The sequence below is a fragment of the Cytobacillus firmus DS1 genome (assembly GCF_000565285.1).
Classification (GTDB): Bacteria; Bacillota; Bacilli; order Bacillales; family Cytobacillaceae; genus Cytobacillus; species Cytobacillus firmus_A.
The window spans coordinates 114,187-171,857 of sequence record NZ_APVL01000001.1; the positions used below are offsets into that span (position 1 = coordinate 114,187).

Genomic DNA, 57,671 nt, shown 5'->3' on the forward strand with positions numbered 1-57,671 from the left:
TATGATGCTAATTGGGGCCATTCTTTATAGTAGCTTTAATAAATTTCATGCCCGGTAACAATGATTCACTGTATGTCATCATATAGATTTTTTGGACCATTAGTTGGTATGAACTGAAAAGGGGTGTTATATGAAGATTAGGACAGCTAAATTATCAGATGCAGGCGGAATTGCTAAGGTACACGTTGACAGCTGGAGAACTACATACAAAAATATTATCCCAGAAGAATTCTTAGAGAATTTATCATATCAAAGCCGTGAAGAGTTATGGATTAATATTATTCCAAAGGGGATTGTCTTTGTGGCAGAAAATGATGAAGGACAGATTGTTGGTTTTTCATCTGGCGGCAAGGAAAGAAGTGGGGATTACAAAGAATACCAGGGAGAACTCAGTTCCATCTATATTTTGAAAGAATTTCAAGGGCAAGGAATAGGTAAGGCTCTTGTTAAATCTGTAATTAAGGAATTGGGGAAATCAGGGATGAACACCATGCTCGTTTTTGTTTTAGCGGATAATAATTCCGCATTATTTTATGAGGCCATGGGCGGCAAGATCATTGATAAGATTGAAGTTGAGATTGCAGGAAAGAAACTTAATGAACTTGTTTACGGCTGGGATACTATTGATACTTTAAGTGGACAAGAATGAACTCATAAGAACATAGGCAGTCATGCAAAATAGGAGAATCATCCATGCAAAATATTAAATTTTGTCTTTACCAATTTTTTTTATTTTCAGCGCTTTTTGTTTTAAACATCCGTTTTGATCAGTTTATTAGCAGGCCATTTACCAGGGTTGATTTTATAGCCATATGTATCAGTGTGCCTGTCATCATCATTATTTTTATCGTTATAAGCAAGTTATATAGACATTTCGACGCTATTAGACTGAGAAATAAAATATATATCTCCATACCCGTTTTTATCCTGTCAGTCTTCTTTATAGGTTATCTTGATTCATTGCTCTGAGGTCCATATTAAAAATACTTGCTGCTTAGCGAACAGTACAGGGCAAGCAGTTCCCATATGGAGTTGAGTGATTTTGAGTAATAAAAACCATTCAATATTGGATAAATGGCGTGCGAAATATGGAGCAATTGTTATCGCATTTAGTTGTTTATTAAGTTTAATCAGCAGCTGGGGTAAGAATTGGATTCTTACAGGTGTTTTGGGCTTAGGTGTTTTGCTTTGTGGAGCAATCGGTTTTTTTGATATAAGGCGTGCCAGGACGGATCTTAAACAGAAATTGCAGGGAGAGAAATGAATGAATCTGGGTGCTCCAATGGCATTTATTGCAAATAATATATGAGGAGATGACGAAAATGAGCGAGAAATTATTACGAGTAGGTACAACCTATATACCAGTAACAAATGTAGAGCTTTCCTCTGAGTGGTATGTAAATAAATTAGGAGCAGAGTTAAGCTACAAAGATGGGGACAAAGCAATTTTAAACCTTGCTAATCAGAGTATTTTTCTTGTGAAATCTAAGGAGGAGCAAAGCGCCAATTTCTTTGATATTTACGGCAATGAGCGATTCTCGCTTACATTTGAAGTTAATGGATTAAGTGCCTTAGAGGCAATACATAAAGACTTTAAGCAAAGTGGAATTAAAGTTGGAGAGATCGAAGACAGAGGGCACTCTGGAAGAAATTTTGTCTTTTATGATTTAGACGGCAATAAATTTGATGTTTGGAGTGAATTAAGTCCTAGCTTTAAAGAAAAATACCTAATTTCCGACAATATTTAAAAGTGGGGGCGATGCTTTTCTTAAGCATCGCCTTTTCAATGCGGGAAAGTCTGGGAGTTGCTTCTTTATATTCTGGTTGTGTGTTAAAAAAAAACGTGTTGTTTCTGGATATAAGAGGGGCAGTTGGAAAAATCTATTTATTAATGAACATTACAGGAGGGATTCTTATGAAGGACAAAGATCAGGAAACAAGTAAAGGACTGAATCAGATATTTGAAATCATTAATGCCAAAGGAGATGTTGGCGAAATTGATGAAATTCTTAAAAATGGAAATGTGGATGATGAGACGGAAAATTCCACTCCTAATTCCTAAGACAACTGAAGTACTAAAGTTGAGAATATTTTTATCGGAAGCCCAAAAAAGCGGAGTGGTCATAAACCGTCAAAATGATCTCATCTGACGCAAAAAAAATGGATTGTCTATATCCAGACAATCCATTAATGCTTTATTTATTCATTTCAACAGTTTCATTAATATCTGTCGATTTAGAGTTTTGCCCTGTCATTCGTTTAAAGAGAAAAGCTGCTTTTTTCGTAAAATTGCCAGTCTCCCAATATTCGGCCGCTTCCGCTTTTACCTTTATAAGGACAACGTTAGGATCATCATAAGATGTCTGCATAATTTCTTCATATGCTTTGCTCCACAATGCTTTTTTCTTTTCTAAATCCTCAACGATTTCCGCTTTTCCGCGGACGGAAACATAGGATTTGCCTGCATAAGACACATTAACATCTTGATCATGAAGAATTTCCTCATACTTAGCAGTCTCTTTTTTCGTGAAAAACCATAAGTCACCATCAAACTCTACTTCTTGTGTTTTCATTGGACGGGACACAAGTCCTTCCTCCGTAACCGTAGTCAGCATGGCCGTGTCAATGTCTTTGATTAACTCTCGTAATGTTTCTATTTCTTCCTGATTGATCATGTTAGACATTTCCATCACCTCATTATGTTTTATAGAAGTATATTACCCCTTGTTCCAGCTTTTATTCAGAGTATGGCTTTTAATATATTTTAGAATCAGAAGAAGCGCATTTAAGACATTATTTCCTATATTTGAGGAAACGTGTTATATAATTTTTCTAAGAAACTATAAAAATATAAGGAGAAAAAAATGCACGCATTAGTAATAGGAGCTACGGGAGCAACAGGCAAGGACCTGCTGGATTTGCTGCTGGAAGATGAGTACTTTCATCAGGTAGATGTTTTTGTCAGGCGGGATCTTCCTATCAAGCATGAGAAATTAAAGGTTCATGTGATTGACTTTGACCAATCCGGGCAATGGAAGCATTCGGTGAAAGGCGATGTCTTGTTTTCTTGTTTGGGAACGACCTTAAAAGCTGCGGGAAGTAAAGAAGCGCAATGGAAAATCGATTACGACTACCAATACCAGTTTGCCAAAATAGCCAGAGAAAACCATGTCAGTCATTATGTTTTAGTATCTTCAGGAGGCTCATCGCCTAATTCTCGCTTTTTTTATCCAAGGATGAAGGGGCAGTTGGAGGAATCGGTAAAAGATTTAGGGTTTCCTGGCGTGACAATCATTAAGCCGCCTGTGCTGGTACGAAAAAATAGTGATAGAACCATGGAGGTTGCCGGAATGAAAGCCGTAAAGTTTTTTAATAAATTCGGACTGCTTCGTTCTCAGGAACCGCTGCCGACAGAAATATTGGCTCAAGCCATGATTCAATCCGTGAAACCGCCAAGAAGCGGCATTTTTACGCTTGAAGGTGAAGCGATTCGGGAATGTGCCGGGAAGTTTGAGTAGGAACCTGATAACTTTGATCCAAGAGGTCAAGGTTATTTTTTATGCTGTTGAACAGGGAATTTATGTTAAAATAGAGGTAATATTTAGAAAATAAATACAACTCTACTTTCCGATAAGGCGGGATAAGATGAAGCATGAAACAAAAGAGCAAATTAAAAATTGGCTGCTGACAATCATGGTTCTTACGCTTATAGGTTCCTTTGTTTTATTTTTTATGGGCTATTATATGGCCGGTTTTCTTATTGGCGGGATATTTATGACAATTTCCACGTTTTTGGGCCAATGGAGCTCAGATAAAAGTGCTGATTATGTTTTCAGGGGGGAATATCAAAATAATAGGAATAAGTGGAATAATAAATGGTAGAAAAGCGGTTCCGGTCGGAATGGCTTCTCTCAAATTTGGAAGTTATTGGTAGAATGAGCTATCATATCAGTAAACAGGTAATAAAGGAGCAAAAAATATGACAGCCGACATTCAAAAGGGATCCCGTATTGATATAACAAAAACATGGCCAGATTTATCGCAGCTTGCTATCCGGATCAACTGGGAAAGTCCTGATGCTTATGATATAGATGCAGCTGTATTCATGGCCGATCAGAATGGGCATTGCCCTGATGATTCCTCTATGATTTTTTATGGCAATAGTGTTTCGACGGACCGTTCTGTACAGCATTCTGTGATTGCAGAGACTGGTAGAAGCACCGAATTATTTAATATAAATTTGCCTTTAATAACACCTTCTATCGAAAAGCTTGTTTTTACGCTTACCATCTATGAGGGTGATAAAAAGAATCAGGCTTTCTCAGAAATGAGCAATGCTTCTATTTTATTCAGCAATGCAGCAACGGGGGAAGAACTGCTTTCTTATAAGCTGGGATCTTTTACGATTGAAAACACTTTAGTATTAGGTGAATTATATAATAGAAACGGAGATTGGAAGTTTTCAGCCAATACCGGCGGTTTTTCCGGCGGACTCGCTGCACTGTGCAATCATTTTGGCATTGAAGTGGAAGAAGAACAGGAGAGCGGGGCTTTTGAGGCGGCATCTGCGCTGGAAATAGAAAGTCCTATTTTACAAGAGACTGCAGTAAAACCCGAACCGCCTAGCGTGCCCGAGCCAGCTGCTCAGCATCAGCCGATTAAGCTTCGGAAAATCACATTGGATAAGCCCGGAGAAGGGGTTTCACTCAGAAAAGCTGCCAAAATTGAAAATGTTAAAGTCAGGCTCAAATGGACAAAGGGTGTTGATTTGGATCTGCACGCTTTTTATAAAACCAAAAAAGGCGAGTTTGGCCATATTTACTTTGGCAATAAGGGCGGGTTCCATGCCTCTCCATTTATTAAGCTTGATAGAGACTCCGGTGTTGGAAACACGTCAGGAAACAATGCAGAAAACCTGACGATCAAAACGCTGAAGGATTTGGACTCAGTCCTCATTGCCACGAATATCTTCCGGTTTCTCGGCTTCATCTCCAAAGGGGAGAACTTTGCCAGATACGATGGCCGCGTCCTCGTCAAAACCGGCAATGGAGATGATATAGAAGTTCCGTTAACTTCAAAAGTAAAAGGCAGATGGTGCATCATCTGTAAAATAGACAATACGAATGGAGCAGACCCAAAGGTTCTGAATATTAACCAGGTACAGTCCAATAAACCGGATATTGGAGATTTGTGAAGAGTAGATTTATAGCAAAAAAAATAGATTGATGATAGAAAAAAAGCTGGTTGGAGGAATCTCTAGCCAGCTTCATTTATATCAGCGCCTTAGTATAAAGGGATGCAAGTAACTCATGTCAAATTTTCCATAATCGGTTTATTGTCCATTTTATTCTTGAGAGATTGAAAATGTCCCAAAGGTGGTGCTGGAGCTCGCTATTCTTCTTCGGCTGACGGGAAGGTTAGCGCAAGAGCAGTTGCGAAATATGTGTTTGTATCGTATTATAAGATATATTCCTGAATTACGATATAAGGAGGAGTTTTGTGACTAAAGAAATTGCCCTGTTAAATCATCTTTGGACGGACATTTACTATCAATTAAGGTATATCCACCAAGAAAAAATCACTCATCAAAGCGTCCGCATTTTACAAGTGATTCAAAAGGAAGAAGAAGCAGGAATCAAAGAAGTTGCGGAAGCGATTCAAGTGTCTCATAACACAGCTTCTGAGCATATTAAACGCTTAATCGAAAAAAAGTATGTATTCAAAACCCGCAGCAGCAAGGATGAAAGAAAGGTTATTTTAAGACTTTCTGATTTGGGAATCGATGTCTTATATCGACATTCCAGTTTAGATGAAGATAAGCTGAGACAAGTTCTATTCGAACGAATGAGCGATGAAGAAAGGCAAAGAATATTAGAGGCATTTACATTATTAAAGGAGAGAGCAAAGGATGTTCACGATCTTTAAGGTAATTATTTCAGCTCTCATAATAGGCGTTATTACAGAAATTTCCCGAAGATATCCTCAACAGGGCGGAATGATTGCTGCCTTACCGATCGTAAGTCTTTTGAGTATTATATGGCTCTACACACAGGGAGTGCAAATGGACAAATTAAGTAAGTTTGCGATTAGTGTGGTGTGGGGACTGCCGGGAACAGTGGTGATGCTGCTAATTATAGGATTTGCTCTGAAACATTCCATAAATTTATATGCGGCATTAAGTATGGGGATCGCAGGGTGGCTGATGTTTTATTTTGCTCAAGATCTGATTGTGAAAAATATTATGAATTAGAATATATGTCCTTACGGGATGCTTATATTTAAGATCGGCTGCCAACTAGGCGGTTTTTCTTTTTGAACATATAGAGGTTAATTGAAAAGGATTTAAACGGCATTTATTTGAAACCCCATTTGCCCTTTTGAGGTTGCTTCCCGCCCTTATGGCTGTTTGCTTTGTTGCCAGCTTCTAAAGCTTATCGAAAGATGTTTAAAAGAGTAATAGTACAAGGAGGTTAAATAGGAGCTTTCAAAGAAGTTATATCTGGCACAGTCGGGCGCTTCTCTATAATAAGGAAGCGCCTTTTTGAATGGACAACCCATTTAAGTGATTGAGTTTTTTTGTGTAAAAAGGACTGTGAAGTAATGTACTTAAAGTAAGGGTCCGTTGATGCAAGAAGGATTAACCGCCGTTATTGTTGAATTTCTTATTGTTCTAATGAAGCGGATAGTACGGAAGAAGAAATGAATGCTGATGAGCCTCTAAAAAAGAAGGAGGAAATAGTTATGCTATTTATGCTGATTGTCAAAGCCTCAAAGAATTCGGAAGCCGGAAAGCGCCCAAGCCCTGAGCTCATGGAAGCCATGACGAAGTACAATGAAGAACTAGTTAAGGCGGGCGTGCGGGTTATGGCTAAAGGACTTCATCCAAGTTCAAACGGAATTCGCATTTCCTATCCGAGACCAGGGGAAAAGCCTGTGGTTACGGAAGGCCCATTTACTGAATCGAAAGAACTGACTGCCGGGTTCATCCTGATTGATGTGAATTCGAGGGAAGAAGCGATCGAGTGGGCCATGCGGATGCCGGATCCGCAAGGACATGGGGAAGGCCAGATTGAATTGCGGGAAGTGTTTTAGCTTTCGGAGCTGTCTGGGGATTCGGAAAATCCAATGGAAAATGACAGGGTAAACAGTTTTCATTTGGAAAACATTTCTAACGTACTAATAGGTAAAAGGTATTGAATAATATGGTCTTTTTGCTATAATTTAGAAGTTGTTGAACATAAATGTAATCAAATAGGTCTTTTGGTGTATTCAGAATAGGGACCCTGTTGGCTGATACACGTTAAAACTTATTTAAAACGGAACTTTTAGAATGGGCAGCGCTCCTGCCAGATTCCTAAAACACTTCCTTTTCTTGTATTTCAAGATAAGTGAGTGTTTTTTTTTATTGTGGAAAGGAGGGTGAAACTATATTTTATTTATAGTTCAGTCAGGAAAACATTTTTATTTCAAAAAGGAGTGATGTTGAATTGAGTTTCAAATTCAAGTTAGGAACAAAAATCAACTTAATTGTAATTAGCATCGTACTGCTGCTGTCTGTTATTATCGGAGGAGTTGTTGTAAATGAAGTAACCAAGGGGATTAAGGCATTTGCAATTGAAAAAGCTAAGGGTGACCTTAGTTTAAGTGAAAGGTACATACGGAATAAGTTTCCTGGTGAATGGGAAATCCGAAATGGCAAGCTGTATAGAGGAGATCACCTCTTTAATAATGATTTTGAACTTGTTGATGCAATAGGCCAGGATACTGGTGATTCGGTTACCATTTTCCAGGGGGATACTCGCATTACAACGAATGTCTTTGTAAACGGTGAGAGAAATATTGGAACCGCTGTTTCACCTGAAGTGGGTGAAGTTGTACTTAAAAAAGGTGAAAAATATTATGGGGAAGCGAAAGTTACAGGCAATACCTTTCAAACAGCCTACATGCCGCTGAAAAATAAGAGCGGAGAAACAGTTGGAATCTTGTATGTTGGCGCTCCCCAAACCATTATTGATAAAATTCTATCGGACTTCATGTCAAAGTTCCTTATCCTTATCTTAATTGTTGCTGCTGTTGCATCTCTAGTTGTCTTCTGGTTTACTAAAAGGCTGCAGAAGCGTCTTGCAGCTGTTAAAAGTGCATTAGAACTGGCTGGCAGAGGGGATTTTACTGCAGAAGTAATAGATGATGCGGGTGATGAGCTAACAGATCTTTCAAAAAGCTACAATGAAATGAAGGAGAATTTAATAACCATGATCAGAGAGGTTTTGGGGACTTCCGATCAGGTAGCCGCTTCATCAGAGGAGTTAACTGCAGGGGCAGAACAGACCAGCAAGGCAACTGAACAAATTACGGAAGCCATACAGCAGGTTGCCGGCGGAGCGGAAATACAGACCCAAAGCATAGAAGAAAGTGCAAAAGCATTAGAAGAATTAACAAGCGGCATTGCAGCGATTGCGGAGTCTTCTGCAGAAATAGCCGAAAATACTGCTGAAGTGGGAGCCCGTGCAGATGAAGGGGGCAAATATGTAGAACAAACTTCTCAGCAGATGACCCTGATTCATACCACTGTGATCGAAACCAGCAAGGAAGTCCTGCTTTTAAATGAGAGGTCGAAGCAAATTGAGAATATCTCAAAAGTGATTATCGATATTGCCAGTCAGACCAATCTGCTGGCGCTAAATGCTGCAATTGAAGCGGCAAGAGCAGGGGAGCATGGCAAAGGCTTTGCTGTAGTTGCAGACGAGGTAAGAAAGCTGGCTGAACAATCCCAGGAATCTTCTTCTCAAATCTCTGAGTTGATCCGGCAAATTCAGAATGATATGAACCAATCTACAGATTCAATGAATTCAGTAAAGCGGGAAGTTGAAAATGGTTTGGGAATAGTCTCCCGAACACAGAAGAGTTTTGAGGTAATATTACGATTCATGATGGATATAGGACTAAAGGTTGATGGCATGGCAGCGACCGCTCAGCAAATGTCTGCCAGCACCCAGGAAATTTCTGCGGCTGTAACAGGAGTGACAGCTATTTCAAGAGAATCTTCTATGCATAGTCAAGGCGTGGCTGCATCAGCTGAAGAACAGCTCGCCTCTATGGAAGAAGTGTCTGCTTCAGCCCATAATTTATCGGAAATGGCTGAGCAGCTTCAAGATACAGTAAGCCGGTTCAAGTTCTAAAGGCTTGCTGGCTTAGGAAAAGAATATCGGATTACAGGCGTTAGAAGAAAGCCTTTCATACAGGTTTCAGGTGATCCCGCGAATGTAAACTCATAAAAGGTGAATCTGCGCGCATGCTGCAGATTCACCTTTTGGTTATTCAACGATATTTTTTTCAATGACAAGTGACAGGCTTTCAGCCATCTCCTGATAAGTGGCATCATTCGGATGGAAGAGGTCACTGGAAAGATCACGTTTGGCATCTGTGACCAGATTGAAGGTATCCACTACTTGAACACGGTATTTCAAGCCTAATGTCCTGGCGGCCTCATTCCATTTTTGGATGACGGAATCAAAGGAGTCTCCGTTGGGCGATTGCTTGAAAGGATTATACAGTCCCATGTAGACGATGACGGCATTCGGATTGTTTTCGCGAATGCTTTTGAATGTTTTCTCCAGATTTGGAATTTCGGTCTCCAAGATGTCCAGGGCGGTTTCCTCTGAATATTTCTCCAGTATCTCCCCGCTATTAAAAAGGTTATTGCCTCCAATAGTGATGGAGATTATTTTAGCTTCCTCAAGAGATCTCCTGACTTCCTTCTGTTCGAGCTGTGTTAATAGATCTTCCATTCTGGCGCCTCGCACCCCAAGGTTTTGGAAACGATCCACAATCTTGTTTTCTTTAAGCTCTTTTCCAGCCAGCGAGACAAAACCTTCCCCTTTTGACGAGCCGACACCTCTTGTTAATGAATCCCCAAGAGCGACATAGGCATCGCCGGGAGTGGCAGGACTTTCTTCTGTTTTCTCCAAAATTTCTCCCCGTGGCGGGCTGGTAACATCCATATAGGCACTGGCAAGTCCATATCCAAACAGAACTGTCAGGGCAAGGGATAGGGTGATAAATAACGGCCACATCCATTTTTTCATGTTTTGTCCTCTCCTTCTAAAGCGATTGTACCAATTTTTTTCTCAAATGGAGTATTCAAAAGAGTTATTGCGCGAAAATTTAGTTAGAATAGAACAGGGGTGATGCTATGAGCGTAAAGCCAACAGTACAATTGGAAAATGTAACGAAAATCATTGGAAAGAAAACGATTATTAATAATATATCATTTGATATTTATCCAGGCGAAGTCTTTGGGTTCCTCGGTCCGAATGGCGCCGGGAAAACCACTACGATCCGGATGCTTGTCGGGCTCATTAAGCCAACGTCCGGTAAGATTCACATCTGCTGCTTTGATGTAAGAAAGCAATTCGTTCAGGCGATGCAGCGCCTTGGGTCCATCGTCGAAAATCCGGAGCTGTATAAGTATTTAAGCGGCCGCGAAAACCTGCAGATGTTTGCCCGGATGCTGCCTGATGTGGATGAAGAGCGGATACAGGAAGTCATTGATCTGGTGGATCTGACAGCCAGAATCGATGACCAGGTGCGGACCTATTCTTTAGGGATGCGGCAGCGGCTTGGGATTGCCCAGGCATTGCTGGGCCGCCCGGATGTCCTGATACTGGATGAACCAACGAATGGACTGGACCCGATGGGAATCAAGGATCTTCGCCTATTTATCCGAAAGCTGGTTGATGAAACGGGTCTTTCGGTTCTCGTTTCCAGTCATATTTTAAGTGAAATCGAATTGCTGGCGGATCGTGTGGCTATTATGACCCATGGAAAAATTGTAAAGGTCGGCAGTGTGAGTGATCTGGTTGGTGCACTGTCCGCCGGTGTGGACTGGAGAGTCAGTGACTCTTTCCGTGCGCTTGCTATTTTACAGGAATCCCCGCATGTCCAGGCGGCAGAACTGTACGATGACCATACGGTACACACGCTGATGGATGAAAGCAAAACCTCAATCCTGAATGAAGCCCTCATGAAAGCAGGCATTGAGGTATGGACGATTGAAAGGAAAGTGCAGACCTTGGAGGATCTATTTATCAGTTTGACAGGAGGCGATCATATTGTCTAATCCGAATATGGTTGGCCTGATCCGCAATGAAGTGATGAAGATCGCTTCCAAAAAACGCCTCGCGGTTGTCGGCGTTATATTAGTCATTCTGGTGTCGATGTTTACATACGCCCAATACCGGGAGATACAGGAGAAAATCGAAAAACAGGGCACTCTGGACTGGAGGGTGGAGCTTCAGCAGGAAATTGTCGACCGGCAGAATCGGCTGGCATCGAGCGGAATCCAGGACGAGTTCAGACAGTTCCTCGAATTTGATCTGAAACAAAAGCAGTATTATCTGGACAACGATATCAACCCGAACTATCCTGGAGCCCCTACGTTTATCCGCATCTTTTTATCGCAGGGAGTCACACTTGTCCTTCCCCTTTTCATTATCATTATCATGGCGGATATTGTCAGCGGGGAATACAATGATGGCACAATCAAAACATTACTGTCCCGGCCGGTTAAACGATGGAGAATCCTGATGGCCAAATGGCTGACGGTTTTGCTGTATACCTCCATGGTGATGGCAGCAACCGTGATTGTCTGTTATGGAATTTCAGGGATCGTCCTCGGATATGACGGCTGGACCGCACCTATCTTAACCGGATTTCAAGCTTCTGCATCCGGTGAGTTTGCAACGGAGTACATTCATACCCTGCCGATGTGGAAATACCTGCTGATGTCAGCCGGGCTTGCATGGGTGGTTACAGCGGTCGTTGGAACGATAAGCCTGATGATCTCCGTCCTGGTGAAAAATACAGCGACGGGAATTGGGGCCATGATGGCTGTGTTAATCGCAGGGACCCTGCTGTCTTCCATCGGCTCAAGCTGGACGAGCTCCAAATACCTGGTGAACTTGAACTTTGATCTGATTAACTACCTGGAAGGCCAGGCACCGCCGATTGAAGGGATGTCCCTGCCGTTTTCGCTGACAGTGCTAGGGGTTTGGACGGCAGGCTGCCTGGCTGTGGCTTTTTGGAATTTTACTCAGAAGGATATGTATTGAGATCCCGGTGGACAAGTAGAAGAGCGCTTGATAAAGCTGTCGCAGGAGAGGATTTTTTCACCTAGCTTCAGGAATGATTATTGTGGGTGTTCCAATCCATATGACTTGGCTATTCGGTATGTTTCGTTGATTAGCCTAACACGAGGCGATTATTTAGCCATCGCCTCTTTCTCTTTTTTTGTAAAAGGAGCAGGTTTAAATAAAATGACAAAAGTTGAATTTTAACTTTAAACTTAAAAAAATTACGTTAGATTTTTTTACATCTTTCTTTTATTGGATTCTTTGTGTGGTATATTTATCCATATAAGAATGAGTTAGGGGGCTTTTCTTGGGAAAAATAGCAAGTAATATAAAAATAGAAAAATGTATCAAAGTTGAAGAACATATATATGATCTTGTAAACCTTCTTATAGATGTTGTTAGGGACGGTGCCTCTATTGGGTTTTTACCACCTCTAGAACTTTCAGAGGCGAATAAATATTGGGAAAGCATACTAAATCCTGACGTAATTCTTTTAGTTGCTAAGGTCAACAACGAAATAGTTGGTAGTGTGCAATTACATCTTTGCTCAAAACAGAATGGGAGACATAGAGCTGAAATTGCAAAATTAATGACTCACCCGAATTATCGACGGAATGGAATTGGCCGTTTATTAATGGAGAAGGCTCATGAAACAGCTTTTAAATTGGGTCGAACATTATTGGTCCTCGATACTAGAGAAGGTGATCCATCTAACTTACTTTATAATTTATTAGGATATACGAATGCTGGACGGATACCTGCTTATGCAATGTCCGAAAACGGTAACTTCGATGCAACTATTATTTACTATAAAAATTTGACTTGAGTAAGAAAAATTGTAGACTGTGAAATATTATACTCATACTATAGGATGCATTAGTCAAAGAGGAGCCGATATAAATAATAATGAAAACTCGACAATTTCAGGGCGAGTTTTGCTTTTTTATAAGCCATTTTGTTAACAAAATCATTGTTATTTTGGCGAGTCTTCTTAAAAGAAGGACCCGCAAATGGAACCATGAATCAATCCTTTAGGGCTGGCAGCATATTTTGCTTTCGCCCTTCCCGCTTTCCTGGCTTCAATGGCTGCTTCAGGTCAAACCACTCAGACACTCATTCGGAAATAGTCCAGGCATACCAAACGAATTCCACTGGCGAATGAATGGCAGCTTCTTTGATAATCGTGGTGATAGACAAAAGAATCCTCTCCTTATGTAAAATTATTACATTATAAGTGTATGATTGTTAAGAAAATTCGCAATTCAACTGTGCAAAAACGGGCAAAGAATCATAGAAAATCGCTCCATGACGAGTCTGCTTACCGTGTGCTGCATTCCTCCAGGATCGATGTGACGATGTGCCGGGAATCCCACTCGCCGCGTGAAAATTTTACGATCGGGTATTTTTTCGGGAACAGCTTCTGGCAGATCGCGTCAGCGGGATGCCCTTCTTTATACAGTGAGAATACTTCATCCTGGATGGACAGCAAATAGTCCCGTTTTCGCTGAAGTGAAGCGCGTCCATTTTCTGCAAAGCCTGCGTGGCTGCAGAATACATCTTCAAAGTCATAGGTTAGAACGCGTTCAAGGGAGCGGATAATTTCCGGAATGCTTTCTTCAGCTAAAACCACCTTGGTCTTCTCACTGACAAATAAATCACCCGTAAACAGTTGGCCGGTTTCCCGGTTTAAAAAAGCTTTATGATCGAAAGCATGGCCGGGAGTGTCGATAACATCCCAGTGCGCTTTTCGGGAGGAAAAGGAATCCGGCATCGCCTGGGCGTGAAATGGCTTCCTTCTGCCCCAAAAAAGCTGCCTGTATAAGGGATAATCAGCCCTTTTTTCACAGGAAGGAATGGATGATTCGTTTAAGAAAATGGGCAATTTCTTCGTTTTTGCTGCATATGCTGCACAGCCGGAATGGTCTTCATGAAAATGGGTGATCATGATCTGGTCAAAGTCTGCTTCATCAATGAATGGTTCAAAAAATTTATGGAGAGACTGTGCCCCGGTGTCGATTAAGACCCCATCCGTTAAAAAGCTGTACACATTTAAGGAAACACCCTGAAACTTAATTTGGCCATTTAGATAGGAAACGCCGTTTTTCTTTCCCGCTGATGCTTTCTTTTTAACCAGCAAACCTGTTCAGCTCCTTTTATCCGCGCTGTATATTTTCCTTAATACAATCTGTTTTTATAACTCTCCTGAAGATCCTTCTCCACTTGTTCAGCGGTTTGATTCGGCAGGTTTGTATGGGCTGCCAGCATAGCAGGGGCGGAAGGAAGGGCTTCTTTAGCAGGCCATGACTCCCCGTTCCATAATCCCGATCGGATCAATGCTTTTGCACAATGGATAAAGCATTCCTCTGCTTCTGCTAAAATGCCAAATAATGGAGTGCGGCCATTGGCTATACTCATTTCTAACAGCTCCGGGTCACGGCAGATGTAAGCTTTACCATTAATTCTTAGTGTTTCTCCAAGCCCAGGTATGAGAAAAAGAAGACCAATATTGGGGTTTTCGATAAGATTATGAGCGGTATCCATTCTTCGATTGCCCGGCCGTTCCGGAATAAATAGATGCTTTCGGTCAAGAACTGTCACAAAACCGGGAGAATCCCCCCTTGGCGAAACATCACATTTCCCGGCACCATCTGAAGTGGACATCATTAAAAAAGGCGATTTGGAAATAAAATCAATGCAATGCTCATCAATGAAAGAAATGACTTTGCCGGCGGCACGCGCACTCGGCTGGCCGATTTCCTCCCGAAAAGACGCAAATTCTTCTTTTGTGGTTATGATATTTTTATAGTTTGTATTCATGTCTATCTCCTTTTCATCATGCTTTATGCTATTTTTCAATCTCCGCTGATGTCTTTACAAGCCGGAACACAACATAATAGATTCCACTAAGTCCGGCTATCCCCAGCACGGTAAGGAAAGGCATTTTTCCGGCAAATAGAATTCCAATCACAAATAGCGCAAGACAAATGAGGATGGCAAACAGGCTTAGTAATATTCGTTTATTCTTTCTCAACTTTTTCACCGCTTTCCTTTTAAAATAGGCCATATACTTAAATGGAGGCAGTGGTATGGTCTTTGCTGCGGATATGTTCTGGCTGTTTTTCGTTATTCTTTGTTTGTGTTTTTTCCTATTTATTGCTTTAAGACAGTACGAAATCAAGAAAGAGCAGGAATATATCATAAAACTGAATCATGAGATACTGAATCGGTTAAAGGATAAGGGAATGTATTTAATATGTTAACATAAATATCCATTTTCAGGGTGTTTTGGTAAAAGGAATCTTCATAAAGACTTTCCCGTAAATACATTCAACGTTCTTGAATATAAGTCTTCCATAATTCTATAATTATCTTTAAGTTGTTTGAATACTTAAAAATATAGAAAACTGGGGGTGTAAGGGTGCTATGCCAAGAGAAAAACTATTTTCTTCGCAGGAATTTTTAAAAGAGTTGTTAGAGACAATTAAAAATTCGCCACTCCATTCTCTTGATAAAAGAGAGACGGAAACAGGGCTGCTCAACATTTTTGAAGAGATCAAAAAGTTAAATGAAGGCGACTATAAACAGGTTTGTGATGAGCTTTATGATGGAATTTATATCTCTGACGGAGAGGGAAAGACGTTATATGTGAATAAAGCTTACAGCAGAATAACCGGCCTGGCTCCTGATTTAGTCCTGAATAAGTACGTGGGAGATCTGATGAAGGAAGGTTTATACAAGAACGCCATTACCCCTGAAATTATCAGAACTAAAAAACCAATTAATGCGGTAGCCGAAATCCGAACAGGGGTCAAAGTGCTGACATCAGGTAATCCCATTTTTGATCAGAAAGGCAATATTAAAAAGGTCGTTGTAATCAATCGGGATATGTCCGATTTACTGGAAATGCAAGAAAAATTAGCTGCTTCAGAGAAGCGTATGCAAGAGGTTGAAAAGGATAAGCTGAAAAATCAATATGAAATTGAACATCTCAGAAAATTGCAGACGTCCAAAAGTTTAATTGGAGAAAGTCAGGAGATGAAACCTGTTATTCAGATGATTCACCAGGTGGCCAATTTGGATGTAACGGTCCTTATAACTGGAGAAACAGGCGTTGGAAAAGAAGTGGTCGCGAATGAAATTTATATGAATAGTGAGAGGCATGGCAAGCCTTTTATCAAGATCAATTGTGCAGCCATTCCTGCAAGTCTCCTGGAGTCGGAGCTGTTTGGCTATGAAAGCGGCTCTTTTACCGGTGCATCCAGTAAAGGAAAAATCGGCATGTTTGAATTGGCTGATAAAGGTACTTTGCTGCTGGATGAAATTGGGGAGATGCCGATTGAGCTTCAATCGAAGCTGTTAAGGATTATTCAGGAAAAAGAAGTAACACGTATAGGCGGGACAAAGCCGATTAAATTCAATGTCCGGATCCTTGCGTCAACCAATTGCGATTTATACGAGCTTGTAAAAGAAGGGAAATTTAGAGAAGACCTGTATTTTCGGTTAAATGTATTTCCTATACATATTCCGCCGCTTCGGATACGGTCAGAAGATATTGAGATATTAGTCAGACATTATTTGGACATTTATAATGCAAAATATAGTAAAGAAGTGCAATTAGAAAAGGAAGTATTCGAAGTATTTAAAGGGTATAACTGGCCTGGAAATATAAGAGAGCTGCAAAATGTGGTAGAACGAATGGTGATCGTTTCAGAAAAATTCAAGAGGTTTAGTGCTGACCATGCAATGAAGTTATTAAATATTGAGCTGGATGGTGTGAAAACAGTAAATGAAGGACTCAGTTTAAAGAAAATAGTGGAAAAAGTTGAGAAAGAGACAATTGAAAAGGCAATAAAACTTTATGGGAGTACAAGAAAAGCAGCCGCTATTTTAGAAGTTGACCAATCTACTATCGTAAAAAAGGCCAAAAAGCTGGGTATTAGCTTAAGTGATGCAAAATCGAATCATATCTGATGAATTATTTCATCGAAACAAATGCCTGATAAGAGAACTAAATAGTCAGATTATTTAAAAACCGATGAATTTTATCATCGGTTTTTTTATCTTTATGAGGGAAAAAGCCGATTTTATCGCCTTTTTACTTTTGGCACAGAAATTGCATCTATAGAAAAAGAAGAATTTATTCTGCAGAAAGAGGGATCACACAATGGAAAAATTAATAATTACAGTAGCCCCAACAGGAGCACAAACCACCCGGGAACATACGCCTTATGTGCCATTATCGCCAAAAGAGATTGCCGATTCTGTTTATGAGTCATGGAAAGAGGGCGCGGCTATTGCTCATATTCATGTAAGGGATCATAGGGGAGAAAATACACTTAATCTGGATACGTATAAAGAAGTTATTGACCGTGTCCAGGATAAATGCGATATTATCTTAAATTTAACAACTGCCGGGGGAATCGGAAATAATGATGAAGATCGGCTAAAGGTGTGTGAATTAAACCCTGAAATGGCTACTTTTGATGCAGGGACCATGAACTTTGGTTCAGGTGTCTTTCACAATACACCTGAATTCCTGGAAAGATTGGCGGCTGTTACGAAAGAACGGCAAATCAAGCCGGAGATTGAGATCTTTGATGTTGGCATGATTCACAATACCCTGAGGATTGCTAAAAAGGGATTGATTGACGATCCATTCCATTTTCAATTTGTATTGGGTGTGCATGGCGGAATGCCGGCAACACCTAAAAACCTGATGTTTTTAATAGACAGCATTCCGGAAGGTTCTACATGGTCTGCAATTGGTGCAAGTAAGGATCAGTTAACCATCAATACGATGAGTATTCTATTAGGCGGACACGTTCGGGTAGGAATGGAGGATAGTGTCTATTTTCGAAGAGGTGAATTAGCTGAAACGAATGCTCAATTTGTGAATCGAATAGCGAATCTGGCTCAAACATTGGGAAGAGAGGTTGCCACTCCAGCTGAGGCCAGAAAAATCCTGGGGATAGATAAGCTGAATAGAGGCAGTCTGGTTACATCCCTGAAGGGTGTCCAAAACTAGATCAAGTGACAAGAATAGGGGGATTTAAGATGAATATTGCGATTATGGGTGCAGGCTCTTTAGGAACAATCATTGGGGCACTAATGGCGGAAGGGGGAGAAAAAGTAGATTTAATCGATATTAATGAAAGTCATGTAAATAGGCTGAATCAATCCGGTGCAAAGCTTTCAGGTTTTATAAATAAAACGGTTCCCGTCAATGCTTTGACACCAAATCAAATAAGCAGCACATATGATTTAGTATTTCTATTAACCAAGCAGGTATTTACCTATGAATCTCTTCATCAATTACTTCCGTATCTGCATGAAAATAGCATCGTCTGTACGCTTCAAAACGGAATTCCTGAAGAGTATGTTGCTTCCATAGTTGGCGGCAGCAGGACGATTGGCGGGGCTGTTGGCTTTGGAGCGACATGGAAAGGCCCGGGTGAGTCTGAACTGACTACTGAATGGGAGACTGTAAAGAAATATGCATTTGAGATAGGGGAAACGGACGGAAGAATTACGTCCCGCTTATCGGATGTAAAAGCAGTATTGGAACATGTCGGCTATTGCAAAATCACATCCAATATCAGCGGAATTAAATGGACAAAGTTATTAATGAATACGACATTCAGCGGAATGTCAGCGGCACTCGGCTGTACGTTCGGCGAAGTTCTGTCGAATAAGGAAGCAATGACCAGCTTAGCTTATATTGCGGATGAAACCATTAAAGTGGCACATGCGCAAGGGATCCAATTAACCAATATGCAGGGAAAAGACATGGAATTCCTGGAACTGAAGGAAGGTCAAGAGGTTAGTGAGAAAATGGACTTTTACCATGAGGTTTGGTCTCCTCACAGGAATCTAAAAGCGAGTATGCTGCAGGATTTAGTACGGAAAGTGAAGACTGAGATTGACTTTATTAATGGCCATGTTTCGGAAAAAGGGAAAGCTTTCGGCATTCCTGCTCCTTATAACGATTTAGTTGTGAAGCTTGTATCGGATGCTGAAAATAGGAAAACAGTTCCTGTTTTTTCTGATAATTTACCTTTTTTTGAATCTTTGAACGAGGAAATGAAAAATAAACCAAGTGCGCTTGTAAAGGAGAGATAATCTATGGCTATAGCATTGTTGATTTGGGTTGCCACAATCGCTTTTTCACTGATATGCGGTACAATTCTGTGTTATAAAGTCGAAAAGTCAAAAGTGAAGCGCTGGGGATATTCCGGAAAACTATTTAAATAGGAGGTGGTGACAGGAATGTGGTATATTGCTGTATTTGCATTTTATTTACTATTTATCGTGTGGACATGTCTGAAGAGCTTGAAGAATGTTGAATCCATGTCAGACTTTACAACTGGCGGACACCGGATGGGCTTATTTATTGGTGTTGGCACGTCTGTTGCCACATGGGTCAGTGTTGCCTCTGTCATGGGGGTTCCAGGTTATTTATATAGTTCGGGAGTGGCAGCCATCATAGGATGGGTTGCGGGATGGTTTTTTGGTACCGCTTTAATTCCGATTGTTGCATATAAAGTCAGGAGACCGGAATCGCCGGCAAAAACTTTCCCTGAATTTATTCATCTCCGGTATGAACCATTAAAAAAGAATAGCCAATTGCGGACGCTGGTTGCGGCACTTATGCTTGTTGGATATTTTGTTTTTACGCATCTGCAGGTAGTCGGATTTGGAATTGTTTTTTCAACCATTACAGGTATGAAATACGAAATAGCCATTTTTGCTTTTCTCGTTTTCCTTCTTTTTACAAGCATAGGAGGCTTCTGGTCAGTAGCTGTTACAGATACCGTGAACACCATATTAATCATTTTAGGTGTAGTTCTGGGGGCTGTCGCTGTATTGGCTGCAGCAGGGGGATTCTCCAATATTTATGATACCCTGGCGGCTACAACTGCACCAACGGTTGTGGGAGGCGAAAGTCTATCAAAGGGTGTTTTATTATCTCCAGTCGGAACCTTTGGCTTAGGTGCGCTCTTCTCTATTTTCATATCCAATTCACTTGGGGCAGCCGTATCCCCTCACTGGGTAGCCAGAATGCTGGCACCTAAAAGCATTAAAGTAGCCATCATGCAGATGATGATCTCAGTCGTTTTGCTAATCGCCATTTTCGTTCCGTTAATCATTATTGGACTTGGTGCGAAAACATTGATTCCCAGCCTGCCGGCAGGCCAAACCACGGACTATATTATGCCGCTGGTAATCACGGAATATGCTCATCCTTTAGTGGGAGCACTTACTTTAGTCGCTTTATGTGCGGCAGCTGTATCGACAGCCAATTCCATGCTGCTGCATTGCGGGACATCGCTTTATTATGATATTTACAAAAATATATTCACATCAAAAACTACTGAGGAAAATTCGAAAAAGCATTTAAGGTATACCGTTCTGGCACTTGGTGTTTTAGCTGTGGTGAGTGCCATTAAACCGCCAGTGCTGCTGGCAATGGGATTCACGTATGTGTACGGAGGATTCGGAGCCGCTTTCTTCTTTGTCGTCTATTTAGGTTTATATTGGAAGCGAATGAACAGCGCGGGTGCATATGCCAACATTATTGTTGGTACGGCTGTATATATCATTGCCAAGGTATTGGGAGCAACTAATCCATTTATCATTGCTCTGGCGGCTGCTTTTGTAAGCGTTTTAATTGCCGTTAAAATTGGCAAGAAAGCACCGCTTGAAGCGTATGAACCTTATTTTGAAAGCGAAATAAGCAGCTCAACCAAAAAGGTTATCTCAACTATTCAGGATGATTATGCTCAGGAAGAAAACATGCAAAAGACGGCTTCCGGGTCGAAAGAGGCAGTTGAGGGATAAAGAGGAGATGGGCTTAAAAATGAAATTATTAGGGAAGGTTGCTGTCATTACCGGTGCAGGGCAAGGCATCGGTGCAGCCACAGCTAAGAAATTTGCAAAAGAAGGAGCAAAATTAGTCTTAGCTGATTTAAATGAGAAGAATCTATTGGATAGGGCAGAGGAAATTAGAAAAGCCGATGGAGAAGCCATCTATGTTGTATGCAATGTGGCAGATCGGAATGAAGTCAGTCAATTATTTGAAGAAGCGTTAGTCCAATACGGCCGTGTAGATATTGTCATAAACAATGCCGGTATTGTTCAGGATGCACAGCTGACAAATATGACAGAATCCCAATGGGATCAGGTCATTGATGTAAATCTAAAGGGTGTTTTCAATGTCGGCCAGTATGCAGCAAAAATAATGAAAGATCAGGGAAAAGGAGTCATCCTTAATGCCTCTTCTGTTGTAGGGATATACGGCAACTTTGGCCAGTCCAATTATGCCGCAGCTAAATGGGGAGTAAACGGAATGACTAAAACCTGGGCGAAGGAACTGGGGAAATACGGGATTCGTGTCAATGCCATTGCCCCTGGATTTATTGAGACGGACATGACCAGCGTTCTGCCTGAAAAGGTAAAGGACATTATGAAAGCAAAGTCGCCCTTAAATCAAATGGGCAGACCCGAAGACATAGCAAACGGATATGCCTTCCTGGCTTCAGACGAAGCGCGCTTTATCACTGGAGCCATTTTGAGTATAGATGGGGGACTTGTAATCTGATTTGGTGACAGGCACCACCCGAAAAATCTTGTTTCACAAAAGTTTCATGAGGATGTAGAGGCAGGCGCTCGGAATGAGTAAGCTTCCTTTCAAGATCCACACAAAATTACAGAGGTATAGTCAGGCAGTGCTGCTGTCAGGCTATGCCTTTTTTCTTGGTTTAGGGAGAAATGACTTTATTAGGTCAAAGAGCCTGATCCTCTGTCCCGGTTAAGTCTCATATTCTGTTAAAAAATGAAATTTTTCTACAGCATATTTCGTGCAAAATAGATCTAATTTCCTGTTCTGAAAACTGTTAATCAGGTCTTTTGATTCTTATATGAAAAATTTGGATTTGATACCTTTATAGTGTATTAAAAAAATTCTGAATAATATAACTAGGAGGTAGGGGATGAGGATTAAAAGATCAGCAGTGGCCTTATTAATGTTCATGTTAATCTTCTCCAGTTCGGTATCTGCAGCCGCTGTGCCTGAGAAAACACCGAGCAGCAAGGGAGAAGAAAACCGCAAGACCATCCAGGAAATAAAGAAAAGCGAGCTGGACAAGCAGTACAGCCAAACTGATATTGTCAGGGTCATCGTGGAGATGAAGACAGAGCCATCTGTCCTTTATGCCCAAAAGCAAAAGAAGAAGTATAAAGAACTTCCAGATGCAACAAAGCAGAAGCTGAAAAATGAAAAGCTGTCTGAACAGCAGAAGGTAAAGGATCGCGCTAAAAAGAATAAAGTGAAAATGATTGAGCGCGAAAGCTTTACGACGATCGTAAATGGCTTTAGTGCTGAAATGATGTATGGAGACATTGAGCTTGTAGAAGAAATGCCGGAAGTGGCCGAAGTACAAGTGGTCAATGAATACGAAAAGCCGCAGGAAAAGCCGGATATGCTCTACAGCAAAGAGCTCGTACAAGCTCAGGAAGCTTGGCGTGATTATGGATTTAAAGGTGAGGGCATGGTAGTCGGGGTCATTGATACCGGTATGGATCCTTCTCACCGCGATATGGTTTTAGCCGATGAATCAGAAAAGGAATTGACGAAGGCGGAAATCTCCAAGTTTAAAAAAGATAATGGTCTTCTAGGAAAATATTATTCTGAAAAAGTACCATATGGATACAACTATATGGATGAAAATGACACGATCCGTGATATCGGCCCGGATGCTTCCATGCATGGAATGCACGTTGCCGGAACTGTCGGAGCGAATGGCGATGAGGAGAACGGCGGCATTAAAGGAGTAGCACCAGAAGCCCAGATACTTGCGCTTAAAGTTTTCGGAAATGACCCGAATATGCCTTCTACATACAGTGATATTTATGTAAAGGCAATTGATGATGCGATTGTACTTGGTGCAGACGTACTGAATATGAGTCTTGGTTCAACGGCCGGGTTCGTCAGCCCAGAGTCAGCTGAACAAAAAGCGATTGCCAGAGCAGTAGAAAACGGCATTTTAATGTCTATTTCTGCGGGGAACTCTGCGCACTTTGGAAATGGATTTGCAAATCCAAGCAGTGAAAACCCGGATATCGGTGTTTCCGGATCCCCTGGGGTATCCTATGACTCTCTGCAGGTAGCATCCATTGAAAATACCTTCATGGATCTTGATGCAGTGAACTATCAATACGGTGAAGAGTCCGGAAAAGCTGCGTTTTTATCAGCAGGAAATGTTCACCCGAACGATGTTGAGACGAAAACATTTGAAGTGGCATACGGCGGACTGGGCAAGCCTGAAGAGCTGTCGGGTGTTGCAGGAAAATACGCTTTAATTCAGCGAGGGGAACTGGCATTTGTTGATAAAGCGAAAAATGCCCAGGCCGCAGGAGCCGTTGGGGTCATTATCTACAATAATGCTGACGGATATGTCAACATGGCGAGCGATCCGTCCATTACAATTCCGCAGCTGTTCATGCTGAAGACTGACGGTGACAAGCTGGCAGCAGCCATTCAGGATGGGCAGACAGTTACTCTTTCTTTTAACGGGGAAAAAACAAAATCAGCAAACCCTGAAGCAGGCAAAATGAGCGCCTTCACTTCATGGGGATTAACACCAAACCTGGACTTCAAGCCTGAAATTACAGCTCCGGGCGGACAAATTTATTCTACTCTTGAGAATAACCAGTACGGTATGATGAGCGGTACATCCATGGCAGCTCCTCATGTATCCGGAGGTGCGGCACTTGTTCTTGAGCGTGTGGATACAGAATTTGGCATAACCGGCTTTGACCGAGTCAACGTTGCGAAGAACCTGATGATGAATACAGCGGCACCGGTCATTGATAAAGGAACCGTAAACAGTGCATTTAATTGGAATATCCCGTATTCTCCGCGCCGCCAGGGTTCCGGCATCATGCAGCTTCATTCGGCATTATCTTCTCCTGTTATCGTAACGGAGGCTTCAACGAATGAAGGAAAAGTGGCTTTAAAAGAAGTAGGCGATACATTTGAATTTACTCTAAAAGCGCAAAACTTCAGTGATGAAGATGTGGCTTACGATGTAGCAGCGAATCTTCAGACTGATTTTGCAGCCTATGGAGAGATGGGATGGGCAGCAGATGAGTTGGAAGCTCAGAAGATTTTAGATGCTTCTGTAAAAGTGGATGGCCAGGATGCAGCAGTGGTAACCGTTCCTGCGAATGGTTCTGTAAGCTTTAAAGTAAGTGTGGATGTCAGCAATGCAAAAGTGGTTGATCCTTCAGTGACAGGAAACTGGGACACTCCTCTGGAAATCAACGAGGTATTCCCGAATGGATACTTTGTGGAAGGGTATGTCACTTTGACAGACTCAACTGACGTGAACCCGCAATTAACGGTTCCTTATGTAGGCTTCAAGGGTGATTGGGACAAAGCTCCGATCCTTGACGGCATGAAGTATGATGACAGTTCTTTCTATGGAATGGCAGGAGCTGTTTCTGAAACAGCCGAGGGCTATTCCTACTTGGGATATGATCCGGTAAATGACGCATTCAGCGGTGATGCGATTGCGATATCTCCGAACGGAGACAAAGTTCAGGATCAATTCATTCCGGTTCTTTCATTCCTGAGAAATGCGAAACAAGCAGAATTCGCAATTACAGATGAAGATGGAAAAACACTAAGAAAGCTGCGCACGGAAAACAGCCTCCGCAAGCATTATTACGATGGAGGACTTGGTCCGAACTATACGCTTAACCCGAATTGGGGCTGGGATGGAAAAATCAGCAATCAGCTTGCACAGGATGGACAGTACTATTTTGAGATTAAGTCTGTCATCGATTATGCAGGAGCAGAATGGCAGTCCGTGAAAATCCCTGTGAAAGTGGACACGGCTGCGCCAAGCGTACAGGCTGAGCTTATCGAAGGCAACACAGCCCTAAAGCTGGAAGCAGCTGATAACCCTGACGGTTCAGGCATTTCGTTTATTGATATTTTCGTAGATGAAGAGTCCATTCTGGAAGAAGCGCTAAGCGGAGATACAGAAGAATTTACTCTTCCGGAAGAACTGGAAGCTGGCACAAATGTTAAGGTTGTAGCCTACGACTTTGCCGGCAACTCTTCCGAAGCAACTGTGGAAGTGGGCGAAGTGAGCAATGACAAGACCGTTCCATACGTGTACCTTGATGAGCCTGCGGCGCTTGAAGTGTACAACACGAATGAACTCACTGTCAGCGGCACGATTAAAGAAGAGTCTGGCATGAAGGAATTCACCATTGCCGGAACTCCTATTGAGACAACTTACAACGAAGCAAAAGGCGAATATGAATTTGAAACAACGATGACGTTTGAAGATGGCGTTCACAGCCTGGAAGTGAAAGCAGTGGATACTGCGAATAATGCGATTTCTTTCAAACGCACAATCATCGTCGACGCGACAGGCCCGACGGTCGAAATCGATGGACTGCCTTCAAGCAAATACATTAAGCATAACAAGAAAGACCCTGTCATCAACATCACAGTGACAGATAATTTTGACCAGCTTCGCTTCTCTCAGGACGGCAGCGAGCTGTTCTACCAGGAATTTCAGGAGCCTTATGCAATGAGAGGCATCGAAAAAGAATTCAAAAATATTAAACTTTCTTTGAAGGAAGGCTTAAACGTTTTCACGTTCGAAGCAGAGGACCTGGCCGGCAACAAAACAACCAAGACGGTCGAACTATACAAGCTGAAAAAAGGCGAACAGCCTCCGCAAAACCACGAAACTCCTGATGGCCCGGTGAAGCCTGGGAAAGGGAATGGAAAGAAAGATAAGTAATAGTATGGGGAAACCCGGCTTCCTTTGGTGGAGCCGGGTTTTCTTTTTGAGGAGATGGCGAGCAGAAGGGGATTTTGCAAAATAGACGAAGAGGATCTGCAAATAGAACGCTGATTTTGCAAATAGAAAAGCACTTTTTGCAAACAGAAAATCAATCTGCAAATAGATGAATTGGACCTGCAAATAGAAAAGCTGATTCTGCAATTAGAACCTTTAATCTGCAAATAGGATCATAAAACGTGCAAATAGACCAGTCTCTCTGCTGCAGACTGGTTATAAGCTGAAATGATTGTTGACTATTCAGTTGAACTGTATTATCTTATTATTAAGTTGAACTATATAGCTGAACTGAATAGAGGCTGAGAATATGAAACATAAATTATTGCCGTTATCTGAAACCATGCATTATATTTTATTAGCTTTGCGTGAGCCGCTCCATGGCTATGCCGTCATGCAGAAGATAGAAGAGATAAGTAACGGTACTGTTATTTTAGCAGCTGGTACATTATACGGTGCGATTGAAAACCTGAATAAGCATGGCTGGATTGAACCTGTCGGAGAGTCAGGCAGGAGAAAAGTTTATATGATTACTGCGGAAGGAAGTCAAATTTTGAAAATCGAACAAAACAGGCTGCAGCATATTTTATCCCTGTACGAAGGAAGTGAATCGAATGAAGAAACTTAAGATGTTTTTTGATATTGAAAAAGAGGAGCACTGGCTGAACGAGCAATTGCAAAAAGGCTATCGCTGTACAAACATTGGCGGATTGGGAATATACACTTTCGAAAAAACAGACAAGAAATATGTGATGCGGCTCGATTATCAAGATTATTTATCAAAGAAAAAATTCGAAGATTACAAAGGGATATATGAAGATTTCGGCTGGGTTTATATAAGTGGGCCATGGCTTGGCGGAATTCGATATTGGCAAAAAGAGGATGATGGTCAAAGTCAAATTTTCTCGGATCGCCAATCAGAGAGTAATTATTATCGAAGACTGATGGGGTATTCATCTGGTTTGGGGATACTGTTATTGTCTTTTTCGTATATGATTTACAAGGATTCAGGCTTATATTTAGCCGAAGGTCTTTGGAGTATGGAGGGTGCAATATTTTGGAAAGCCTTTTTATTTGAAACTCCATTTGTCCTTTTAAGGCTGCTTCCAGTCTTTATGGCTGTGTTCTTCGGAAGCAGTTTCTGTAAAGCTTATCGTAAGTATTCAATGTTAAAAGAGAAATAGTGCAAGTGGGACAGGTCAACTGTCCCTTTTTATGGCTGAACATGAAACTTTCCCGCCTGTAAAATCGTAAACTATTAAAAAGGGGGACTGGTTGTGAAAGAAAATAGCGGCAGGTTTGATTTTTACTCGGCCATTATTATTTCAGTGATAGCCATATTCTTAATGATCAGGAACATGTTAACGGACATAGATTTCTTTTCCGTGACCAATGCTTTGGCTGTTTTTGCTCTAGTAGTATCCCTCAGGCAGTTGTATACCCTAACCATGTCATCCCGGAAAGGGGAACCATCATGAATATGATCCTTTTTAGAATGGAAGGCAAAAATAAATAGCGAATGGTTTAGTGTAAGGCGGGAAGCTGGTGTGCAGAATGAATCTGTGCACTTTTTTTGGTGCTTGTTAACTTAAACCACAGGAGCTGGAGGAGCTTCGGATCATCCGAGGCCAGAGTTCGAACCCGGGTTAACTTCGTACATAGAAAGTAGAAATCCGAGGTGCAGAGTCTGAACCTGGTCCAACTTCAGACACAAAAAGCAGGAAACCTGCAGCCAGAGTCCGAACCTGGTCCAACTTCTGACACAAAAAGCAGGAAACCTGCAGCCAGAGTCTGAACCTGGTCCAACTTCAGACACAAAAAGCAGGAAACCTGCAGCCGGAGTCAGAACCTGGTTCAACTTCTGACACAGAAGGCAGGAAACCTGCAGTCAGAGTCAGAACCTGGTCCAACTTCGGACACAAAACACAGAAAAACGCGAGTTAGAGTCCGAACCAGTATTAACCAGGAAAAATCAGGACCCGAATACCACTCATCTGCGCAAAAACATCAAACACCACAAAAAAACCTGCTGTTAAGAAATTTGTAATAACTATATAATGTTTTGGTTAGAATCTTTGTTTATACTTCTTTCAAGACTATCAAGCTGGGTTCAACCCGGCTATTATGATACAAAACCGGGGTGACTGGATGTCCATAAAAAAACGATTGATTTTATCGAATATAGGGATGGTGCTGCTCCCTGCTGTTTTATTTTTACTGCTTGAGATGGTCATTGGGTATGTATTGTTTTATCCTGTGAAAGGTTCGGTGGATCAGGAGGATCTCGAATTTTTCCGGTCGATTCGGATTTATCTGCTGGTCGGAGTGCTGGTTTTGACCAATGGTATCCTGACTTTCCTTGTTTCGAAAAGCATTATTGCTCCTCTCCTCCGGCTGAAGCAATCGGCAAATGATATCAGCAGAGGAAATCTGGATACAAAAATAGAGGTTTCCGGGAAAAAGGATGAGCTGAACGAACTGGCCATGGCGTTTGAAAGCATGAGAAGCCGATTGAAGGAGGCGGATGCCATGCAAAAGCAATATGAAGAAAATCAGAAGGAATTGATTGCGAGCATTTCCCATGATTTGAAAACTCCTTTAACCAGCATTAAGGGCTATATCCGGGGCCTGTCAGATGGTGTGGCGAATACGCCGGAAAAGATGGAACGGTATTTGGGCACGATTGAAAAAAAGGCGGATGATATGGAAGCTTTGATCTCAGAGCTTTTATTGTATTCCAAGCTTGATTTGCCGAATGTTCCTTATGATTTGAGGGAGCTGGATTTAGCGTCCTACTTTGATGATTACCTAGAGGAGCTTCGGTTTAATCTGGCAGAACAGCCTGTCAGCCTCCGTCTTGAGTGCGAGCCGAATCAATCGTATCGCGTGCAGGCTGACAGGGATAAATTGAATCGCGTTGTTGGCAATATTGTGCAGAACAGTTTGAAATACATGAAGGAAGGCAAGAAAGAATTAGTCGTCAGGCTGTCGTCAAAAGCGGAGGACGTCACAGTTGAAATTCAGGACAATGGTGCTGGCGTCTCACACGACGAGCTGCCTCATTTATTTGACCGCTTTTACCGTACGGATGTCTCCCGGAATTCTGCTACAGGCGGCAGCGGGCTGGGTCTGGCCATTGTAAAAAAGATCATCGAAGGCCACGGGGGGACCGTTTGGGCAAGTGGCGGAGCCCAACAGGGACTTAGTATATTTTTTAGGTTAAAAAAGGGGGGAAGATGATTGGAAAAAATCTTAATCATAGAAGATGAGCTAAGTATTGCTGAGCTGGAACGGGATTACCTGGAATTGAATCATTATGACGCAGATATTGCGGCGACGGGTCAGGAAGGCTTGGAGCGCATAAAGGAAAACGCCTATCGGCTGGTGCTGTTGGACCTGATGCTGCCGGATATGGACGGCTATGAAGTCTGCAGGAAAATCAGGGAAATCTCGGAAATTCCCATTATTATGGTGACCGCAAAAAATGAGGATATTGATATGATCCGGGGATTGGGCCGCGGAGCGGATGATTATATTGCCAAACCTTTTAATCCCAATCAATTGATCGCCAGGGTGAAGGCGCATATAGCCAGGTATGACAGGCTGACTTCCAGCGGTCCTTTCAAGGATGAAGACATCAGGATTGGGGATTTGCTGATTCAGCCGGGCACACGGAAAGTATTTGCAGGCAATCAAGAAAAAATCCTTACAGCCAAGGAGTTCGATCTGCTGCTGTTTATGGCTTCCTCCCCGAATCAGGTCTTCAGCAAAGAGCATCTGCTCGAGCAGGTATGGGGATTTGATTTCTATGGGGATATCACAACCGTGACAGTTCATATCAGAAGGCTGAGGGAGAAAATTGAAAAAGACCCATCTGAGCCGGATTATATTGAAACGGTTTGGGGTGTGGGCTATCGATTTAAACGGTAAGAGCGTATAGATTTCTATGCGTTCTTTTTTTATTTCCGGATTTAATATTTCTGTAAGAATTTGATAAGAGTGCTGTTAGAACCTCTGCTTAGAATGGGTTTTGTAATCGAAATAGGAGAGGGGACAAAAGGAAATGCCAAAAAGAACATTGGCTGAAAATAGTTATATAGGATTGGGCTTGGTCTATCTGGTCTGCCTGCTGATTCAGTTTTTGCTGGCGGGGATGTCGATCTTTGGTGATCCGTCCAAGTGGGCCGCCCATAAGATGTTTGTGCATTTGTTTGGATATGCCATTCCGGTCCTGATGGTGTTCAGTGCGCTGGCAGGGGGCTTTTTCAAGCAGATCTATAAGGAACTGATGATAATTTTCCTGCTGCTGTTTGCCATGTATTTCACTGCCAATATGGGCTGGAAAATCAGCTGGCTTGGAGCGTTTCACCCGGTTGCGGGAGTACTGTTACTTGGGGCAGGCACGGCTGCAATACGGAAGGGTTTGAAGGGGCCGCAGGAGTCTGTTCGCTCCATGGAAAAAAACAGAGGGCTGCTGGTTTGGGTATTGGCTGGTGCAGCCGGCGGATTAACAGCAGGTGTTATTTTATCTAATCTGATTGGAATCATTAGTTTCTATGTATTCGATCAGCCAGCGGGGATAAAATTTCTGCCGTTTTATCTGGCTGCCTTATCCGCGGTGATTGTACCTGCCTGGCAGTATAAGAAGAAACAAAAGATGAAGGAGGAAAAGCAATGAAGCAAAAACTGACGTATTTCTTTATGGTTTCATATTTATGGATCACCTTTATTATGCTGGGGGCTTTTGTATTGGAGGTATTCATGGTATATCCGAATATTTTTCATAACGTGCCGGAATCGTTTGAGGTTTCGATGGATTTTATGGAGGTTGCAAGTCCCCATACGTTTTTCCCGCCGCTTGGGTTAGCGAGCTGGATCACCGGGGCTGGGGCGCTGATTCTGGTGTGGAAAATAAAATCTGCCCGACGCTGGGTTTTGGGAAGTATTCTTGTCATGATTCTCTTAGGGCTCATCTCCATGGTATTTGAATGGCCGAGAAATGAAATTATGTTTATTGAGGGGCAGAGTGTTCATTCAGTTGAATTTCTGAAACAAACCGCAAGGGAGTTTCTGATGATCAATTGGATCAGAGTAGCGTGCAATACGATTGGCGCTGTCATGGTGTTTGTGGGATTTTTAAAGTTTTATAAGAAGCAATTGCATGAAAGAGCGTAGGGAAATGGAAAGGGACAGGCGGGCCTGTCCCTTTTTTAATCGTTTATTTCCCCGCACCCGGGCCAACACGGCGTGTAACTGTATCCGTTTTGGCAGGATCGGTTTCGGAGGTGCTTGTAAATGTAAGGCTTGTCGGTACAGGCTTGGTTTTTGGAATTTTTACGTAAACTGGAACTTCCACTGTTTCACCGGCTTGCACTTCAATCACATTATGTTCCAGCATGAGCTCCCAGCCGGCTTCCGTCTTGGCATTAAGGCGGATAAGATCCGCAGCATTGCCCGTATTGGTTACCTTGAAGGAATAGGCTGCCACCTTGCCGGGAGCGGCAAATTGAACTTTGCTGTTTTCAGCTGAGACTCCTCTTGCGGCAGGGCCGGATTCATCCATATGGCGGACGGCAACGCGATAGGAAAGTGCTCCTTCATTATCCGCCTTTTTATTTAGAATGTAGAAGTGAAGACGGTTATGCTCGTCCTTATATTCGCTGACAACGCCCTCTGCTGTGCCTGCCTTGAAGAGGGAATCGGAAAGCTGTCTGTAATCTCCTTTGGAATACATAGCTTCTGTTCCGTCAGGACGTTTAAAGTCCACCTTGTTAATATCTTCTGCATGTGAGTCGATGACCCAGATGTTTGGTGCTGCTTCCGTATTTTTGGTTTTGGCAAGTAGAACTCCGGAGTCTGGAGTGAAGGAGTCGAATCCTACTCGGTCCACTACTTCCACCGTATAGTTGTTATACCATTTTTCCCCGCGCTGCATGTCAGCACGCCAGTCGTCCTCCAGTGAATTTTTTGGCGTCAGATCTTCCATGCTGATGTTAATGCCGTGAAGGGCATTGCGGCCAAACTCTTCACCGGCCGGTACCGCACGTGCCAGGATATCAGTAAATACAGGTCCGGATTCAGCCAATTCCTCCCTGCTGATGTTCAAATACTGGTCTTCCGATAAGAAGCCTTGCTTGATTTTGTTTCGGAGCATGTGATGCGCCGGCGCTGATCCGCCCAGAGTAGGGAGCACCATCCAGCGTGTATGAGGCCCTGCAGGCCCATTAAAGCTTCCCCGGCTCATTAATTCCCAAGGTCCGGAATAGGAGCGGGAAACAGGCTTTCCATATGGATTGTTGTAGTTATCCCCCAAATTCATAATATGGCCAAATTCATGAGCGAACGTTCCCATTCCATCGTTTTCACCCTGGATCGAAACACCCCGGCTTGCACTGGACCAGATGCTTTTCGCAGCAAGCCACGAAGTCCAAGGCACATAGCGGGTATTGGCGGAATTCGTGAACCCTTCAAAAGGCGGGCCAAATTCCTTCGCCACATCTTCTGCTGTCTGGAACATCATTTCCCCAAACTCCTGCCAGACACCTGACTCATCATATCCGGCATGCAGGATGAAGGTGAAGTCGTAATTTTTTCCTGATGCTGCGATATCCGCTTGCGCCTTTTCCATTGCTTCAGATCTTAAATTTTTTGCCTGATACTCTCCCGGCATATTGGATTGCTGCCCAAATTCGTTCAGTCCGTACTGGAATTCATTGTGGTCCATACGATAGGTTCCGAATGAATCCAGTTCAACAGCCCATTTGCCATACGAATTTTCTCTCCAATATTCATTGATTGTCCGATGATTATTCAGCGGCTGCGGCTTGTTCAGGAAATCCACCCAGAACTGGCCGATTTCATCGCGCGGGATATTGCCGATGCCAATAGGGTTGCCTGCGACTTCAGATCCTTCCGGCTGGCTTAAAATAAACTCCCGGTCAGGAAAATCGACAATGACAAGCGCTCCCCGCAATACTCTTTCAGGCTCAATATCAGCCGTGCGCCAGTCAATTCCCGGCACGGGCCGGTAATCTTCCCAGGTCATATCCTCAGGAAGCTCCCAGGACTGCACATCTGCGGGTTCCGGGAAATCTTCAAGACCCGGTTTTTCTGCATAAGCCGCTGAAGAAATGGTCATTAAAAGAAATGCAGCAAATAATATAAAAGATTTTTTCAATTGCCTCAACTTATTTCGCCCCCCTCAATTCTAGTATTCTGGTAAATTATACAATTTTGTTTCGGTGATAAAAATATAAAATATTTAAAATATTCAAAATGATAGAGAAGACCTAAGACTGGATGCCTGAATTAAACTAAAATCAGAGGGCATTGGTAGTATTTTCGAAGCGGGAGGGACATCAAAGTTAAGGCTGCCGAAAAAGGGCAGCCATTCTTTATTTGTTCATTAAATATTCGAAATTAATCGTAAAAAATAAATTTACCCTGTCCTTTTGGGGTCGAAAAACATATTTATATATATGAAAGGGTTGCAATTCTCGAATCTGTCAAACCGAATTTAGCAGAATTCGAGCATAAAAATAGTGGAGGGATTTATATGAGTTCACTTTTGGTAAATGAAAGGCCAATGTTAATTCTTCCGTCATTGGCGGAAAAGGTGGGACTGAATGAGGCGGTGCTCATTCAGCAGATTCATTATTGGCTTGTGAAGAGCAGGCATATAAAAGAAGGGCGCAAATGGATTTACAATACATATAAAGATTGGAAGAAGCAGATGCCATTTTGGTCCCATGCGACGATCGGACGGACCATTCGCTCCCTTGAGGAAATGGGGTTCTTGATCTCTGCGAATTTTAATTCCAGTAAAATGGATAAGACCAAATGGTACACGATTGATTATAAAAAAATAGCAGAATTGGAAGCATCACTTGGCATAGAACATCGAGTATCTAAGGTTGAGGAAATGAATATAACAGATTGCGATCCCGAGGATGACAATGTGCAGCAACCAATACCAGAGACTACTACAGAGACTACAACAAAGAAAAAAGATATCCCTTATGCTGCGGTTATCCAATACTTGAACAGCCAAACCCAGTCAGAATACCGGACAGGCTCGAAGAAAACGAAGAATTTGATCCGGGCACGTTGGCTGGAGGGATTCAGTCTCGATGATTTTAAAAAGGTGATCGATCTGAAGGCGGAGGAATGGCTGCATGATCCCTATTGGAGGAAGTTCCTGAGGCCGGAGACACTGTTTGGTACCCGATTTGAATCGTACCTGAATCAAAAGCCGCTTGGCAAGCAGCTGCGGGAGGAGGATTTTAACCTTGATGACTAAACGGGAGACATATACGCTGCTGTCGCTGATTGCCGTTTATTACGAGCAGTTTGAGGTGAATCAGCAGAAAATTGATTACTGGCACGAGGTGCTGCAGCCTTATGAGGTTGAAGACCTGCGGCTGAATTTGTATCGGCATGTGGAGGTGTCACCTTATCCGCCGAAGATTTCGGATTTGGTACGGAAATCTGCAGCTGTTTCCAGAGCGATTCCGGATTGCCGGGAAACGGCGTATATTGTGCCGAAATCCTGGAAGCCGGCAAGGGAGGAAGTGGTTCAGGCTGAGCTGGCGAAAATGCGGGAGATTCTCGGGATCGCTAGGGGTGAAGCCTGATGCAGGGGTACGGGCTTTACAGTCAGGAGGCAGAAGAGGCTGCAGTGGGGGCGCTATTTTTGGAGGATGGGCTTATCAAAGACTGTACGCTGCGGCCGGAACACTTTTATTTAGCGAGACTAAAGCGGCTGTTGACGATTATTCTCCAGCTTGATGCGAAGGGGAAGCCTGTTGATGTAATTTCAGTTGTGGAGGAAGCGGGCAAGCACAATCTGGAGAGCATTGGGGGAATAAGCTATATCACCCAGATTGCCGGAAGTGTGCCGACTGTGGCGAACTTTTCATTTTATCAGGATACAGTTCTTGAATATTACCAGAAGCGCAAGGCTGTAGAAATTGCGGGGCGGATTCAGGAAAATGCACTGATTGGAGACATTTCCTGTACTTTGAGGGATGGCATACAGGATCTCATGCAGATTGAGGATCATGCAGGTGATGATGACTTGGGGGAGGTCATGCCTTCTTTGGTTGAGCTTTACGGGGAATCGGAAAAGGATCTTGGCGAAATGACCGGGATTCCGTCAGGTTTTTGAAATCTGGACAAGCTGACTGGCGGGTTTCAGGAATCTGATTTGATTATTGTCGGAGCGAGGCCCAGTGTCGGGAAAACAGCCTTTGCTCTAAATATGGCACTGAACGCAGCTGGTCAGGATGCGGCCCTTATTTTTTCACTGGAGATGTCCAAAAAGCAGCTCCTGAAAAGGATGATCAGCTGCAAAGGGGAAATCAGTTCGATTAAAATGAGAAACCCGAAGCGCTATTTCGGTGAGGGGGACTGGTCTCAATTTTCCGGTGTGATGGGGGCGTTTGATGATGTGAAGCTGCATATTTTTGATCAAGCGGGAATGGATATCGGGTACATCTGGTCCAAGGTCAGAAAAGCACGCCGGAAGTACGGTGAGGGTAAACGGATGCTGGTGGTGATTGATTATCTGCAGCTGATTGCGGGGGATTCCAGGCATCAGAACCGCCAGGCGGAAATCAGCGAGATCAGCCGGAAGCTGAAGACGATGGCAAGGGATTTGAATGTAGCGGTCATTGCCCTGTCACAGCTGAGCAGGGGCGTGGAAAGCAGGCAGGACAAGCGGCCGATGCTTTCAGATTTGCGGGAGAGCGGGCAGATTGAGCAGGATGCAGATGTGATAGCGTTTTTATACCGTGATGATTATTACTATAAGGAATCCGACCGCAAGGATACGATTGAGATTATCCTCACCAAACAGCGGAATGGGCCGATTGGGACAGTACGGCTGGCGTTTATGAAGGAGATTGGGAAGTTTGGAGATCTGCCGCCGGGGGAGTTAGGGTGAAGCGAAGTGAATTGGTTGGAATGTCCCTTTGGCATAAAGAGGTTGAATATTTGAGAGGTACTAATCGAGGCTAAATAGTTCCAATCAGATTAGCCAAACAGATAGCGAGCGGCACTAATTTGGAGAAATAGTGCTTTTTAGAATGGAAAAAGGGGAGAGTACGGCACTAATCGGCTGGAATAGTGCCTCTTAGAATGGAAAAGGGGGGAGGGAACGGCACTAATCGTGCTTAATCGTTCCCCTTAGAATGGAAAAAGGAAACGAGCGGCATCAATCAAGCTGAATAGTCTCTATCAAAATTGGAAAACTGAAGGCGAACGGGATTAATCCATCCAAATAGTCCTTTCTCAAATAAGCCCCCGCTGATTCTTCAAAGAGAGTTCCCCCACTCAAAAAAGGAATTATCAAAGCTCGCGAGGAATAATTAATGCGGGAGGAATGACTAATGAAAATTATTGCAGTTCACGAACATCCTCATTTATTGGATAGCGCAGTTCAATATTTCTGGGAGAATTGGGGAACAGAAGAAAACTTCACTTTTTATCAGGATTGCTTGATTCACTCCGGGAACACAGAGGACGGGATCCCGAGGTTTTATGCAGCCATCCAGGATGAGCAATTTATTGGCACGTATGCATTAATCCGCAATGATCTTAATAGCCGGCAGGATTTGCATCCGTGGCTGGCATGTCTGTACGTTGACCCGGACAGCAGAGGGAAGAAGCTTGGTGCCCGGCTGCTTGATCATGCTATTGAAGAAGCGGCGAAGCTTGGATTTAAAAAACTCTATCTCCAGACGGATTTGGAAGGGTATTATGAAAAATACGGCTGGATGCTTCGAGGAGAGGTGTACGGGGCGGGCGGCGGCTCCATTCCCTTTTATGAAAAGGGGACAGACGCGTAAAACTAAACGCCCAGGAATATCCTGAGCGTCTGTTTGAATGATTATTGCCGTTTTCCAAAAAACGTACCGGTCACTTCCTGTTCCTGAAGGGATAAAAGCTGGGAGACGGTAATGAATTCGTAGCCCTCTTTTTCAAGGTAGGTCAGCAGGTCTGGAAGTGCTTCAGCAGTTGGCTTATGGATATCGTGCATCAAGACGATGGAGCCTGGCACAGCATTGGCTTTCACGCTTTTTTGAATAGCCGAGGCATTGAGCGTTTTCCAGTCCAATGAATCGACCGACCATAGAATAAGCGGTTTATGGGCCATTCCGGCAATCTTCTTCACATCTTCATTCATGGCCCCATAAGGCGGGCGGATGGTAGCTGGAAACTGTCCGCTTGCTTCCTTGATTTTGCCGCTGGCTTCTTCCATTTCTTTGCGGATTCCTTTTTCGCCGAGGGATGAAAGGTCCGCATGGCTATCACTGTGATTTCCGATTTCATGGCCTTCTTCAGCCACCTGGCTTGCGAGTGCAGGATAGAATTGCGCCTGACTGCCAAGCATATAAAAGGTAGCCTTTGCATTATGCTTTTTTAAAATATCCAATATAAGCGGTGTGACTTTCGGGTGTGGCCCATCATCAAAGGTAAGAGCAATATACTTTCCGTTTGGATCAAGTGGAGCTGCATCCGGTTCTTCCACTTCAGGTTCAGGCAGCTGGATGTCAGGGAGTTTCAAATGCAGAGCAATTTCATCCTTTAAGAGGGGACGAATCTGTTCGATAGGAATTTTCACCTTGACCGCTCCGGCTGCACCGGCCGCAATTTCATATTCGTTAAAATAAAGCGTGAAATTCTTGCCGCTCAGTGACCATTTCCAGCTCGACGGATTTTCAAGCGCTTCGTCAAGCAGGTCATCAAATAGATAGTCCTGGAGTTCTTCCTTCTCGCCGATTTGGTTTTTTATCATCGCCCTGAGAGGCGTCAGGGACTCCTCATCCATACGGATCACATCGGCAAGCTGCACCATTTTCTGATTCGCAAGGTCGATCGTGAACGTTTTGACTGCCGCCTGCCCATTTGCACCGCCGGTGTACTGGTAGGCTTCAAATACAAGTGTGTACATGGTATCGGAGACTTTTTTCGGCTCAGCCTTGATATTGAGGTGGGCACGGAATTCTTCGCTGTCCAGAAATTGCCTGTTTGCCTTCACAAGTTCCAGGAAATCCTTTTCCTGAGTCTGGGTCCATTCTTTCATGGGTTTGTTCAAATTCTCAAATTCAGTGATCGGAGTACTGATCGCTAGGGTATAAGATGTCGTTTCCTTTGTCCGGGTTTCAAGGTTTAATCCGGGGAAAGCTGCCGGGGAAGTGGTTTCTGTTCTGGAAAAAGCCTGCAGGCTTGTGTCAGTTCCAGAGCTGATGAAATAATAGATGCCTGCAATGAAGATGCTGAATAATACCCATGATGGCCATTTTAACCGCTTAAGCAATGATATCCTTTCCTTTCCTGTCTGTAAAATTATGACTCTCCAAAGATATAATTATATCAGGAAATCTCCGGGCTGGAGAAAAATTCACCATTTACAATTAAAAAAATATAGTATAAAATAACACTTTAATCCGACTAAAAAGATAAGAAAAGGAGTGAATGAGGTTGGCTCAAGTTGAAATGAAAAATAAATCCTGGATTTCAGCACCAACAACAGTTGTTTCAAACTTAAATCCGATTCAAATGCCTTTCGTTGCAGCTGGTGTTCTTGCAGCTATCATTTTGTTCATTTCCATTATAAATACAGCGAACATGACACAGGGAGTTCTATTTATTATTGGAATTGCACTCGGCATGACTTTGCTGCATGCACGATTTGGCTTTACATCTGCCTTCAGACGCTTTGCCAGTGTAGGGAACGGGCAAGGGCTGCAGGCACATATGCTGATGCTCGCAGTTGCTTCTGCATTGTTTGCCATCATTTTAAGCACAGGCTTCAGTTTCACAGGTATTGAGCCTAAAGGGTATGTGTCTCCTGTAGGAGTGAGTGTCCTGTTTGGTTCCTTTATCTTTGGAATCGGGATGCAGCTTGGGAATGGCTGTGCATCCGGCACTTTGTATTCTGTAGGCGGAGGGCAATCCTCCATGATTCTGACGCTGATTTCTTTCATTGTGGGTTCCACGATCGGAGCGTACCACTTCTCGTTCTGGATGGAAGAAACACCGGCATTGCCGCCAATCTCCCTGGCTACCTCCACGGGACTAGGATATGGCGGGGCATTGGTGGTTCAGCTTGCATTGTTTGCCTTGATTTATTGGGTGACTCTGCAAATCGCGAAAAAGCGTAAAGCACCAATGATGAAAGCTTTGCCTACAACGGCTGGGTGGAAAAAAATCCTGCGAGGCTCATGGCCATTGTTCGCAGCAGCAATCGTATTGGCCTTGCTGAATGCATTGACTCTGACGGTCCGCGGAACGCCTTGGGGCATCACATCCGCGTTCGCACTATGGGGCGGAAAAACGCTGATGGCAATGGGCATCGACGTAACATCATGGGGATACTTTGCATCAGAGCCGAATTTAGCGGCATTGAAAAATACAGTGCTTGCTGATTCTACAAGTGTTATGAACTTCGGCATCATCCTGGGTGCCTTCATTTCAGCAGCATCACAGGGAACGTTCAAGCCTGGGAAAATCAAGCCGGGTGTCGCAGGTGCTGCGATTGTCGGCGGACTGCTGATGGGGTATGGTTCCCGCCTTGCATTCGGATGCAACATCGGCGCCTACTTCGGCGGCATTGCGTCCTTCAGTCTTCATGGCTGGGTATGGGCAATCATGGCGATGCTTGGAACCGGCGTTGCTCTGTTCATCCGTCCGCTGTTTGGATTGAAGAACCCGAAATCTACAGATTCGGTTTGTTAATGGAAAGCCTGGTGCTCTTTGAGTGCCAGGTTTTTTTAAAAGATAAGAAAGTATATAATTTTTGAACGTCGATAACTGTCTAGCGCAAGCAGCCTACCCCCTCGAGGTCACAAGCTTGTCTTGTGCTTGTCGGGGGTGACCAAGGCGCTTCCGCTTTTCTTATTTGGGAAACAGCTGGCTTAATTGGGGAAAAGCCTGACTGAATTGAGGAAACGACCAGCAAAAATGGGGAAACAAACTTGAGATTTGGGGAAACGGAAAGCCGAACCGGGGAAAGGTTTTGGGAGAGAAAAGCTGGCTTGCCGGCTTTTTACACAAATTCCATTTCATAACAGAGTTCTTCCTGCTGTGTATCTTCAAACCACTTCATTCCAGCCGCGGTCATGCCGATTTTTTCGAGCACCTTTCCGGATGCAGGGTTGGCTGGATCCACAGCTGCGGACATTTTCCGCACATTCGGGCCATTTTTCCTTAAAGCGGCCACGCATGCTGCGGCAGCTTCAGCAGCATATCCCTTTCCCCAGTAATGCTGATTAAAATGATAGAGGAGCTCGACTTCGTGTTCATTTTCTCCCGGATTAAACCCGCAAACCCCAATAAGGGCGGAAGTTTCTTTTAGCAATACAGTGTATACCGAGTAGCCTCTTTCATTTTGCAGCCGCCGGTAAAAATCGATGGAGCGCTTGATGCGGCTTTTCGTGCTGGCGCCACCGCAGTATTTCATTACCACCGGGCTGCCCCAAATCTCAAAAATTTCATTCAGGTCATCGGCCAGCATGGTCCGGAGCAGGAGCCGTTCCGTTTCAAAAGGAATGGTCATTCTATTCACCTCGTGCGGTTTTCTCTTCTATGAAAATATTATAAGATAGAGTGAGGAAAAACGTTAGGAGTTTTTGTCATGCACGTACTCTATAAAACTTTGATTTTGGGAATGGCCGCCGGCATCCAGGGAATCGCGATGACATTTTTCTTGTTTCCGCATTTTATCCCGTCCGGCGGTGCGGCAAGTCTGGCGGTATTATTCAATTATCTGCTGGACACGCCTTATTCGGTGACTCTATGGGTTTTGAATGCGGGCCTGCTGCTGGCAGCGGCCAAATGGCTCGGGAAAAGCAGTGTGATCTGGACGCTGTTTTGTGTTTCGGTTACTTCGGTTACGATTGATTTTCTGACTCCATACATTACGGAACCGCTGAATCCGGTTCTCCTGGACCTTTTGCTTGGAGCAGCAGTCTTTGGGGTTGGAGTCGGCATTTTATTCCGGATGGGCGCGTCGTCAGGGGGCATGGATATCCTCGCGTTAATCATTTCCAAAGCAAGGGGAAGTGCGCCGGGCCGGACGCTGTTTTACATAAATGGCAGTCTGCTTTTGCTTACAGGCGTTGTCGTGGACTGGAAGGTAATTGTTTATGCGGTGATCTGCCAAATGATCGGGACGCGGATGATTGATCTCATTTACAAGCTTGATGTAAAAGTACTTGTGGAGAAGTACTAGAGAAAGGGCCTTGCTGGCCTTTTCTTTTTTATGAAAAATATTTTTCTATTATTCTAACTGCAGGAAGATAAGGAGAATAGCAAAAAGAATAATAAAGAGGAAGAGGACAATGTCTGGGATGCAGGCGAGAATATGTATGAAGCAGGGGAGCAGCTGGCGGATGAGGGCTGTCTTGGCTGTGGCGGAGGGTGTTTTTTCAGGCTCTATTTCTTGTAATGACACCGCTATATTTTTTTCTGACATAGAAAGGACAGTGGGACCTGTCCTCTCTCAGATATATCAGCCAACATGTTAGGGAAATCGGCGGGTTTAATATTTTTCCGGTCACTTTTTAATGATATCTGCCAGAATTTCAATCTATCAATCTATCGGTCACACCCGCATTCCTGCAGCCTCACAAGGTGGGTATAAATGTATCAGCGGATGCTCGCCCGATTTTTCCGGTGCTCTTTCCGGGCTGCTGCCGTTGCATGCAGACGGATCTCTTCATCTGTCAAAGGCATCACTTTCGGAACCGGAACCGGCTTCCCCTTGTCATCCACTGCCACCATGGTCAGAAACGATTCTGTCGTCAGCTTGCTTTCGCCTGTCAGAAGGTTGGTGGATGTGACTTTCACATAGACTTCCATCGATGTCCGCCCTGTTGAAGTGACATAAGCTTCCAGGCTAAGGGCGTCCCCGACTGTGGCAGAGGACAGGAAATCAACCGAGTCAATCGAGGCCGTTACGACTACGCGATTAGAATGCTTCATGGCCGCAAGCGCCGCAATTTCGTCGATATACGACAGCACTTTTCCGCCGAAGATGGTTTGCAGGTGATTTGTATCAGGCGGGAGGACCAGTCTCGTCTGAATGGTTTTCGAGACATCCGTTGAATGGGCCTCTTCTAATTGATCCGCTTCCACCCATTCGGCTAACAGCTTTTCCCTGGCCAGCCTTGCTGCGTCCACCATCACTTTAAGTGCCTCAGTGGTTTCAGTCACGCCGCGTGTTTTCAGCCCGCAATCAGGGTTAATCCAGAATAGCTTCGGACCCAGGACTTGCAGGGCCCGGCCGATATTCCTTGTCATCTCCTCAACACTTGGAACACGCGGACTGTGAATATCATAAATTCCCAGGCCGATGCCTTTGGAATACGTGCTTTCCTCGAAAGCTCCAATCAGCTCGCCATGGCTCCTGGAGGTTTCGATGGAAATGACATCCGCATCCAGCGCATCGATCGCTTCGATAATATCTTTAAAATTGGAGTAGCACATATGGGTGTGGATTTGGGTTTCATTTTTAACAGATGCCGTTGCCAGTTTAAATGCATCTACGGCCGCATGCAGGTAGCTGTCCCAATTCTTTCTTTTTAGAGGAAGTCCTTCCCTGAGGGCCGGCTCATCCACCTGGATCATCCGGATTCCATGCTCCTCCAATGTTTCGATTTCTTTTCTTAATGCCAAGGCAATTTGATTTGCAACTGTAAACCGAGGGAGATCATTCCGGACAAATGACCAGTTCAGGATCGTGATCGGACCTGTCAGCATGCCTTTTACTGGCTTTGATGTCAGTGATTGGGCATAGACGGATTCCTTCAGGGTCATCGGCGCCTGGAAAAACACATCACCATAAATGATCGGCGGTTTAACACAGCGAGAGCCATACGACTGAACCCATCCCAGCTTCGTAAATTGAAAGCCGCCGAGCTTTTCGCCGAAATACTCAACCATGTCGGTCCGCTCAAATTCGCCGTGGACAAGCACATCCAGACCTAAATCTTCCTGGATTTGAATCCACTTCTTGATCTCCGCCTGAATAAATTGCTCGTACTCTTCATGTGTCAGCTCGCCTTTTCGAAATTTTTGCCTCTGCTTCCGGACTTCATGTGTCTGCGGAAGGCTGCCGATTGTAGTAGTGGGGAGGATTGGCAGCTTAAAAGCCGCTTCCTGTGCCTGATGGCGAACCTCAAACGGGGCGGACCGCTCCATTTTTACCGTGTTGAGATTATTCATTTTTTTCCGCACAGCCGGGTGATGGCGCTCATGTGAATCGGCCAGCTTTTTTATCGCAGCCAAGCTTTCCGAGATTTTATGCGCCGCTTTCTCTTTGCCGTTCTGTACCCCTTTGGCAAGGATGGTGATTTCCCGCAGCTTTTCATCAGCAAAGGAGAGACTGCCTTTTAAAGCGGCATCCAATCTGTCTTCATTTTGAACCGTTACAGGAACATGCAGAAGGGAAGAAGACGGCTGGATAATCAGGTTCTCGGCATATTCAGAAATTTCCTCAAGCAGGCTGAAGCATTCGGCCAAATCTGCCCTCCAGATATTCCGCCCATCAATCACACCTGCAGCAAGCACTTTGTCCTTCGGAAACCCAAACCCCTTTAAGGCTTCCAGATTACTGCCTCCATCATGAACAAAGTCCAGGCCAATTCCATGAACAGGGAGGGAAACCACATCTTCAAAAAATTCCACAGAGTCAAAATAGGTCTGCAGGATCAGCTTGATGTTCGGGACCGCTTCACTCAAAATTCCGTAAACCTCTTTAAAAAGCCGAATATCTTCCTGAGAAAGCGTGCTGCAAAGAATCGGCTCGTCCATTTGCACCCACTCGGCGCCTGCCTCCTGGAGTTCCTTCAGTACCTGAGCATACAGGGGCACAAACAGATGCACCATTTGAGTGAATTCACTCTTTTTATATCCTTTCGCCAATTTTACAAAGGTGATGGGGCCGAGGATAACAGACTTGCCGGCAATGCCAAGCTTCTGTTTCGCTTCTTTAAAAAGTTCACGCGGCCGGTTTTCAGCAAGGAAAGGGGTAGTTTGATCCAGCTCCGGTACAATATAGTGATAGTTCGTGTTAAACCATTTTGTCATTTCACAGGCTACAGCAGAAGAATTGCCTCTGGCCATGTCAAAATAGGTCTCCAATGAAACCTTGCCTCCACCATAGGCGAAGCGTGCAGGCACTAATCCAAACATCACAGCCGTGTCCAATACGTGATCGTACATGCTCCAATCTCCTACAGGCACCAGATCGATGCCTTGCTCCAGCTGGTTTTTCAGATGGTTCAGGCGCAGTTCTTCCATTTGTCTTAAGAAGGTTTCTTTATCTGCAGTGCCGTTCCAATATTGCTCGAGTGCCTTCTTCCATTCCCGATGTTCGCCAATACGCGGATAGCCTAAACTGGAACTCTTAGTTTTTACCAATCTGTCAACACTCCCGTCCTTTTTCTCTGTAAAAATAAAAAATCTCTCTTTTCATCGAAAAGAGAGATAAATGTGCATAATCAAATAGAGTTGGGGCGTCCCCGACTTGCTTACCTCACTCCTCTCTATATACCCGTAGAGTACAAGTGCATACAACAGGCAGGTCTCCTGGCTCTGGTTCTCCGCAGCTTAATCCCTTCCCATTTCAGATGAAACAGTGGTTTGATATAAGCAGCTCCCCAATACAGTGGCGGGACCGCGCCGGCATTTAACCGGTCTTCCCTTTTAACTGAACAATTTCGTTCAGCACCTGAAGCATTTGTTATGAAATTGTCTGATGATGCTAGCGGATCAGAAAACTCCGCAAAAATTTAAAAAATTTAAATTTAATGAAAATACTAGCATGGGATCCTGATGCTGTCAAAAGATTTTTAATACAGAACTCTCCACAAATAAAAAACAGCATACGCTTCCCAATTCTCCCAGCGGGCTGAATATGTCAGAATTTCCTCTCTCGCAGGCTTCCTTTCAGAGCCTGTGATCACTTTGATCGCATTATGCAGGCCGACATCATCGATAGGAAAAGCGTTCGGGAAGCGCAGGCACCGCATGAGGACATAATGGGCGGTCCAGGGGCCGATGCCGCGTATATTCGTTAGCCTTTTTTCTGCAGCTTTTACATTTCCCTCTTTCAGCAAGTCCTCTTTTGAAAGCTCGCCATTTGCAATTAAGCGGGCTATGTCTATCAGATATTCGCATTTTTTAACGGTCATTTTTAAGTCGGCAAGGTCTTCGATGGTTAATCCCGCAATTGTTTCAGCGGACGGAAAGAGCCAGTATTTGTTCCGGCCGATTTCCAGCGACTCCCCATATTTTTCAACGAGCCGCCGCTTTAGTGTATACGCATATGCAAGGTTAATCTGCTGCCCAAGGATTCCCCAGGCAAGAGCCTCGAATAAGTCGGGAATTCCCATAACTCTCAGTCCGAAAAATTTCTCTGCAGGCTTTTTCAGCAAGGGATCTGTTTGTGCCATCTCATAAAATGGGGTCAGGCTGGCTCCAAGGTCGAACCAATTATGAATATATTCCGCAATCTCCGCTTTCATTTGATGCGTGACGGGCTTATGAATGATGACGGAGAGAGATTGATCTGACACAGCACTTATTTCAATCAGCAGCTTTTCATTCCCGAAGGAAAGGGCGCGTCTAATGATCTCGCCGGAAATCTCATAAAGGCATTCATTAGCTGATCGTGACAAGTATCGCAGGTTTTCAGGAAAGCTGAATTCAGGCGGAGTGAAAAGGACCAGGCCATTTTCATCCTCTTTCCAGTTAACAAAGTGAGAGCTCATTTGGATTCCTCCTTATCTTTATTGTAAGGCCTCAGGATTACGTAATCTTGCGTTTATATTTAGGAAATCGCTGATGATGTGTATTTTTTGTGTATACTTTTTAGCAGAGGTGAGCGCAGTTGGCTTATGAACAGATTCCGGAAGAATACTGGATCGCAATAAAGGATTGCGACAAATCCTATGATGATCTCTTTCTTTATGGAGTTAAAACGACAGGAATATTCTGCAGGCCATCGTGCCGGTCGAGAGTTCCGAATATCGGCAATGTCGCTATTTTTAAAAATGCCGCTCAAGCACTGGCTGAAAATTTCAGGCCGTGCAAGCGCTGCAAACCGGATGGCCACAGCCTGCCTGCAGAAGAATGGATTAAGCAAATAACCGGGTGGATCGATCAGCATTATAAAGACCCGATTACATTACATCAATTGGGGGACCTGTTTCATGGAAGTCCCTATCATTTGCAGCGGGTATTCAAACGGGTCACCGGGAAGTCGCCCACAGAGTATATTCAGGATATACGGCTCGAAAAAGCCGTTCATATGCTGGAGGCCGGGGAGCAATCGATTGCCGATGTCGGTGCATCAGCAGGATTCCCCAGCACCCCTTATTTTATCTCTTTATTTAAAAAGAAGCTGGGCACAACGCCTGCGGTATATAGAAACAAAACAAGGGAGGAGCGGAAGAATGGATATTGAATGGGCGAAACTGCAGGAAGGAGAATGGAGCCTGTATCTGGCGAAAACAGAAAAGGGTCTCTGCTATATAGGAAGTGATCCGGAATTTATTGATTTTGAAAGGTCGCTGAAAAAATTTAATCCAGCTGCAGTGCTTGTGGAAAATAAAGAAGCATTGCAGCCATACATGATGGAAATACAGGAATTTCTTCTGGGAACAAGACAAGTTTTTTCAATGGACCTCGATGTGAAAGGCACTCCGTTCCAAGAGGAAGTCTGGGAGGCATTAGCACAGATCCCTTACGGAAAAACAGTCTCTTATTCGGACATCGCAGAGAAAATAAACAGGCCGCAGTCAGTAAGGGCAGCAGGGAAAGCAATCGGTGCCAATCCGCTGTTGATCGCGGTCCCATGCCATCGTGTCATCGGAAAAAATGGTGCGATAACCGGCTATCGCGGGGGCATAAAAATGAAGCAGACTCTACTTGAATTAGAGAAACAAGGCTGAAGAGATGATCCTCTTCTTTTTTTCAGCAGCTATAGCGTCATAATTTTAAAGGGAACTTTTTCCTCCCGCATCCGTAAAAATAGGTAAGTAAACGAAGTGTGCGCAAAGGCGGAGGAGGAAAAAAGGATGTATGTAATTGATCCCATGTTCTGGCCTAAGCTTTTACTCTTAATAACGAGTGTTGGAGCATTAATCTATTTCTTCGAATTCGGTTTGAGGAAATGGCTGAAGGTTGAGAAAAAGAAGTTTTTTTCTTATAACCATATCAATGATAAACATAAAAAGGTGGATTGGACCATTCGAATAGGGTTTTTAGTGACCATCCTGGCCGGAGGCATTTTTAACATGACGAGGAATCCGATGGAATGGCTATGGTTTTTAGAACCATGGTTCCTCCTCTTTGTTTTTATCGGTGTTTCAGAAATCGCCAGGGCTTTTATGGAGTGGAAATATGCCGAAAACCGCAGGGCTTATATGGTGACCATTATCAGTCTGGCCTTTGTTTTAATTTTGCTATTCACAGTTATTAAGACTGATTTTTTCTGGATGCTATAGACTTATAATGGGGTCATCGAATAATTTTCACAGATGAAATCCAATTAATCTAGTATTATATATAGTAAATAAACAAAAAGGGGAAATACACAGTGGATATACAGAAAATAATCACGACTCGCCGCAACATAAAAAAATTCAAATCTGATAAAGTGGAGCATCGTCTAATCACCTCCTGGCTGGAGGCTGCGACCATGGCACCCAACCATAAAATGACGGAGCCATGGGAAGTGTTATTTGTTGGTCCGGAAACAAGGGCTAAGCTGAATCACAAGACCGATTTTTTTCAGGCACCGGAAGTGCTGGCGATCCTATCCAGGCATGGAGCAAGCGACCTGGAACGAAATGAGAACATGGCTGCAGTATCATGTTTTATCCAGAACTTTATGCTGATGGCATGGGCATCAGGAGTGGGGACATTCTGGTCTTCCCTGGGAGTTTCAGCTGCAGCAAGAACTGCTTTAAATGTCCCGGATAATTACGATGTAGTTGGTATTTTTGGAGTAGGCTTTCCTGAGGAGGTTCCTGAAGCGAAGGAGCGTACACCGATTGAAAAGAAAATAAAGCATTTATCTTAAGTATTTTTATAGGGCGCCTATCCGATGGATGGCGCTCTTTTTTGTTTTTGTTAGAATATGGTATGATTTTAAAGTAATAGATTTATATCTACCAGAGGGGGTCATATAATGATCTTCCAGGCTATTTTAATCATTTTAATATGGGCGATTCCGATTTTCCTTTTTATAAAAACTTATAAAAAAATGGCTAAAGAGGAACAGCAGGATGCTAGGGAAGTGTTGAAAAGCCCTTCATTTCTCCTGATTTTTGGAGGCTGCTGCATAGGTTTTCAAGTCTTTATTACCGGCAGTATTTCAGAAATCAAAATCATTCAGCATATAGGTGCAGGCTTAGTGTTCATCAGCTTTGTTTCAGGATGTATGGCCGCTTTCAGACAGAGGCTGGTTATAAAGGGCCTGGCCTTAATGATTGTTGGAATAATTGGTGCAATTGTTTATATTATCTAGGCAGAGGTGATTAGTATGACAAGAGAGATTTCTTACATAATGCTAATTTTAACCATTTTACTATCAGCTTGCACTCAAACTCCTGATTTCGAGCCGTATGAAGGAAGGACATTAAGGATTGCGGTCGTTGGAGACCCGCCGGAAGTAAATGCAGAACAAGTGAAGTTTAATGAAATTTCTTTTGATGAACTTTTAAATGAGGAATTAAGCTCTTATGACGCAGTTATAATGACGGAGAAAAACCTTCCTGAGGCTGCTGAAGCCAACTATTCAGATACCTATTCAGATTCATCCATTCCATTCTTTTTTATATCAGCCAGCAGTCATATCCCGTTTACTGTTAAAGCCACAGAATATAATAATTCATGGAAATGGAAAGCTGGTAAAAGCTATGCTGTGGGTGTTCTTAAATCGAAAAAAAATAATGCATTTCATAGTTGGGGGTATGGGTTGTATAATGACGAAATGACTGATGAATCTATTCGTGATGTGTATTCGAGAATTTTTAAGACCATAGAAGAGCTTAATCACTAATGAAAAATAGATCTTTTCAATTATTCTGCTTGTGGAATAATAGTAACTGACCTATCCTAATGACTTAAAGAAATTGTGCCGGGATGAATGGTGACCATTATTCCAGTAAAGAGGGATATTATGTATAAAATCATGTTGATAGAAGACGATGAAAAAATTAGACGGATTGTCGCTGATACGTTAAAAAAATGGCAATATGATGTGGTGGAGGCAACCCAATTTGACCAGGTGCTGACGGAATTTGAGCAGACAAGTCCACACCTCATTTTATTAGATATCAATCTTCCCGTTTTTGATGGATACTACTGGTGCCAGCAAATACGCTCTGTTTCAAAAGTGCCGATCATTTTTCTTTCCTCCAGAAATCAAAATATGGATATAATAATGGCCATTAATATGGGCGGGGATGATTTTATCCAGAAGCCCTTTGATTTGGATATCCTTCTCGCGAAGATCAGTGCGCTCATCCGCCGGAAGTATACATATCAGGAAGATGAGATTATCCGTTTTATCCATCGCGGCCTGAAATTAAATGTGACCAATTCAACGATTGAATTTAATGGACAAAGCAATGAGCTAAGCCGGAATGAATTCATTCTTTTGCAATTGATGATGCGGAATATCGGGAAAATTGTCTCGAGGGATGACTTAATGCAGGCACTATGGAATGAGGAGCAGTTTGTCGATGATAATACACTTACCGTGAATGTGAATCGGATGCGCAGGAAAATTGCAGCAATTGGATTAGAGGACTTCATTGTCACTCGGAAAGGGTTAGGGTATTTAATTGAATGAACTTCCTTAGTTTTCTATCCTATGAAAAACCTTATATAGTCCTCTATCTGATCAGTTTCCTGATTTCAGCAGCGATCTTTTTTACTGATATCAATGGCAGCCTGGCATGGGGAACCTTCCTTTACGCCTTCTCCCTATCTTCTATTGTATTAATCGGGTTTTTAGTATATCGGTACCAGCAAAATCTGCGTGTGATTAGGCAATTGGAAAGGGCGGAATATGACAGCCTGTCTCTGGAAGGAGAGTACGCTAAAGCCCACATCGATGAGCTGAAGCGTGAACATATCCGTGAAATGAACCGGATTCAGGACAGGCAGAAGGAACATTACGACTTTATCGTCTCCTGGTTCCATGAAATCAAAACACCGATTGCCGTTCTTCGCCTGCTGCAGCAAACCGATATGGACGAAGGCAGCTTAAGAGAAGAAATCACAAAAATTGAGAATTATGTTGATCAAGCACTCTATTACGCTAAACTTGACAGCTTTAATCAGGATTATGATATCCAGAAATGTGATATTATCAAGATTCTTAAGGATATTGTAAAGTCTCACTCCAAAACCTTTATTTCAAAAAATATCCGCATCCACATTCAGGCAGATATGCTGGAGGTTCAAAGTGATCCTAAATGGCTCCAGTTCATCGTCAATCAGCTTCTGACAAACAGTTTGAAATATACAGAACCTGGCGGAGAGATCACCATTTCCATATCGGAAACTCCACAAGAAAAACAGCTCTTGATTCGGGATAATGGGATTGGCATCAGCCAGAAAGATCTTCCGAGGGTATTTAATCGCGGTTTTACCGGAGAAACGGGACGATTGTATTCGAAGTCGACCGGAATGGGTTTATATTTAGCCCAGCAGTTAAGCAATAAGTTAGGGCATTACATTAGCTGTAAGTCGAATGTGAGAGAGTACACCCAATTTATCGTTCACTTCCCGCTCGATAGCGATCCGTTTTTAATAATGCAAAAAACACACGATGAGTAATGTAACTCATCGTGTCAGCTTGTTGAGAAAGGGGTATTTTTTCTCAACAAAGTTTTTCTTAAAAAGAAATATACCAAAGGAAGATTAGCTTTTCTGGTTTAAAAAAAGATCGCCATGCACCTATCCTAGCTTTGCCAGGTGCATGGCGATCTTTTTCATATTCTGGCAAGCTGCGGTGAGAAGCACCTGCTCGCTTGCATTGTGTAGTCCCCGTAACCGGCAATAGCGAAGCCCATGCAGCTCTTTTGAGTCTGCGAAGCTTCGCTCCACTTTTTCTTTTCTGAATTTATATAGTATCTTTCCAGATTTGGAAAGCCGGTTTTGTCTGACCTTTTCCTTATCATCCTCCCATACATGCCGTGTTATCACTTTTACTTTATTTTTGGATCTTGTACATTGCGAAAGAAACGGACATGACCCACATTGCTTTGAATCGGATTTATATTCTCTGTATCCTTCCCGGCTAGTTGTTCGGTAGATTAGTTCCTGCTTATTTGGACATATGTAAAGGTCTCTATCCTTGTCATAAGTAAACTTCCATTTGGGAAATAAACCAGTAGTAGGATGAAAACGTCTATGGGCAATGACTGCAAAAATGTCCCGATCTGATAATCCTTTACAAATAGGATTAGTCAGATAACCAGAATCCAGCGCGACTGCTTCTACCTTAAAGCCAAACCTGCGGGTTTGCCTGTCCAGGCGAGATAGATAAGGGACTGAATCATGGACATTTCCAGGGGTGACAAACGCATCTGTAATGATATTAAATTTCATATCCGTCGTCCGGTGATCTAGATAACAGAACATTTCCTGTTTATTTTCACGTGACATAAATCCACTTTCGGGATCTGTTGTGCTGACTCTAATTTTCTTGGTTTCAACCACTTCCTCTCTTTCCTTTAAGGGCTTTTTTCCATGATTCTGTCTGTCCTCTTCTACAGCCTTATCCAACTCATCTATATATGCACGTGTATGGGCTTTTACTTCTTCTTTCGTGAATTTATGCTTATTTGCATTAGCTTTTAGGTGCGTTGAGTCTGTAAAAAGAACTCTACCGCCAACCATCTTATGGTTTATAGCCTGGAGGACAACTTCATCAAAAATTTCTTGAAAAATATCGGTGCCCTTAAATCGATTTTGGCGATTAAAACTAATTGTAGAATGATGGGGAACGGGATCTCTGAATCTTAAGCCTAAAAACCAACGGTATGCGATGTTCATTTTAATTTCCTGTTCTAGTTGTCTTTCAGAACGAATACCGTACAAATAGCCAATAAACATCATTTTGAATAGAAGTAGAGGATCCGTTGGTCGACCGTTGTCCTCACTATAATATGGGCGAACCTTATCTAAAATGGTTGAAAAATCTATGTACTGATCTATTTTTCGCAGAAGGTGGTCCGAAGGAACAAGTTCATCAATAGACACAAATTCAATTTCATTTTGCGAAGATTCTTTGGGTTTAAACATGTAAATTCACCACAATCTATAGGATTTAATGGGTTAATTATAACATATTAACGCGGTGAATAATTAAAGTTAACTATTAAAATAAAGGCTGTCGATAGTTTCTCGACAGCCTGACACACGATGAGTAATGTAACTCATCGTGTGTTTTTTTCGCTGACAATTTTGTAGTAAATAGATACGGATGAAATGTAAAAGATTAGATACGTTAACACATATAATCCCATGACTGAAAAAATAATCGCCGTTAATGAAGGCAAATCTTTTATCACCAGGATGACTGTGTAATATAAAAGGAACCAGCTGTGCAGCAGCCCAAGCAGAAGCGGCGGCAAAAATACGAACAGCAATTGTTTTCGGATAATCTTTTTCATGTCTTTGTCGTCCACACCGATTTTTCGTAAAATGGCGTAGTGCTCCCGTTCTTCTGTAGCTTCACGGAGCTGTTTAAAGTAAATGACACTTCCTAAAGCAAACAATGCAATAACCGCAAAAAAGGCAACGGAGAACAAGATTAAAGAAGACGACTCCGTATCTACGGAATACATATCAATATAGGCTGAATAATAGGCACCATCTGTTTTCATAACGAGGTCGTATATTTCCCGTGATACATCATTGGATGTTTTGGGATCTTCGATTTGATAAATTTCAAATGAAGAAAGGGTGCGATGTTCCTTTAAGTTCTCAAAAGCTTCGTCTGAGATAATGAGGACTGAAGGCTGCGGCTTGGTATTTCCTCCAGGGCTCGTTGGGATGCTTAACAGCGGGTACCGTATTTTTTCGACTACACGAAATGTATGGTCTTCCAAAACGGTCATTTCAGGCTGAGAATTTTTATATTTTTCCGGTTCATCAATTCCTCTTGTTAATACAATAGATTCTTCACCTTTTAGATCTACTTTTTCACCCGTTTTACGCAGATCAATTATTGCATTTAATTGGGATTCCGGAAAAAGGTAAAATTCCTCGGTGTAATATTGGGGATGACTAAAGAATGCATCTCTACTTTGAATTTTATCTGTTTGTATGCCCGTAATGGTCTCATGATCAATGATTGGATGTGAGTCATTCATGATTTGTTCAATTTGTTTTTGAGTTTCAGCATCCTGGGTCGAAAAAGCAATATGGTTCGGGAATTCTTTTTTCACAACCTCACCTTTCACAGCGTAATCTACAGCGATAAATCCGACTGTAAAGATGACAATCGCACTAATCAGTGAATTGAATGTAAAATTGATTGTATTTCCCCGAATGGAAAAACGGAGAGAGGATATCCATAACATTTTACTGCCAATAAAATAATTTTTCCTTTGACTCAGCTTTTGCAGCATCCAGCCGGAAAACTGACGGAAAAATAAATACGTCCCGGCAATTAGTGCCACAGTTACAGCAGTTAATGTTTCTTTAAAATGGTCTTTCCAGATGTCCGTATCTCCAATGGTAATCATATAGTAAGATCCGGCAATCAATATAATGGACAATAACGCCAGGCCAAAAGAAAATGTAAACGGTTTATCCCTTTTTTCCTTTGCATGAAACAATTCCACTAACTGGACACGCCGGACATTAAGATAACTTTGAATTGTAATAATGATGATTAGTAACGCAAATAACAGAACTGTTGATACAATCGCTTCCAATGGAAAAGCAAAAGAAATGTCCTCATTGTAGCGCATTAAGTTCATTAATACCGCACCGAAAAACTTCGAAAGCAATCCACCGATTAATATACCGCTGGAAACCGAAATGGCGCTCAAGAATAATGTTTCAAAGAAGACCATTGCGGCAACTTGCCGTTCTTTCATCCCGTAAAGTAAATACATGCCGAACTCTTTTTTTCGCTGCTTCATGAAAAAGGAGTTCGCGTACAAAATAAAAAATACTATAAACAAAAAGACAATAACAGAAGCAAGGGAAATGACCATTTTGTAGTTTTCTTTATTTTGAATGGCTGCGACTACATCTTTGTTAAACATTAGACCGGAAAAGGTAAAGTAAATGACAACCCCGACAAACATGGAAATGAAATAAATGGAATACAAACGGAAGTTCCGCTTCATGTTCCTCCATGATAAATCTACTAAGTTCATCGACGGCCACTTCCTATAGCACTTTGGATCGTCAGGATGCGGTCAAAGAATTCCTTTTCCGTCTGCTCCCCTTTAAACATTTCGTTGACGATTTTTCCATCACGGAGAAAAACTACCCGCTGACAGTAGCTGGCTGCATACGGATCATGAGTAATCATCAGAACGGTTGTCTTGAAGGTTTCATTGAGCAATTGAATTTGTTCCAGCAGCTGGGTAGCAGATCGGGAATCGAGTGCACCCGTAGGTTCATCAGCAAATACAATTGCCGGATTAGTAATAATTGCCCGTGCGGCAGCTGTACGCTGTTTCTGGCCGCCGGAAATTTCAGAAGGATATTGATGTAAAATGGATTCAATATTTAAGGCATCAATCAATTTTGCTAATCGCTTTTCCATTTCGGCAACAGGTGTTTTCTGCAGCGAAAGCGGGAGAAGGATATTCTCCTTCACCGTTAAGGTATCCAGTAAGTTATAGTCTTGAAAAATAAATCCCATTCTTTTTTGGCGGAACTCCCGCAGGTCTTTCTTTTTCATATCTAAAAGGGAATTTCCCTCTATCCAAACATTCCCCCCGCTAAAGACATCAATGGTTGATAGAGTATTCATTAACGTCGTTTTTCCGGAGCCGGAGGGACCCATAATGGCAGTTAATTCCCCTCGCTCGACAGTCAAATCAATATTTTTTAAGACCTGTGTTTTTCCATAAGATTTTGATAGGTTTTTTGTTTGTATCATTTTGGTCATGGTTTCGTCCTCCTTCACTACCATACTATAGCGGCATTTTTTCCCGCCAACCATCGATATAACAGAATGTAAAGTGACACTTTTGTCATGTTGAAGGCAGAGTCGGCAGAATCGCGTCATTTTAAAATGGAGATAAACTTACTGAAGGGAAATTGGCTGGCAATTATATTGGTCAGCCCTCTATTTTCTATTGAAAGGTATATCTTTTACGTTAATGAATCTTATTTACATATAGACTGGAATCTAAAGATAAGTTCATCCAATATCCGACTGTTTTTTTATAGTCCCAGGATGCTCTAATCCCTTCTTTATTCCAGTTTCATTAAGTATTTTTCTGGAAAAGGGGATTTTATTCTAAGTTCACGGAAGCAATGACACATTAATTTGCACCTTTAAATAATAAAAGTCCCTAACTACTATTGCAAAAAGGTACATTACTTTCTCATTTGGGAAATCGTCTGCTGCCTTATCCATTCTGCTTCTTTCATTTTTGTTAATCGATTCTATTAACCATAACTTATAGGGTATTGCAAATAGATTAGTGTATTGGACAAATGAGCGTGTGTCTAAAAAGGATTGCTGATTGCTGAGGCTTCTTTTTACAGAACTAAAGTTAGATAACTGTCCAGCTTCGAACCCCAGCAACTCTAGGGTCTAAGCTGAAAGGCGGTCGCCTTCTGCTTTTCTTTCCCGTTCTCTTTGTGGCATAATTTTCTAAGACAAAGGAGTGAGAGGATGCAGAAAGTATTCATTATTGAGGATGATCCGAAAATCGCGGAGCACCTGCAGTCACACTTAGTGAAGTATGGGTATGATGCTGCGGCTGCGGAACAGTTCGATGATGTGATGGGGGAATTTCATAAACATAAACCGGATCTTGTGCTTCTGGATATTAATCTTCCGAGCTTTGACGGGTATTACTGGTGCAGGCAAATCCGAAAGGAGTCCATTTGTCCGGTCATCTTTATTTCCGCACGGGTAGGGGAGATGGACCAGGTGATGGCGCTTGAAAATGGTGGGGATGATTTTATCACAAAGCCGTTTCATCCCGAAATTGTGATGGCAAAAATCCGCAGCCAGCTGCGCCGGGCATACGGGGAGTATGCCTCACAGGCACAGGAACGAATTATCGAGGCTGAGGGATTAAAGCTGTTTCCGGAAAGAATGGAACTCACATTTCGTAATAAGGCGGTCCAGCTGTCTAAAAAAGAAGCGGATATTATCGAAAGTCTCCTGGAGCGGCACCCGCGTGTGGCAGGGCGTGAGGATCTTCTTGAAAAGCTGTGGGATGAGCAGGTTTATGTGGATGAAAATACACTGAATGTAAATATGGCAAGGGTAAGAAAAAAATTTGAGGCAATCGGGCTTTCAGGAGCGGTCGAAACCGTGAGAGGGGCAGGCTATCGTTTGATTGTTACCTGGTGAAAGGCTGGAGAGACATGAAATTATTTTTTAAAGAGCATGCGCTATTAATTGCTGTACAGATTGTTCAATTTTTTGTGGTTCTGGCTATTTACTGGCTTGATGGCTATCAGCGTCTATTGCCGGCTCTCTATGGCATATTTCTCGGACTATTCTTTCTCACTGCTTACCTTGCCTACCACTATTTTAGCCGCCGCATGTTTTACAAAAGGCTGACAAATGAGCTTTCTTCTCTTGACGATTCCTTTCAGACAACAGAAAACTCCTCCATCTCCAGGGCTCTTGATGAACTGCTGAAGGCCCAGTATAAACACTATCAAACGAGAATCAAAGCGCTGGAATCCAGGCAGGATGAGCACCTGAAGTTCATGGATCAATGGGTCCATCAGATGAAAACACCGCTTTCTGTCATTGAGCTGATTGCACAAAACCTGGATGAACCGGATTCATCAAGCATCCGGGAAGAAACAGACCGGATGAAAACGGGCTTGAACACCATCCTTTATATGGCGAGACTCCGGACAATCGAACAGGATTTTCATATCAAACCTGTACACTTGTCGAAAATCATTCATGAAGTAAATGGCGAAAACAAACGGTTTTATATCCGGAACGGGATCTATCCGAATCTTCTGCAGGAAAAAGAAAACATAATCGTGGAGACAGATGAGAAATGGCTGTTCTTTATACTTTCTCAGCTGATCCATAATGCGGTCAAGTATTCCAGGGGAAAGAGCAGCAGGGTTGATATTTCCGTCTATGAAAAAGACGGGGAAGCTGTCTTAGAAGTGAAGGATTTTGGCGCCGGCATCCCAGAGGCGGACAAGCGCCGTGTGTTTGAACCTTTTTATACCGGTGAAAATGGGCGGAAATTCAGAGAGTCCACAGGTATGGGTCTGTACTTGACGAAGGAGGCGGCAGACTACCTTGGCCATCGGATTGAACTGGAATCCACGCTTGGGGAAGGGTCCCTTTTCCGGCTGATTTTTGGAAAAACACAGAACCTTACAATCTTGTAAGGTAAGTGAAAGAAAAATCGATTTTTGGAACTGGGAATAGACGATATACTGATCACAA

At 43.0% G+C, this 57,671-nt stretch carries 56 protein-coding genes, 2 pseudogenes and 1 riboswitch; of the genes and pseudogenes, 44 read left to right on the forward strand and 14 right to left on the reverse strand.

Going from position 1 to position 57,671, the window contains the following annotated elements; genetic code table 11:
- Positions 1 to 130 precede the first annotated feature (130 nt).
- The 4 genes from PBF_RS00625 (at position 131) to PBF_RS26350 (ending at position 2,062) form a co-directional block, all read left to right on the forward strand.
- Positions 131 to 649: a GNAT family N-acetyltransferase gene (locus tag PBF_RS00625; RefSeq protein ID WP_035325695.1), complete on the forward strand. Its 519-nt coding sequence runs from the start codon at positions 131 to 133 to the stop codon at positions 647 to 649.
- A gap of 393 nt (positions 650 to 1,042) precedes the next feature.
- Complete coding sequence (locus PBF_RS00635) at positions 1,043 to 1,264, forward strand: hypothetical protein (RefSeq protein WP_430515271.1); 222 nt, start codon at positions 1,043 to 1,045, stop codon at positions 1,262 to 1,264.
- A 58-nt stretch (positions 1,265 to 1,322) separates the two neighbouring features.
- Positions 1,323 to 1,748 carry a VOC family protein gene (locus PBF_RS00640; RefSeq protein ID WP_035325704.1) on the forward strand — a complete coding sequence of 142 codons (426 nt, stop codon included), beginning with the start codon at positions 1,323 to 1,325 and terminating at the stop codon, positions 1,746 to 1,748.
- Positions 1,749 to 1,915: 167 nt separating this feature from the next.
- On the forward strand, positions 1,916 to 2,062 hold the full coding sequence (locus PBF_RS26350; protein ID WP_200869989.1) for a hypothetical protein: 147 nt from the start codon (positions 1,916 to 1,918) through the stop codon (positions 2,060 to 2,062).
- Between the two features lie 133 nt (positions 2,063 to 2,195).
- On the opposite strand, the gene PBF_RS00650 is transcribed toward PBF_RS26350, so the two are convergent.
- Complete coding sequence (locus PBF_RS00650; protein ID WP_035325708.1) at positions 2,196 to 2,684, reverse strand: pyridoxamine 5'-phosphate oxidase family protein; 489 nt, start codon at positions 2,682 to 2,684, stop codon at positions 2,196 to 2,198.
- Positions 2,685 to 2,864: 180 nt separating this feature from the next.
- Between PBF_RS00650 and PBF_RS00655 the strand changes: the two genes are divergently transcribed.
- The 7 genes from PBF_RS00655 (at position 2,865) to PBF_RS00685 (ending at position 9,179) form a co-directional block, all read left to right on the forward strand.
- Positions 2,865 to 3,518, forward strand: coding sequence for an NAD(P)H-binding protein (locus PBF_RS00655; protein ID WP_035325710.1), 654 nt, complete (start codon positions 2,865 to 2,867; stop codon positions 3,516 to 3,518).
- Positions 3,519 to 3,645: 127 nt separating this feature from the next.
- Entirely contained in the window at positions 3,646 to 3,882 is a 237-nt protein-coding gene (locus PBF_RS00660) for a hypothetical protein (protein ID WP_035325714.1), read from the forward strand.
- 97 nt (positions 3,883 to 3,979) lie between these two features.
- Positions 3,980 to 5,194, forward strand: coding sequence for a TerD family protein (locus tag PBF_RS00665; protein WP_035325718.1), 1,215 nt, complete (start codon positions 3,980 to 3,982; stop codon positions 5,192 to 5,194).
- Between the two features lie 305 nt (positions 5,195 to 5,499).
- The gene (locus PBF_RS00670; RefSeq protein ID WP_035325719.1) at positions 5,500 to 5,925 is read left to right on the forward strand and encodes a MarR family winged helix-turn-helix transcriptional regulator; all 426 of its coding nucleotides are present in this window, start codon (positions 5,500 to 5,502) and stop codon (positions 5,923 to 5,925) included.
- Positions 5,909 to 6,250, forward strand: coding sequence for a DUF3147 family protein (locus tag PBF_RS00675; protein WP_035325723.1), 342 nt, complete (start codon positions 5,909 to 5,911; stop codon positions 6,248 to 6,250). Before PBF_RS00670 ends, PBF_RS00675 begins: the two co-directional genes overlap by 17 nt.
- A 491-nt stretch (positions 6,251 to 6,741) precedes the next feature.
- On the forward strand, positions 6,742 to 7,092 hold the full coding sequence (locus tag PBF_RS00680; protein WP_035325726.1) for a YciI family protein: 351 nt from the start codon (positions 6,742 to 6,744) through the stop codon (positions 7,090 to 7,092).
- 395 nt (positions 7,093 to 7,487) lie between these two features.
- Positions 7,488 to 9,179 (forward strand): methyl-accepting chemotaxis protein, encoded by a 1,692-nt coding sequence (locus PBF_RS00685; RefSeq protein WP_035325728.1) that lies wholly within the window; start codon positions 7,488 to 7,490, stop codon positions 9,177 to 9,179.
- Between the two features lie 135 nt (positions 9,180 to 9,314).
- Here PBF_RS00685 and PBF_RS00690 read toward each other — a convergent pair whose 3' ends face one another.
- A complete protein-coding gene (locus tag PBF_RS00690; RefSeq protein ID WP_035325733.1) occupies positions 9,315 to 10,085 on the reverse strand; it encodes an SGNH/GDSL hydrolase family protein in 771 nt (256 codons plus the stop codon).
- Positions 10,086 to 10,192: 107 nt separating this feature from the next.
- Here PBF_RS00690 and PBF_RS00695 point away from each other — a divergent pair, with 107 nt between their 5' ends.
- The 3 genes from PBF_RS00695 (at position 10,193) to PBF_RS00705 (ending at position 12,957) form a co-directional block, all read left to right on the forward strand.
- Positions 10,193 to 11,119 carry an ABC transporter ATP-binding protein gene (locus PBF_RS00695; RefSeq protein WP_035325738.1) on the forward strand — a complete coding sequence of 309 codons (927 nt, stop codon included), beginning with the start codon at positions 10,193 to 10,195 and terminating at the stop codon, positions 11,117 to 11,119.
- A gap of 7 nt (positions 11,120 to 11,126) precedes the next feature.
- A complete protein-coding gene (locus tag PBF_RS00700; protein WP_035326583.1) occupies positions 11,127 to 12,110 on the forward strand; it encodes an ABC transporter permease in 984 nt (327 codons plus the stop codon).
- A 337-nt stretch (positions 12,111 to 12,447) separates the two neighbouring features.
- Entirely contained in the window at positions 12,448 to 12,957 is a 510-nt protein-coding gene (locus tag PBF_RS00705; protein WP_035326584.1) for a GNAT family N-acetyltransferase, read from the forward strand.
- 492 nt (positions 12,958 to 13,449) lie between these two features.
- Here PBF_RS00705 and PBF_RS00710 read toward each other — a convergent pair whose 3' ends face one another.
- From PBF_RS00710 to PBF_RS00720, 3 genes are read right to left on the reverse strand one after another with little or no spacing between them, the layout of a single operon-like run.
- The gene (locus PBF_RS00710) at positions 13,450 to 14,268 is read right to left on the reverse strand and encodes an MBL fold metallo-hydrolase (RefSeq protein WP_035325742.1); all 819 of its coding nucleotides are present in this window, start codon (positions 14,266 to 14,268) and stop codon (positions 13,450 to 13,452) included.
- A 38-nt stretch (positions 14,269 to 14,306) separates the two neighbouring features.
- On the reverse strand, positions 14,307 to 14,975 hold the full coding sequence (locus tag PBF_RS00715; RefSeq protein ID WP_430515274.1) for a pyridoxamine 5'-phosphate oxidase family protein: 669 nt from the start codon (positions 14,973 to 14,975) through the stop codon (positions 14,307 to 14,309).
- A gap of 1 nt (position 14,976) precedes the next feature.
- On the reverse strand, positions 14,977 to 15,162 hold the full coding sequence (locus tag PBF_RS00720) for a hypothetical protein (RefSeq protein ID WP_035325747.1): 186 nt from the start codon (positions 15,160 to 15,162) through the stop codon (positions 14,977 to 14,979).
- 392 nt (positions 15,163 to 15,554) lie between these two features.
- Between PBF_RS00720 and PBF_RS00725 the strand changes: the two genes are divergently transcribed.
- The 14 genes from PBF_RS00725 to PBF_RS00785 all read left to right on the forward strand — a co-directional run bounded on the left by PBF_RS00725 (position 15,555) and on the right by PBF_RS00785 (position 31,183).
- Entirely contained in the window at positions 15,555 to 17,102 is a 1,548-nt protein-coding gene (locus tag PBF_RS00725; protein WP_035325750.1) for a sigma-54 interaction domain-containing protein, read from the forward strand.
- Between the two features lie 193 nt (positions 17,103 to 17,295).
- Positions 17,296 to 18,156, forward strand: coding sequence for a 3-keto-5-aminohexanoate cleavage protein (locus PBF_RS00730; protein WP_035325753.1), 861 nt, complete (start codon positions 17,296 to 17,298; stop codon positions 18,154 to 18,156).
- 29 nt (positions 18,157 to 18,185) lie between these two features.
- On the forward strand, positions 18,186 to 19,250 hold the full coding sequence (locus PBF_RS00735; RefSeq protein WP_035325757.1) for a ketopantoate reductase family protein: 1,065 nt from the start codon (positions 18,186 to 18,188) through the stop codon (positions 19,248 to 19,250).
- Between the two features lie 3 nt (positions 19,251 to 19,253).
- Positions 19,254 to 19,382: a hypothetical protein gene (locus PBF_RS26970; protein ID WP_268745091.1), complete on the forward strand. Its 129-nt coding sequence runs from the start codon at positions 19,254 to 19,256 to the stop codon at positions 19,380 to 19,382.
- A 15-nt stretch (positions 19,383 to 19,397) separates the two neighbouring features.
- The gene (locus PBF_RS00740) at positions 19,398 to 20,969 is read left to right on the forward strand and encodes a sodium:solute symporter family protein (RefSeq protein WP_035325760.1); all 1,572 of its coding nucleotides are present in this window, start codon (positions 19,398 to 19,400) and stop codon (positions 20,967 to 20,969) included.
- 19 nt (positions 20,970 to 20,988) lie between these two features.
- Entirely contained in the window at positions 20,989 to 21,729 is a 741-nt protein-coding gene (fabG, locus tag PBF_RS00745; protein WP_035326586.1) for a 3-oxoacyl-ACP reductase FabG, read from the forward strand.
- Positions 21,730 to 22,120: 391 nt separating this feature from the next.
- Positions 22,121 to 25,951, forward strand: a complete 3,831-nt coding sequence (locus tag PBF_RS00750) for a S8 family serine peptidase (RefSeq protein ID WP_035325762.1) — start codon at positions 22,121 to 22,123, stop codon at positions 25,949 to 25,951.
- A 367-nt stretch (positions 25,952 to 26,318) separates the two neighbouring features.
- A complete protein-coding gene (locus PBF_RS00755) occupies positions 26,319 to 26,636 on the forward strand; it encodes a PadR family transcriptional regulator (RefSeq protein WP_035325765.1) in 318 nt (105 codons plus the stop codon).
- The gene (locus tag PBF_RS00760; protein ID WP_035325768.1) at positions 26,623 to 27,192 is read left to right on the forward strand and encodes a DUF2812 domain-containing protein; all 570 of its coding nucleotides are present in this window, start codon (positions 26,623 to 26,625) and stop codon (positions 27,190 to 27,192) included. Before PBF_RS00755 ends, PBF_RS00760 begins: the two co-directional genes overlap by 14 nt.
- A 93-nt stretch (positions 27,193 to 27,285) precedes the next feature.
- Positions 27,286 to 27,486 (forward strand): hypothetical protein, encoded by a 201-nt coding sequence (locus PBF_RS00765; RefSeq protein ID WP_035325771.1) that lies wholly within the window; start codon positions 27,286 to 27,288, stop codon positions 27,484 to 27,486.
- A 670-nt stretch (positions 27,487 to 28,156) separates the two neighbouring features.
- Entirely contained in the window at positions 28,157 to 29,248 is a 1,092-nt protein-coding gene (locus PBF_RS00770; RefSeq protein ID WP_035325774.1) for a sensor histidine kinase, read from the forward strand.
- On the forward strand, positions 29,249 to 29,938 hold the full coding sequence (locus PBF_RS00775; protein WP_035325777.1) for a response regulator transcription factor: 690 nt from the start codon (positions 29,249 to 29,251) through the stop codon (positions 29,936 to 29,938).
- A gap of 133 nt (positions 29,939 to 30,071) precedes the next feature.
- Positions 30,072 to 30,686 carry a DUF5957 family protein gene (locus PBF_RS00780; protein WP_035325780.1) on the forward strand — a complete coding sequence of 205 codons (615 nt, stop codon included), beginning with the start codon at positions 30,072 to 30,074 and terminating at the stop codon, positions 30,684 to 30,686.
- Positions 30,683 to 31,183, forward strand: a complete 501-nt coding sequence (locus tag PBF_RS00785; RefSeq protein ID WP_035325787.1) for a DUF1772 domain-containing protein — start codon at positions 30,683 to 30,685, stop codon at positions 31,181 to 31,183. Before PBF_RS00780 ends, PBF_RS00785 begins: the two co-directional genes overlap by 4 nt.
- Before the next feature lie 43 nt (positions 31,184 to 31,226).
- Here the strand turns inward: PBF_RS00785 and PBF_RS00790 are convergent, their stop codons facing one another.
- Positions 31,227 to 33,194 carry a M6 family metalloprotease domain-containing protein gene (locus tag PBF_RS00790; protein WP_035325790.1) on the reverse strand — a complete coding sequence of 656 codons (1,968 nt, stop codon included), beginning with the start codon at positions 33,192 to 33,194 and terminating at the stop codon, positions 31,227 to 31,229.
- 369 nt (positions 33,195 to 33,563) lie between these two features.
- Here PBF_RS00790 and PBF_RS00795 point away from each other — a divergent pair, with 369 nt between their 5' ends.
- The 4 genes and pseudogenes from PBF_RS00795 to PBF_RS00810 all read left to right on the forward strand — a co-directional run bounded on the left by PBF_RS00795 (position 33,564) and on the right by PBF_RS00810 (position 36,855).
- Positions 33,564 to 34,307 (forward strand): conserved phage C-terminal domain-containing protein, encoded by a 744-nt coding sequence (locus PBF_RS00795; protein ID WP_035325793.1) that lies wholly within the window; start codon positions 33,564 to 33,566, stop codon positions 34,305 to 34,307.
- The gene (locus PBF_RS00800) at positions 34,300 to 34,641 is read left to right on the forward strand and encodes a replicative helicase loader/inhibitor (protein WP_035326587.1); all 342 of its coding nucleotides are present in this window, start codon (positions 34,300 to 34,302) and stop codon (positions 34,639 to 34,641) included. Before PBF_RS00795 ends, PBF_RS00800 begins: the two co-directional genes overlap by 8 nt.
- Positions 34,641 to 35,951, forward strand: a pseudogene (dnaB, locus tag PBF_RS00805) (replicative DNA helicase). Before PBF_RS00800 ends, dnaB begins: the two are co-directional and overlap by 1 nt.
- Positions 35,952 to 36,396: 445 nt before the next feature.
- Positions 36,397 to 36,855, forward strand: coding sequence for a GNAT family N-acetyltransferase (locus PBF_RS00810; protein WP_035325797.1), 459 nt, complete (start codon positions 36,397 to 36,399; stop codon positions 36,853 to 36,855).
- Between the two features lie 41 nt (positions 36,856 to 36,896).
- Here the strand turns inward: PBF_RS00810 and PBF_RS00815 are convergent, their stop codons facing one another.
- The gene (locus tag PBF_RS00815; RefSeq protein ID WP_035325800.1) at positions 36,897 to 38,327 is read right to left on the reverse strand and encodes a polysaccharide deacetylase family protein; all 1,431 of its coding nucleotides are present in this window, start codon (positions 38,325 to 38,327) and stop codon (positions 36,897 to 36,899) included.
- A 158-nt stretch (positions 38,328 to 38,485) separates the two neighbouring features.
- On the opposite strand from PBF_RS00815, the gene PBF_RS00820 reads away from it, so the two are divergent.
- Positions 38,486 to 39,748 carry a YeeE/YedE family protein gene (locus PBF_RS00820; protein ID WP_035325804.1) on the forward strand — a complete coding sequence of 421 codons (1,263 nt, stop codon included), beginning with the start codon at positions 38,486 to 38,488 and terminating at the stop codon, positions 39,746 to 39,748.
- A gap of 310 nt (positions 39,749 to 40,058) precedes the next feature.
- Here the strand turns inward: PBF_RS00820 and PBF_RS00825 are convergent, their stop codons facing one another.
- On the reverse strand, positions 40,059 to 40,568 hold the full coding sequence (locus PBF_RS00825) for a GNAT family N-acetyltransferase (RefSeq protein ID WP_035325808.1): 510 nt from the start codon (positions 40,566 to 40,568) through the stop codon (positions 40,059 to 40,061).
- Between the two features lie 78 nt (positions 40,569 to 40,646).
- On the opposite strand from PBF_RS00825, the gene PBF_RS00830 reads away from it, so the two are divergent.
- On the forward strand, positions 40,647 to 41,243 hold the full coding sequence (locus PBF_RS00830; protein ID WP_035325811.1) for a YitT family protein: 597 nt from the start codon (positions 40,647 to 40,649) through the stop codon (positions 41,241 to 41,243).
- Positions 41,244 to 41,659: 416 nt separating this feature from the next.
- Here PBF_RS00830 and PBF_RS26975 read toward each other — a convergent pair whose 3' ends face one another.
- The 3 genes and pseudogenes from PBF_RS26975 to PBF_RS00845 form a co-directional block, all read right to left on the reverse strand.
- A complete protein-coding gene (locus PBF_RS26975; RefSeq protein WP_275451087.1) occupies positions 41,660 to 42,148 on the reverse strand; it encodes an acyl-CoA thioesterase in 489 nt (162 codons plus the stop codon).
- 9 nt (positions 42,149 to 42,157) lie between these two features.
- Positions 42,158 to 44,434, reverse strand: a pseudogene (gene metE, locus PBF_RS00840) (5-methyltetrahydropteroyltriglutamate--homocysteine S-methyltransferase); the annotation flags it as partial.
- 141 nt (positions 44,435 to 44,575) lie between these two features.
- A riboswitch (cobalamin riboswitch) is annotated at positions 44,576 to 44,763 on the reverse strand.
- 102 nt (positions 44,764 to 44,865) lie between these two features.
- On the reverse strand, positions 44,866 to 45,786 hold the full coding sequence (locus PBF_RS00845) for a DNA-3-methyladenine glycosylase 2 (protein ID WP_035325817.1): 921 nt from the start codon (positions 45,784 to 45,786) through the stop codon (positions 44,866 to 44,868).
- 119 nt (positions 45,787 to 45,905) lie between these two features.
- On the opposite strand from PBF_RS00845, the gene PBF_RS00850 reads away from it, so the two are divergent.
- From PBF_RS00850 to PBF_RS00885, 8 genes are all read left to right on the forward strand, one after another.
- Entirely contained in the window at positions 45,906 to 46,481 is a 576-nt protein-coding gene (locus PBF_RS00850; RefSeq protein WP_035325819.1) for a bifunctional transcriptional activator/DNA repair enzyme AdaA, read from the forward strand.
- A complete protein-coding gene (locus tag PBF_RS00855) occupies positions 46,471 to 46,968 on the forward strand; it encodes a methylated-DNA--[protein]-cysteine S-methyltransferase (RefSeq protein ID WP_035325823.1) in 498 nt (165 codons plus the stop codon). Before PBF_RS00850 ends, PBF_RS00855 begins: the two co-directional genes overlap by 11 nt.
- A gap of 126 nt (positions 46,969 to 47,094) precedes the next feature.
- Entirely contained in the window at positions 47,095 to 47,523 is a 429-nt protein-coding gene (locus PBF_RS00860; RefSeq protein ID WP_035325826.1) for a DUF4181 domain-containing protein, read from the forward strand.
- Between the two features lie 92 nt (positions 47,524 to 47,615).
- Positions 47,616 to 48,101, forward strand: a complete 486-nt coding sequence (locus PBF_RS00865; RefSeq protein ID WP_035325829.1) for a nitroreductase family protein — start codon at positions 47,616 to 47,618, stop codon at positions 48,099 to 48,101.
- 108 nt (positions 48,102 to 48,209) lie between these two features.
- Entirely contained in the window at positions 48,210 to 48,548 is a 339-nt protein-coding gene (locus PBF_RS00870; protein ID WP_235192173.1) for a hypothetical protein, read from the forward strand.
- A 15-nt stretch (positions 48,549 to 48,563) separates the two neighbouring features.
- Entirely contained in the window at positions 48,564 to 49,082 is a 519-nt protein-coding gene (locus PBF_RS00875) for a hypothetical protein (RefSeq protein WP_035325835.1), read from the forward strand.
- A 120-nt stretch (positions 49,083 to 49,202) separates the two neighbouring features.
- Positions 49,203 to 49,877 carry a response regulator transcription factor gene (locus PBF_RS00880; protein WP_035325839.1) on the forward strand — a complete coding sequence of 225 codons (675 nt, stop codon included), beginning with the start codon at positions 49,203 to 49,205 and terminating at the stop codon, positions 49,875 to 49,877.
- A complete protein-coding gene (locus tag PBF_RS00885; protein WP_035325842.1) occupies positions 49,874 to 50,869 on the forward strand; it encodes a sensor histidine kinase in 996 nt (331 codons plus the stop codon). The genes PBF_RS00880 and PBF_RS00885 overlap by 4 nt, the downstream gene beginning before the upstream one ends.
- Positions 50,870 to 50,989: 120 nt before the next feature.
- Here PBF_RS00885 and PBF_RS00890 read toward each other — a convergent pair whose 3' ends face one another.
- From PBF_RS00890 to PBF_RS00900, 3 genes are all read right to left on the reverse strand, one after another.
- Entirely contained in the window at positions 50,990 to 52,339 is a 1,350-nt protein-coding gene (locus tag PBF_RS00890) for an IS1182 family transposase (RefSeq protein WP_035325845.1), read from the reverse strand.
- A gap of 134 nt (positions 52,340 to 52,473) precedes the next feature.
- Positions 52,474 to 54,429 carry an ABC transporter permease gene (locus PBF_RS00895; RefSeq protein ID WP_035325849.1) on the reverse strand — a complete coding sequence of 652 codons (1,956 nt, stop codon included), beginning with the start codon at positions 54,427 to 54,429 and terminating at the stop codon, positions 52,474 to 52,476.
- Positions 54,426 to 55,172: an ABC transporter ATP-binding protein gene (locus PBF_RS00900; protein ID WP_035325851.1), complete on the reverse strand. Its 747-nt coding sequence runs from the start codon at positions 55,170 to 55,172 to the stop codon at positions 54,426 to 54,428. Before PBF_RS00900 ends, PBF_RS00895 begins: the two co-directional genes overlap by 4 nt.
- Positions 55,173 to 55,907: 735 nt before the next feature.
- Here PBF_RS00900 and PBF_RS00910 point away from each other — a divergent pair.
- Entirely contained in the window at positions 55,908 to 56,597 is a 690-nt protein-coding gene (locus tag PBF_RS00910) for a response regulator transcription factor (RefSeq protein WP_035325856.1), read from the forward strand.
- A 14-nt stretch (positions 56,598 to 56,611) separates the two neighbouring features.
- Positions 56,612 to 57,613: a sensor histidine kinase gene (locus PBF_RS00915; RefSeq protein ID WP_035326589.1), complete on the forward strand. Its 1,002-nt coding sequence runs from the start codon at positions 56,612 to 56,614 to the stop codon at positions 57,611 to 57,613.
- Positions 57,614 to 57,671 lie beyond the last annotated feature (58 nt).

Bases quoted from the DNA above. Each gene is read 5' to 3' on its own strand.
- PBF_RS00900 (WP_035325851.1), bottom strand. From the start codon at position 55,172: ATGACCAAAATGATACAAACAAAAAACCTATCAAAATCTTATGGAAAA.
- PBF_RS00665 (WP_035325718.1), top strand. From the start codon at position 3,980: ATGACAGCCGACATTCAAAAGGGATCCCGTATTGATATAACAAAAACA.
- PBF_RS00640 (WP_035325704.1), top strand. From the start codon at position 1,323: ATGAGCGAGAAATTATTACGAGTAGGTACAACCTATATACCAGTAACA.
- PBF_RS00650 (WP_035325708.1), bottom strand. From the start codon at position 2,684: ATGTCTAACATGATCAATCAGGAAGAAATAGAAACATTACGAGAGTTA.
- PBF_RS00760 (WP_035325768.1), top strand. From the start codon at position 26,623: ATGAAGAAACTTAAGATGTTTTTTGATATTGAAAAAGAGGAGCACTGG.
- PBF_RS00800 (WP_035326587.1), top strand. From the start codon at position 34,300: ATGACTAAACGGGAGACATATACGCTGCTGTCGCTGATTGCCGTTTAT.
- PBF_RS00695 (WP_035325738.1), top strand. From the start codon at position 10,193: ATGAGCGTAAAGCCAACAGTACAATTGGAAAATGTAACGAAAATCATT.
- PBF_RS00780 (WP_035325780.1), top strand. From the start codon at position 30,072: ATGCCAAAAAGAACATTGGCTGAAAATAGTTATATAGGATTGGGCTTG.
- PBF_RS26350 (WP_200869989.1), top strand. From the start codon at position 1,916: ATGAAGGACAAAGATCAGGAAACAAGTAAAGGACTGAATCAGATATTT.
- PBF_RS00795 (WP_035325793.1), top strand. From the start codon at position 33,564: ATGAGTTCACTTTTGGTAAATGAAAGGCCAATGTTAATTCTTCCGTCA.
- PBF_RS00845 (WP_035325817.1), bottom strand. From the start codon at position 45,786: ATGAGCTCTCACTTTGTTAACTGGAAAGAGGATGAAAATGGCCTGGTC.
- PBF_RS00825 (WP_035325808.1), bottom strand. From the start codon at position 40,568: ATGACCATTCCTTTTGAAACGGAACGGCTCCTGCTCCGGACCATGCTG.
- PBF_RS00870 (WP_235192173.1), top strand. From the start codon at position 48,210: ATGATCTTCCAGGCTATTTTAATCATTTTAATATGGGCGATTCCGATT.
- PBF_RS26970 (WP_268745091.1), top strand. From the start codon at position 19,254: ATGGCTATAGCATTGTTGATTTGGGTTGCCACAATCGCTTTTTCACTG.
- PBF_RS00675 (WP_035325723.1), top strand. From the start codon at position 5,909: ATGTTCACGATCTTTAAGGTAATTATTTCAGCTCTCATAATAGGCGTT.
- PBF_RS00910 (WP_035325856.1), top strand. From the start codon at position 55,908: ATGCAGAAAGTATTCATTATTGAGGATGATCCGAAAATCGCGGAGCAC.
- PBF_RS00880 (WP_035325839.1), top strand. From the start codon at position 49,203: ATGTATAAAATCATGTTGATAGAAGACGATGAAAAAATTAGACGGATT.
- PBF_RS00625 (WP_035325695.1), top strand. From the start codon at position 131: ATGAAGATTAGGACAGCTAAATTATCAGATGCAGGCGGAATTGCTAAG.
- PBF_RS00810 (WP_035325797.1), top strand. From the start codon at position 36,397: ATGAAAATTATTGCAGTTCACGAACATCCTCATTTATTGGATAGCGCA.
- PBF_RS00755 (WP_035325765.1), top strand. From the start codon at position 26,319: ATGAAACATAAATTATTGCCGTTATCTGAAACCATGCATTATATTTTA.
- PBF_RS00885 (WP_035325842.1), top strand. From the start codon at position 49,874: ATGAACTTCCTTAGTTTTCTATCCTATGAAAAACCTTATATAGTCCTC.
- PBF_RS00735 (WP_035325757.1), top strand. From the start codon at position 18,186: ATGAATATTGCGATTATGGGTGCAGGCTCTTTAGGAACAATCATTGGG.
- PBF_RS00750 (WP_035325762.1), top strand. From the start codon at position 22,121: ATGAGGATTAAAAGATCAGCAGTGGCCTTATTAATGTTCATGTTAATC.
- PBF_RS00895 (WP_035325849.1), bottom strand. From the start codon at position 54,429: ATGAACTTAGTAGATTTATCATGGAGGAACATGAAGCGGAACTTCCGT.
- PBF_RS00730 (WP_035325753.1), top strand. From the start codon at position 17,296: ATGGAAAAATTAATAATTACAGTAGCCCCAACAGGAGCACAAACCACC.
- PBF_RS00655 (WP_035325710.1), top strand. From the start codon at position 2,865: ATGCACGCATTAGTAATAGGAGCTACGGGAGCAACAGGCAAGGACCTG.
- PBF_RS00725 (WP_035325750.1), top strand. From the start codon at position 15,555: ATGCCAAGAGAAAAACTATTTTCTTCGCAGGAATTTTTAAAAGAGTTG.
- PBF_RS00700 (WP_035326583.1), top strand. From the start codon at position 11,127: ATGGTTGGCCTGATCCGCAATGAAGTGATGAAGATCGCTTCCAAAAAA.
- PBF_RS00785 (WP_035325787.1), top strand. From the start codon at position 30,683: ATGAAGCAAAAACTGACGTATTTCTTTATGGTTTCATATTTATGGATC.
- PBF_RS00855 (WP_035325823.1), top strand. From the start codon at position 46,471: ATGGATATTGAATGGGCGAAACTGCAGGAAGGAGAATGGAGCCTGTAT.
- PBF_RS00875 (WP_035325835.1), top strand. From the start codon at position 48,564: ATGACAAGAGAGATTTCTTACATAATGCTAATTTTAACCATTTTACTA.
- PBF_RS00830 (WP_035325811.1), top strand. From the start codon at position 40,647: ATGCACGTACTCTATAAAACTTTGATTTTGGGAATGGCCGCCGGCATC.
- fabG (WP_035326586.1), top strand. From the start codon at position 20,989: ATGAAATTATTAGGGAAGGTTGCTGTCATTACCGGTGCAGGGCAAGGC.
- PBF_RS00680 (WP_035325726.1), top strand. From the start codon at position 6,742: ATGCTATTTATGCTGATTGTCAAAGCCTCAAAGAATTCGGAAGCCGGA.
- PBF_RS00915 (WP_035326589.1), top strand. From the start codon at position 56,612: ATGAAATTATTTTTTAAAGAGCATGCGCTATTAATTGCTGTACAGATT.
- PBF_RS00820 (WP_035325804.1), top strand. From the start codon at position 38,486: ATGAGGTTGGCTCAAGTTGAAATGAAAAATAAATCCTGGATTTCAGCA.
- PBF_RS00770 (WP_035325774.1), top strand. From the start codon at position 28,157: ATGTCCATAAAAAAACGATTGATTTTATCGAATATAGGGATGGTGCTG.
- PBF_RS00690 (WP_035325733.1), bottom strand. From the start codon at position 10,085: ATGAAAAAATGGATGTGGCCGTTATTTATCACCCTATCCCTTGCCCTG.
- PBF_RS00740 (WP_035325760.1), top strand. From the start codon at position 19,398: ATGTGGTATATTGCTGTATTTGCATTTTATTTACTATTTATCGTGTGG.
- PBF_RS00860 (WP_035325826.1), top strand. From the start codon at position 47,095: ATGTATGTAATTGATCCCATGTTCTGGCCTAAGCTTTTACTCTTAATA.
- PBF_RS00890 (WP_035325845.1), bottom strand. From the start codon at position 52,339: ATGTTTAAACCCAAAGAATCTTCGCAAAATGAAATTGAATTTGTGTCT.
- PBF_RS00660 (WP_035325714.1), top strand. From the start codon at position 3,646: ATGAAGCATGAAACAAAAGAGCAAATTAAAAATTGGCTGCTGACAATC.